49 protein-coding genes are annotated in these 57671 nt (G+C 57.4%); 23 read left to right on the top strand and 26 right to left on the bottom strand.

Annotation, left to right across the window (positions count from 1 at the left end; translation table 11 throughout):
• The first annotated feature begins 289 nt into the window (after positions 1–289).
• Entirely contained in the window at positions 290–922 is a 633-nt protein-coding gene (gene crp / locus ACVCAM_RS18345; protein ID WP_000242758.1) for a cAMP-activated global transcriptional regulator CRP, read from the top strand.
• A 57-nt stretch (positions 923–979) separates the two neighbouring features.
• A complete protein-coding gene (locus ACVCAM_RS18340) occupies positions 980–3067 on the top strand; it encodes a YccS/YhfK family putative transporter (protein ID WP_023345020.1) in 2088 nt (695 codons plus the stop codon).
• On the opposite strand, the gene argD is transcribed toward ACVCAM_RS18340, so the two are convergent.
• The 4 genes from argD to ppiA all read right to left on the bottom strand — a co-directional run bounded on the left by argD (position 3064) and on the right by ppiA (position 6227).
• Positions 3064–4284, bottom strand: a complete 1221-nt coding sequence (argD, locus tag ACVCAM_RS18335) for a bifunctional acetylornithine/succinyldiaminopimelate transaminase (protein ID WP_025910337.1) — start codon at positions 4282–4284, stop codon at positions 3064–3066. The two genes, ACVCAM_RS18340 and argD, sit on opposite strands and share 4 nt — an antisense overlap.
• Positions 4285–4370: 86 nt before the next feature.
• A complete protein-coding gene (gene pabA / locus ACVCAM_RS18330) occupies positions 4371–4934 on the bottom strand; it encodes an aminodeoxychorismate synthase component 2 (RefSeq protein WP_008503021.1) in 564 nt (187 codons plus the stop codon).
• 30 nt (positions 4935–4964) lie between these two features.
• Positions 4965–5549, bottom strand: coding sequence for a putative adenosine monophosphate-protein transferase Fic (locus ACVCAM_RS18325; RefSeq protein WP_025910334.1), 585 nt, complete (start codon positions 5547–5549; stop codon positions 4965–4967).
• A gap of 105 nt (positions 5550–5654) precedes the next feature.
• A complete protein-coding gene (gene ppiA / locus ACVCAM_RS18320) occupies positions 5655–6227 on the bottom strand; it encodes a peptidylprolyl isomerase A (RefSeq protein WP_014885514.1) in 573 nt (190 codons plus the stop codon).
• Positions 6228–6505: 278 nt separating this feature from the next.
• Here ppiA and tsgA point away from each other — a divergent pair, with 278 nt between their 5' ends.
• Entirely contained in the window at positions 6506–7690 is a 1185-nt protein-coding gene (gene tsgA / locus ACVCAM_RS18315) for an MFS transporter TsgA (protein ID WP_023326220.1), read from the top strand.
• An 18-nt stretch (positions 7691–7708) separates the two neighbouring features.
• Here the strand turns inward: tsgA and ACVCAM_RS18310 are convergent, their stop codons facing one another.
• A complete protein-coding gene (locus ACVCAM_RS18310) occupies positions 7709–9010 on the bottom strand; it encodes a cytosine deaminase (RefSeq protein WP_023345024.1) in 1302 nt (433 codons plus the stop codon).
• Between the two features lie 239 nt (positions 9011–9249).
• Between ACVCAM_RS18310 and nirB the strand changes: the two genes are divergently transcribed.
• The 4 genes from nirB (at position 9250) to ACVCAM_RS18290 (ending at position 13932) form a co-directional block, all read left to right on the top strand.
• On the top strand, positions 9250–11793 hold the full coding sequence (gene nirB, locus ACVCAM_RS18305) for a nitrite reductase large subunit NirB (RefSeq protein ID WP_025910327.1): 2544 nt from the start codon (positions 9250–9252) through the stop codon (positions 11791–11793).
• Positions 11790–12116 (top strand): nitrite reductase small subunit NirD, encoded by a 327-nt coding sequence (nirD, locus tag ACVCAM_RS18300; RefSeq protein ID WP_008503027.1) that lies wholly within the window; start codon positions 11790–11792, stop codon positions 12114–12116. The genes nirB and nirD overlap by 4 nt, the downstream gene beginning before the upstream one ends.
• Positions 12117–12250: 134 nt before the next feature.
• A complete protein-coding gene (gene cysG / locus ACVCAM_RS18295; protein WP_025910325.1) occupies positions 12251–13624 on the top strand; it encodes a siroheme synthase CysG in 1374 nt (457 codons plus the stop codon).
• A gap of 137 nt (positions 13625–13761) precedes the next feature.
• Positions 13762–13932 carry a YhfL family protein gene (locus ACVCAM_RS18290; RefSeq protein ID WP_008503029.1) on the top strand — a complete coding sequence of 57 codons (171 nt, stop codon included), beginning with the start codon at positions 13762–13764 and terminating at the stop codon, positions 13930–13932.
• 142 nt (positions 13933–14074) lie between these two features.
• On the opposite strand, the gene trpS is transcribed toward ACVCAM_RS18290, so the two are convergent.
• The 12 genes from trpS to pilM form a co-directional block, all read right to left on the bottom strand.
• Entirely contained in the window at positions 14075–15079 is a 1005-nt protein-coding gene (trpS, locus tag ACVCAM_RS18285; RefSeq protein ID WP_023298773.1) for a tryptophan--tRNA ligase, read from the bottom strand.
• Positions 15072–15833, bottom strand: coding sequence for a phosphoglycolate phosphatase (gene gph, locus ACVCAM_RS18280; protein WP_023326223.1), 762 nt, complete (start codon positions 15831–15833; stop codon positions 15072–15074). The genes trpS and gph overlap by 8 nt, the downstream gene beginning before the upstream one ends.
• A complete protein-coding gene (gene rpe / locus ACVCAM_RS18275; RefSeq protein ID WP_008503032.1) occupies positions 15826–16503 on the bottom strand; it encodes a ribulose-phosphate 3-epimerase in 678 nt (225 codons plus the stop codon). The genes gph and rpe overlap by 8 nt, the downstream gene beginning before the upstream one ends.
• A 41-nt stretch (positions 16504–16544) precedes the next feature.
• Positions 16545–17357 carry an adenine-specific DNA-methyltransferase gene (dam, locus tag ACVCAM_RS18270; RefSeq protein ID WP_008503033.1) on the bottom strand — a complete coding sequence of 271 codons (813 nt, stop codon included), beginning with the start codon at positions 17355–17357 and terminating at the stop codon, positions 16545–16547.
• A gap of 67 nt (positions 17358–17424) precedes the next feature.
• Positions 17425–18726: a cell division protein DamX gene (gene damX / locus ACVCAM_RS18265; protein WP_023294719.1), complete on the bottom strand. Its 1302-nt coding sequence runs from the start codon at positions 18724–18726 to the stop codon at positions 17425–17427.
• Between the two features lie 92 nt (positions 18727–18818).
• The gene (gene aroB / locus ACVCAM_RS18260; RefSeq protein WP_023326225.1) at positions 18819–19907 is read right to left on the bottom strand and encodes a 3-dehydroquinate synthase; all 1089 of its coding nucleotides are present in this window, start codon (positions 19905–19907) and stop codon (positions 18819–18821) included.
• A gap of 57 nt (positions 19908–19964) precedes the next feature.
• Positions 19965–20486 carry a shikimate kinase AroK gene (gene aroK, locus ACVCAM_RS18255; protein ID WP_003861630.1) on the bottom strand — a complete coding sequence of 174 codons (522 nt, stop codon included), beginning with the start codon at positions 20484–20486 and terminating at the stop codon, positions 19965–19967.
• Positions 20487–20772: 286 nt separating this feature from the next.
• Entirely contained in the window at positions 20773–22011 is a 1239-nt protein-coding gene (hofQ, locus tag ACVCAM_RS18250; RefSeq protein WP_025910313.1) for a DNA uptake porin HofQ, read from the bottom strand.
• On the bottom strand, positions 21923–22327 hold the full coding sequence (locus ACVCAM_RS18245) for a HofP DNA utilization family protein (protein WP_025910311.1): 405 nt from the start codon (positions 22325–22327) through the stop codon (positions 21923–21925). Before ACVCAM_RS18245 ends, hofQ begins: the two co-directional genes overlap by 89 nt.
• Positions 22317–22772: a HofO family protein gene (locus ACVCAM_RS18240; protein ID WP_025910309.1), complete on the bottom strand. Its 456-nt coding sequence runs from the start codon at positions 22770–22772 to the stop codon at positions 22317–22319. Before ACVCAM_RS18240 ends, ACVCAM_RS18245 begins: the two co-directional genes overlap by 11 nt.
• A 3-nt stretch (positions 22773–22775) precedes the next feature.
• Positions 22776–23270 (bottom strand): PilN domain-containing protein, encoded by a 495-nt coding sequence (locus ACVCAM_RS18235; protein WP_407223723.1) that lies wholly within the window; start codon positions 23268–23270, stop codon positions 22776–22778.
• Positions 23267–24043, bottom strand: a complete 777-nt coding sequence (pilM, locus tag ACVCAM_RS18230; RefSeq protein WP_025910305.1) for a pilus assembly protein PilM — start codon at positions 24041–24043, stop codon at positions 23267–23269. Before pilM ends, ACVCAM_RS18235 begins: the two co-directional genes overlap by 4 nt.
• Before the next feature lie 120 nt (positions 24044–24163).
• Between pilM and mrcA the strand changes: the two genes are divergently transcribed.
• A complete protein-coding gene (mrcA, locus tag ACVCAM_RS18225) occupies positions 24164–26716 on the top strand; it encodes a peptidoglycan glycosyltransferase/peptidoglycan DD-transpeptidase MrcA (RefSeq protein ID WP_447093640.1) in 2553 nt (850 codons plus the stop codon).
• 80 nt (positions 26717–26796) lie between these two features.
• Here mrcA and nudE read toward each other — a convergent pair whose 3' ends face one another.
• On the bottom strand, positions 26797–27357 hold the full coding sequence (gene nudE / locus ACVCAM_RS18220) for an ADP compounds hydrolase NudE (protein ID WP_008503041.1): 561 nt from the start codon (positions 27355–27357) through the stop codon (positions 26797–26799).
• Between the two features lie 324 nt (positions 27358–27681).
• On the opposite strand from nudE, the gene ACVCAM_RS18215 reads away from it, so the two are divergent.
• The 5 genes from ACVCAM_RS18215 (at position 27682) to pckA (ending at position 33842) form a co-directional block, all read left to right on the top strand.
• Entirely contained in the window at positions 27682–29817 is a 2136-nt protein-coding gene (locus ACVCAM_RS18215) for an intracellular growth attenuator family protein (protein ID WP_008503042.1), read from the top strand.
• 67 nt (positions 29818–29884) lie between these two features.
• The gene (gene yrfG / locus ACVCAM_RS18210; RefSeq protein WP_008503043.1) at positions 29885–30568 is read left to right on the top strand and encodes a GMP/IMP nucleotidase; all 684 of its coding nucleotides are present in this window, start codon (positions 29885–29887) and stop codon (positions 30566–30568) included.
• On the top strand, positions 30565–30966 hold the full coding sequence (gene hslR, locus ACVCAM_RS18205) for a ribosome-associated heat shock protein Hsp15 (RefSeq protein WP_025910302.1): 402 nt from the start codon (positions 30565–30567) through the stop codon (positions 30964–30966). The genes yrfG and hslR overlap by 4 nt, the downstream gene beginning before the upstream one ends.
• An 18-nt stretch (positions 30967–30984) precedes the next feature.
• Complete coding sequence (gene hslO / locus ACVCAM_RS18200; protein ID WP_161958630.1) at positions 30985–31869, top strand: Hsp33 family molecular chaperone HslO; 885 nt, start codon at positions 30985–30987, stop codon at positions 31867–31869.
• 353 nt (positions 31870–32222) lie between these two features.
• Positions 32223–33842: a phosphoenolpyruvate carboxykinase (ATP) gene (gene pckA / locus ACVCAM_RS18195; protein ID WP_021242192.1), complete on the top strand. Its 1620-nt coding sequence runs from the start codon at positions 32223–32225 to the stop codon at positions 33840–33842.
• Positions 33843–33908: 66 nt separating this feature from the next.
• On the opposite strand, the gene envZ is transcribed toward pckA, so the two are convergent.
• Positions 33909–35255 (bottom strand): two-component system sensor histidine kinase EnvZ, encoded by a 1347-nt coding sequence (gene envZ, locus ACVCAM_RS18190; protein ID WP_008503047.1) that lies wholly within the window; start codon positions 35253–35255, stop codon positions 33909–33911.
• Positions 35252–35971, bottom strand: coding sequence for an osmolarity response regulator transcription factor OmpR (gene ompR, locus ACVCAM_RS18185; RefSeq protein WP_001157751.1), 720 nt, complete (start codon positions 35969–35971; stop codon positions 35252–35254). Before ompR ends, envZ begins: the two co-directional genes overlap by 4 nt.
• A 228-nt stretch (positions 35972–36199) precedes the next feature.
• On the opposite strand from ompR, the gene greB reads away from it, so the two are divergent.
• From greB to feoC, 5 genes are all read left to right on the top strand, one after another.
• Positions 36200–36673: a transcription elongation factor GreB gene (gene greB, locus ACVCAM_RS18180; protein ID WP_008503048.1), complete on the top strand. Its 474-nt coding sequence runs from the start codon at positions 36200–36202 to the stop codon at positions 36671–36673.
• An 88-nt stretch (positions 36674–36761) separates the two neighbouring features.
• Positions 36762–39092 (top strand): Tex family protein, encoded by a 2331-nt coding sequence (locus ACVCAM_RS18175; protein ID WP_447093639.1) that lies wholly within the window; start codon positions 36762–36764, stop codon positions 39090–39092.
• 319 nt (positions 39093–39411) lie between these two features.
• Positions 39412–39639, top strand: a complete 228-nt coding sequence (feoA, locus tag ACVCAM_RS18170) for a ferrous iron transporter A (RefSeq protein ID WP_008503050.1) — start codon at positions 39412–39414, stop codon at positions 39637–39639.
• A gap of 30 nt (positions 39640–39669) precedes the next feature.
• Complete coding sequence (feoB, locus tag ACVCAM_RS18165) at positions 39670–41988, top strand: Fe(2+) transporter permease subunit FeoB (protein ID WP_407223724.1); 2319 nt, start codon at positions 39670–39672, stop codon at positions 41986–41988.
• A 12-nt stretch (positions 41989–42000) separates the two neighbouring features.
• On the top strand, positions 42001–42240 hold the full coding sequence (gene feoC / locus ACVCAM_RS18160) for a [Fe-S]-dependent transcriptional repressor FeoC (RefSeq protein WP_008503052.1): 240 nt from the start codon (positions 42001–42003) through the stop codon (positions 42238–42240).
• Here the strand turns inward: feoC and bioH are convergent.
• A complete protein-coding gene (gene bioH / locus ACVCAM_RS18155; RefSeq protein ID WP_407223725.1) occupies positions 42212–42994 on the bottom strand; it encodes a pimeloyl-ACP methyl ester esterase BioH in 783 nt (260 codons plus the stop codon). The genes feoC and bioH overlap by 29 nt on opposite strands.
• Before the next feature lie 35 nt (positions 42995–43029).
• Between bioH and gntX the strand changes: the two genes are divergently transcribed.
• The 3 genes from gntX (at position 43030) to gntT (ending at position 45983) form a co-directional block, all read left to right on the top strand.
• Positions 43030–43713 carry a DNA utilization protein GntX gene (gene gntX, locus ACVCAM_RS18150; RefSeq protein WP_023294725.1) on the top strand — a complete coding sequence of 228 codons (684 nt, stop codon included), beginning with the start codon at positions 43030–43032 and terminating at the stop codon, positions 43711–43713.
• A 61-nt stretch (positions 43714–43774) separates the two neighbouring features.
• Positions 43775–44350 carry a Fe-S biogenesis protein NfuA gene (gene nfuA / locus ACVCAM_RS18145; RefSeq protein WP_008503055.1) on the top strand — a complete coding sequence of 192 codons (576 nt, stop codon included), beginning with the start codon at positions 43775–43777 and terminating at the stop codon, positions 44348–44350.
• A 316-nt stretch (positions 44351–44666) separates the two neighbouring features.
• Positions 44667–45983, top strand: coding sequence for a gluconate transporter (gntT, locus tag ACVCAM_RS18140; RefSeq protein WP_013099097.1), 1317 nt, complete (start codon positions 44667–44669; stop codon positions 45981–45983).
• 87 nt (positions 45984–46070) lie between these two features.
• Here gntT and malQ read toward each other — a convergent pair whose 3' ends face one another.
• On the bottom strand, positions 46071–48149 hold the full coding sequence (malQ, locus tag ACVCAM_RS18135; RefSeq protein WP_407223726.1) for a 4-alpha-glucanotransferase: 2079 nt from the start codon (positions 48147–48149) through the stop codon (positions 46071–46073).
• Between the two features lie 9 nt (positions 48150–48158).
• Positions 48159–50552, bottom strand: coding sequence for a maltodextrin phosphorylase (gene malP / locus ACVCAM_RS18130; protein ID WP_025910288.1), 2394 nt, complete (start codon positions 50550–50552; stop codon positions 48159–48161).
• Positions 50553–51140: 588 nt separating this feature from the next.
• Here malP and malT point away from each other — a divergent pair.
• Complete coding sequence (gene malT / locus ACVCAM_RS18125) at positions 51141–53846, top strand: HTH-type transcriptional regulator MalT (RefSeq protein ID WP_407223728.1); 2706 nt, start codon at positions 51141–51143, stop codon at positions 53844–53846.
• Positions 53847–53931: 85 nt separating this feature from the next.
• On the opposite strand, the gene ACVCAM_RS18120 is transcribed toward malT, so the two are convergent.
• From ACVCAM_RS18120 to glpE, 3 genes are read right to left on the bottom strand one after another with little or no spacing between them, the layout of a single operon-like run.
• On the bottom strand, positions 53932–54690 hold the full coding sequence (locus tag ACVCAM_RS18120) for a DeoR/GlpR family transcriptional regulator (RefSeq protein WP_008503060.1): 759 nt from the start codon (positions 54688–54690) through the stop codon (positions 53932–53934).
• A gap of 16 nt (positions 54691–54706) precedes the next feature.
• Positions 54707–55537: a rhomboid family intramembrane serine protease GlpG gene (gene glpG / locus ACVCAM_RS18115; protein WP_063453584.1), complete on the bottom strand. Its 831-nt coding sequence runs from the start codon at positions 55535–55537 to the stop codon at positions 54707–54709.
• A 47-nt stretch (positions 55538–55584) separates the two neighbouring features.
• Complete coding sequence (gene glpE, locus ACVCAM_RS18110) at positions 55585–55917, bottom strand: thiosulfate sulfurtransferase GlpE (protein ID WP_008503062.1); 333 nt, start codon at positions 55915–55917, stop codon at positions 55585–55587.
• 188 nt (positions 55918–56105) lie between these two features.
• Here glpE and glpD point away from each other — a divergent pair, with 188 nt between their 5' ends.
• Positions 56106–57614 (top strand): glycerol-3-phosphate dehydrogenase, encoded by a 1509-nt coding sequence (gene glpD / locus ACVCAM_RS18105; RefSeq protein ID WP_021242183.1) that lies wholly within the window; start codon positions 56106–56108, stop codon positions 57612–57614.
• The last annotated feature ends 57 nt before the right edge of the window (positions 57615–57671 follow it).

Raw genomic sequence — 57671 nt, 5'->3', positions numbered from 1 at the left:
TTTTTGGTGACAGATTACGCGTGCGTTACATTTCTCGCAATGGAAGGCGACCTGCATCATGCTGAAGCGAGACACCAGGAGACACGCGGCGAAAGCTATGCTAAAACACTCAGGATGCTACAGTAATACATTGACGTTACACATGTATGCAGAGGACATCAAACTTTACTGGCTGCGAAACGTTACGGTAGCCGACTTCCCAGGGTATGGGTAAGAATTCGATTGCAACCCCAGAGTCCGGATGCATCTGATGACTCTGGTGACAGCTTATAACAGAGGATAACAGCGCATGGTGCTTGGCAAACCGCAAACAGACCCGACTCTCGAATGGTTCTTGTCTCATTGCCACATTCATAAGTACCCATCAAAGAGCACGCTGATTCACCAGGGTGAAAAAGCGGAAACGTTGTATTACATCGTTAAAGGCTCGGTGGCAGTGCTGATCAAAGATGAAGAAGGGAAAGAGATGATCCTTTCTTATCTGAACCAGGGCGATTTCATCGGTGAACTGGGCCTGTTTGAAGAGGGCCAGGAACGTAGCGCCTGGGTTCGTGCAAAGACAGCATGTGAAGTGGCTGAAATTTCTTACAAGAAGTTCCGTCAGCTGATTCAGGTTAACCCTGACATTCTGATGCGTCTCTCTTCCCAGATGGCGCGCCGTCTGCAGGTCACCTCAGAGAAAGTGGGCAACCTCGCCTTCCTGGACGTGACGGGCCGCATCGCACAAACTCTGCTGAACCTGGCGAAACAGCCGGACGCCATGACCCATCCGGACGGCATGCAAATTAAAATTACCCGTCAGGAAATTGGTCAGATCGTCGGTTGCTCCCGTGAAACAGTGGGCCGTATCCTGAAAATGCTGGAAGATCAAAACCTGATCTCCGCCCACGGTAAAACCATCGTGGTCTACGGAACGCGTTAATTCCGCTTAAACGGCGTGCCATCGCAAGGTGTCACGCCGTTTTTGTCTCTACTCCTCATGTGGCGCAGGCTGATCTATCACCCGGAAGTCAACTACGCACTGCGACAAACGCTGGTGTTGTGTCTACCCGTGGCCATCGGCCTGATCCTCGGACACCTTCAGCAAGGCCTGCTCTTTTCCCTCGTGCCCGCCTGCTGCAACATTGCCGGCCTGGACACACCGCATAAGCGCTTTTTCAAACGACTGATCGTGGGCGGCTGCCTGTTTGCTGGCTGTAGCCTTGCCGTACAGCTTTTACTGGCCCGGGACATCCCGCTGCCGCTGATCCTGACGGTGCTGGCGATGACGCTCGGCGTCACGGCGGAAATCAGCTCGCTGCACGCCCGCCTGCTACCCGCCTCGCTGATTGCGGCCATCTTCACGCTGAGCCTCGCCGGGAATATGCCGGTGTGGGAGCCGCTGCTGATCTACGCTCTGGGGACACTGTGGTACGGGCTGTTTAACTGGTTCTGGTTCTGGCTGTGGCGGGAACAGCCGCTGCGCGAATCCCTGAGCCTGCTCTATGTGCAGTTGGCGGAATACTGCGAAGCCAAATACACCCTGCTCACCCAGCATACCGATCCGGAAAAAGCCTTACCGCCGCTGCTGACGCGCCAGCAGAAGGTGGTGGATCTGATAAGCCAGTGCTATCAGCAGCTGCATATGCTCGCCGCCAACAAGAACCACGAGTACAAACGGCTGCTGCGCACCTTCCAGGTAGGCCTGGATCTGCAGGAGCATATCTCCGTTAGCCTGCACCACCCGCAGGAGGTGCAAAAGCTGGTTGAGCGCAGCCACGCCGAAGCGGTGATCCGCTGGAACGCGCAGACCGTCTCGGCACGCCTGCGCGTGCTGGCTGACGATATTCTCTACCACCGCTATCCCACGCGCTTTAACATGGAAAAACAGCTCGGCGCGCTGGAGAAAATCGCCCGTCAGCATCCGGATAACCCGGTCGGCCAGTTTGCCGCCTGGCACTTTAGCCGCATCGCCCGCGTGCTGCGCACCCAGCGCCCGCTTTATTCCCGCGACCTGATGGCAGATAAACAAAAACGGCTTCCCCTGTTGCCCGCGCTCAAAAGCTATCTGTCTCTCAAATCGTCCGCCCTGCGCAATGCCGCACGAATTAGCGTGATGCTCAGTATCGCCAGCCTGATGGGCATGGCGCTGCATCTGCCGAAGCCCTACTGGATCTTAATGACCGTGCTGTTCGTCACCCAGAACGGCTACGGCGCCACGCGGGTGCGTATTCTGCACCGGGCGGGCGGCACCATGGCCGGGCTGATCATTGCAGGCGTAACGCTGCACTTCCACGTGCCGGAAGGCTATACCCTGGCAGGCATGCTGGCGATCACGCTGGTGAGCTACCTGATTATCCGCAAAAATTACGGCTGGGCGATGGTGGGCTTTACGGTGACGGCGGTATACACCCTGCAGCTGCTTACGCTGAACGGCGAACAGTTTATTGTCGCCAGGCTGATTGATACCCTGATCGGCTGCCTGATTGCCTTCGGCGGCATGGTCTGGCTGTGGCCGCAGTGGCAGAGCGGGCTGCTCAGGCAGAACGCCCACGACGCGCTGGAGGCCGACCAGCAGGCCATTCGCCTCATCCTGAGCGACGACCCGCAGCCCTCCCCGCTGGCGTATCAACGCATGAAGGTCAACCAGGCGCACAACGCCCTGTTCAACTCGCTCAACCAGGCGATGCAGGAGCCGGGCTTTAACTCACATTATCTGGCCGATATGAAGCTGTGGGTAACGCACAGTCAGTTTATCGTTGAGCACATTAACGCCATGACGACGCTGGCGCGCGAGCACACGATGCTGACGCCGGATCTGGCGCAGCGCTACCTGCAGTCGTGTGAAATTGCGTTGCAGCGCTGCCAGCAGCGTCTGGAGTATGACTCACCGGGCGAGTCGGGGGATTTAAATATTCTGGAAGCGCCGGAGACGTTAACCCACGGGCCAATGAGCACCCTTGAGCAACACTTGCAGCGCGTGCTGGGGCATCTGAACACCATGCACACCATTTCGTCGGTGGCATGGCGTCAGCGTCCGCATCATGGGGTTTGGTTAACGCGCCGGTTGAAACGAACCGAATATTAGCCTTTAACGATCTTTGCAACCGCCGCGGCAAAGCGGGTTAAGCCGTCTTCGATGTCTTTGTCTTCCACCACCAGCGACGGCGCAAAGCGCATCACGTCCGGCCCGGCATTGAGCACCATCACCCCTTCGCGAGCGGCGGCGTGCAGGAAGTCGCGCGCGCGGCCCTTGTACTGCGGCTTCAGCTCGGCGCCAATCAGCAGCCCCATCCCGCGGATCTCGCTGAACACGTCGTACTGCTCGTCAATCTGCTTCAGGTGCTTCACAAACAGCTCGCGCTTCGCGCTAACGCCGTTTAGCACCTCTGGCGTGTTGATGATGTCGAACGCGGCACCCGCCACGGCGCTCGCCAGCGGGTTACCGCCGTAGGTAGAGCCGTGAGAACCGACGTGAAACGCGGAGGCGATCTCCTGCGTCGTCAGGACCGCACTCACCGGGAAACCGCCGCCGAGCGCTTTCGCGCTGGTCAAAATATCCGGCGTCACGCCGTAGTGCATATAGGCAAACAGGTCCCCGGTACGCCCCATCCCGCACTGCACTTCATCAAACACCAGCAGCGCCTGATGCTCGTCGCACAGCGCGCGCAGCCCTTTCAGGAATTCCGGGGTTGCCGCGGTCACGCCGCCTTCCCCCTGAATAGGCTCGACCACCACCGCGCAGGTGTGGTCGTCCATCACCGCTTTCACCGCGTGCAGATCGTTAAACGGCACGTGGATGATGTCGGCTGGTTTCGGACCAAACCCGTCGGAATACTTCGGCTGACCGCCAACGGAGACGGTAAAGAAGGAGCGTCCGTGGAAGGCATTGCGGAAGGCGATGATTTTGGTTTTGTACGGGCTGTGGCGCGTGGTCGCGTAGTAGCGCGCCAGCTTAAAGGCGGTTTCGTTGGCTTCGGTGCCGGAGTTCATAAACAGCACGCGCTCGGCAAACGTGGCATCAATGATCTTACGGCCCAGGCGCAGCGCCGGTTCGTTGGTGAACACGTTGCTGGTGTGCCACAGGGTTTCACCCTGGGTTTTCAGCGCCTCCACCAGCGCGGGATGGCAATGACCCAGCGCCGTGACCGCAATACCGCCCGCGAAATCCACATACTCCTTGCCCTGCTGATCCCAGACGCGGCTGCCTTTCCCCTTCACCGGGATAAATTCAGCCGGTGCATAAATCGGCAGAATCACTTCATCGAATGTCGCGCGGGTAATTGCTGGTTGTTCAGTTGCCATGTCATGCCCATCCATTTTATGTCACATTGATTGTGAAAATATAATCACAAAATATGCATAAAAAATCACAGCAAGGCAACAGATATTCAGCGATGGAGGAAATTTGCCAGCAGCGCGTGCCCCTGCTCGCTGAGGATGCTTTCCGGATGGAACTGCACGCCTTCGAGATCCCATTCGCGATGTCGAATCCCCATGATCTCCTGCGTATCGCTCCAGGCGGTCACCTCAAAGCCGTCGGGCAGCGTCGACGGGTCAATCACCAGCGAATGGTAGCGCGTCACGGTTAACGGATTATTGAGCCCCGTGAACACTCCGGTGCCCGTGTGGGTGACCGGCGAGGTTTTACCGTGCATGACTTTGGCGGCGCGCACGATGGTGGCACCAAAGGCCTGGGCAATCGCCTGATGGCCCAGACAAACGCCGAGGATCGGCAGCTTGCCGGCATAGTGCTGGATAACCTCCAGCGAAATACCTGATTCCGACGGCGTGCAGGGGCCGGGTGAAATCACGATTTTCTGCGGAGCCAGCGTCTCGATATCGGCCAGGCCAATCTCGTCGTTACGTCGGACAACCACCTCTGCACCCAGTTCGCAAAAATACTGGTAAAGGTTCCAGGTGAAGGAATCGTAGTTGTCAATCAGCAGAATCATGGCGGCTCCCGAAAAAAATGCCGCCCTATTCTACTCAGATTCCCGCGCTTCGCTCACTACTTTGGCAAAGATCGCGTTTAGCGCGGTTAAATCCCCCGTTGCGCCGCTGCGGTTAGCGGACACCCACTCCTCGGGATCGATATCGCGCCAGTCCAGTGAATAGCCCGCATGGAGCGCCAGCTGCTCAAAGAAAACGCGCTGAGCAATACCGTTACCACTCGCAAAAGGATGCAGCATGTTGATTTCACAATAATAATGGCTAATTTTTTCAATGAACGCCGCTTTCTCAAGGCCAGCCAGATACTTTTCGCTTTCCAGCGCCGCCATCAGTTCATTACCCATCTTCTCGATGTATTCGAAATGGCAGAAGGGAATATCACCTTTGAAAATATCGTCGGTACGGAACTCACCTGCCCGCTTCATCTCTCTGCGGTAGAGATGGCGGTGAATAAGGCACAGATGGGGTAACCCGGGCGCGGAAGGCCCAAGCGCCAGGCTCTCAATGTCGGGATCCGATGGACCATTACCTTTCTCAAGGAGACAACTGGCCTGAAAGTTGACGCTACGCTGCTGCTCCCAGAGACGGGATTTTTGCTTGTCGGTGAGTTTTTTCACTTAACGCCTCCCTGAATAGTCCGTTTGCCACAAGTATAAGCAGCAAAACGCGCTTTCGCAGGGAGGGGTCACAACACGGGCTAACATCGCCCGCGTCGAAGAACGTTACGGCAGAACTTTTGCGGAGAGGATCACGACAGGTTTAGACGGCACATTCTGATACGGACCGACGTCATGGGTAGGCACCTGAGAAATCTTATCGGCCACGTCCATCCCTTTCACGATTTTACCGAACACCGCATAGCCGAAGTCGCGCTGGCCGTGGTCGAGGAAGGCGTTATCCGCCACGTTGAGGAAGAACTGGCTGGTCGCGCTATCTTTGTCTGCGGTACGCGCCATAGAGATCGTGCCGCGTTTGTTCAGCAGGCCGTTGTCCGCTTCGTTTTTGATTGGCGGGTTCGGCTGTTTCTGCTGCATCTGCTCGTTGAAGCCGCCGCCCTGAATCATAAAGCCCGGGATCACGCGGTGGAAGGTGGTGTTGTTATAGAAACCACTGTTCACATAGTCGAGGAAGTTTTTCACAGAAACCGGAGCTTTCTGGCTATTCAGTTCCAGCTCAATATTCCCGGCGGAGGTGGTCAGCAGAACGTGAGGGTCCCCTTTTGCTGCCAGCGCAGCAGGGGAAACGGCAGAAAGAGCAAACACAGCTGCGACAGCCGCCAGTGTTGATTTGAGCATGAGAATTCCTTAACAAAGCGCAGTATAAAAAGCGAATGGCTTGATTCTAAAGAGCAGTATGAACGTAGACCAGCCTTTTACCTAATTTTACGAAATTGAAACAATTATTACTGCGCAAACGATTGGTTAGACCGCCACTTAATGTGATTTAGATCACATTAAAACCTGCAATGACATAATCATTACCCTTAAAAGATAGGAATGGATCACTTTAGCGACTAAAATCTGCCCGCTCTCAGCGCCCCTTCGGCGCTTTTCTTTTTTTGAACAGGCCAGACATGACTAACAGCAATCGCATCAAGCTCACATGGATCAGCTTCTTCTCCTACGCCCTGACCGGCGCGTTGGTGATCGTCACCGGGATGGTGATGGGGAATATCGCAGACTACTTCCAGCTGCCCGTTTCCAGCATGAGCAACACCTTCACCTTCCTCAACGCAGGGATCCTGATCTCTATCTTCCTGAATGCCTGGCTGATGGAAATCGTGCCGCTGAAAACCCAGCTTCGCTTCGGCTTCGTGCTGATGGTCGCCGCCGTGGCGGGTCTGATGCTCAGCCACAGCATCGCCCTGTTCTCAGCCGCCATGTTCGTGCTCGGCCTGGTCAGCGGGATCACCATGTCGATCGGGACGTTCCTGATTACCCATATGTATGAAGGCCGCCAGCGCGGCGCGCGCCTGCTGTTTACCGACTCCTTCTTCAGCATGGCCGGAATGATCTTCCCGATGGTCGCTGCCGTTCTGCTGGCGCGCAGCATTGAGTGGTACTGGGTCTACGCCTGCATCGGTCTGGTCTACGTTGCAATTTTCATTCTGACCTTCGGCTGCGACTTCCCGGTGCTGGGTAAAAAAGCGCAAACCACCGCAGAGCCTGTGGCGAAAGAGAAATGGGGTATCGGCGTGCTGTTCCTCTCCATCGCCGCCCTGTGCTACATCCTGGGCCAGCTAGGCTTTATCTCCTGGGTACCGGAATATGCCAAAGGTCTGGGCATGAGCCTGAACGACGCGGGTAAACTGGTGAGCGATTTCTGGATGTCCTACATGTTCGGCATGTGGGCGTTTAGCTTCATCCTGCGCTTCTTCGACCTGCAGCGCATTCTGACCGTGCTGGCGGGCCTGGCGACCGTGCTGATGTATCTGTTCATCAACGGTTCGCCGGAGCATATGCCGTGGTTCATTCTGACCCTGGGCTTCTTCTCCAGCGCCATTTATACCTCGATCATCACCCTGGGCTCCCTGCAGACCAAAGTGGCCTCGCCGAAGCTGGTTAACTTCGTTCTGACCTGCGGCACCATCGGTACCATGCTGACCTTCGTGGTGACGGGCCCGATCGTTGCCCACAGCGGCCCGCTGGCCGCGCTGCACACCGCGAACGGTCTGTACGCCGTGGTGTTCATTATGTGCTTCATCCTGGGCTTTGTGACCCGCCACCGCCAGCACAACGCAGCAGCGGCATCGCACTAAACCCTGCGCCCCTTTGCATTACGCAGAGGGGCTGTTTCTGGCGAAACTGACCTCTTCTCCTCCGGTATCCATTTGGATCCAGGTCTGCGCCAGCTGCGTAGTGGCAATAATCCGCCCCTGACGAATCGACCAGCGCACCGGCACCTGACAGCGCACCGCTTCAAACCCGCTCTCCGCAGGCAGAATAATCAGGTTTGCCGGATTTCCCGTTTCAATACCGTAATCGCTCAGGCCAAAGGTGCGGGCGCTGTTATGGGTAATCAGGTTCAGGCCGCTGTCGATTTGCGGATAGCCCATCATCTGGCAGACGTGTAGCCCCATATGCAGCACCTGCAGCATGTTGCCGGTGCCGAGCGGGTACCACGGGTCGAAGACGTCGTCATGACCAAAGCAGACGTTAATACCTGCCTCCTGCAGCTCTTTCACCCGGGTGATACCGCGACGCTTCGGATAGTCATCAAAGCGCCCCTGCAGGTGGATGTTGACCAGCGGGTTCGCGACGAAGTTAATCCCCGACATCTTCAGCAGACGGAAAAGCCGCGAGGTGTAAGCGCCGTTGTAGGCGTGCATGGCGGTGGTGTGGCTGGCCGTCACGCGCGGGCCGATGCCGGCCTCATACGCCAGCGTGGCCACCGTCTCGACAAACCGCGACTGTTCGTCGTCAATTTCATCGCAGTGGATATCCAGCGGGCGGTCATACTTCTTCGCCAGCTCAAAAGCGATATGCAGCGACTGCACGCCATATTCCCGGGTAAATTCGAAGTGCGGGATCGCCCCCACCACGTCGGCTCCCAGTTTTAACGCCTCTTCAAGCAGCGCCGCGCCGTTCGGGTAAGAGAGAATACCTTCCTGCGGAAACGCGACGATTTGCAGCGTTACCCACGGCGCCACCTCCTGCTTCACCTCCAGCATCGCCTTCAGGGCGGTGAGCGTCGGGTCAGAGACATCCACATGGGTGCGGACAAACTGAATGCCGTTAGCGATTTGCCACTTCAGCGTTTTCCAGGCGCGTGCTTTCACATCCTCATGGCTGAGCAGCGCCTTGCGCTCCGCCCAGCGTTCAATGCCTTCGAACAGCGTGCCGGACTGGTTCCAGTTCGGCTCACCCGCCGTCTGGGTGGTATCAAGATGAATATGCGGCTCGATGAACGGGGGAATAGCCAGCCCACCGCGCGCGTTCAGTACCTCATAACTTTCGGCGTGGGTGTCGTCCATGGGGGTGATGTCACCAAATCGCCCGTTCTCGATGGCAAGTTGCCACAGCCCATCCCGACCCGGTAAACGCACATTCTGAACAAGCCATAACGGTGATGTAGACATAACTTTCCCCTCATAAACGCAGCTGATATTCAGGCGTATCGATTTTTGCAAAACCGCCCCTGATTTGTACACAAATTCAACGAACACGAAAAGCCTGCGATTTCCGCCACTTATAAAAATCCTGACAAATCAGTCATATACCACCTAAGGAGTAGGCGAAGGCGTATTTGATTTGCATCAATAAGCGCCCCTGCTGAATCGTTAAGGTAGGCAATAATAGAAAAGAAATCGAGGCAATAATGAGCAAAGTCAGACTCGCTATCATCGGTAACGGCATGGTCGGCCACCGCTTTATTGAGGATCTTCTCGATAAAGCCGATGCTGAGCAGTTCGATATTACCGTGTTCTGTGAAGAACCCCGCAAGGCATACGACCGTGTGCACCTGTCTTCCTACTTCTCCCATCATACCGCCGAAGAGCTCTCTCTGGTGCGTGAAGGTTTCTACGAGAAGCATGGCGTAAAAGTGCTGGTGGGCGAACGCGCTATCACCATCAACCGTCAGGAAAAAGTGATCCACTCCAGCGCCGGCCGTACGGTTTTTTACGATAAGCTGATCATGGCGACTGGCTCGTATCCGTGGATCCCGCCGATTAAAGGCTCGGAAACGCAGGATTGCTTCGTTTACCGTACCATTGAAGACCTCAACGCCATTGAATCCTGTGCGCGTCGAAGCAAACGCGGCGCGGTTGTTGGCGGTGGCCTGCTGGGCCTGGAAGCCGCGGGCGCGCTGAAAAACCTCGGCGTTGAAACCCATGTCATCGAATTTGCGCCGATGCTGATGGCCGAACAGCTCGACCACATGGGTGGCGATCAGCTGCGCCGTAAGATCGAAAGCATGGGCGTGAAGGTTCACACCAGCAAAAACACCAAAGAGATCGTTCAGGAAGGGACTGAAGCACGCAAAACCATGCGCTTTGCCGACGGCAGCGAGCTGGAAGTGGACTTCATCGTCTTCTCCACCGGCATCCGCCCGCGCGACAAGCTGGCAACGCAGTGCGGCCTGGCCGTCGCGCAGCGCGGCGGGATCATGATTAACGACACCTGCCAGACCTCCGATCCGGATATCTACGCCATCGGCGAATGCGCCAGCTGGAACAACCGCGTATACGGCCTGGTGGCGCCGGGCTACAAAATGGCGCAGGTCGCCGTGGATCATATCCTGGGCAGCGAAAACGCCTTCACCGGCGCAGACATGAGCGCCAAGCTGAAGCTGCTGGGCGTGGACGTAGGCGGTATTGGCGATGCGCATGGCCGCACGCCCGGCGCGCGCAGCTATGTCTACCTCGACGAAAGCAAAGAAGTCTACAAACGTCTCATCGTCAGCCAGGACAACAAAACCCTGCTCGGCGCGGTGCTGGTGGGCGACACCAGCGACTTCGGTAACCTGCTCCAGCTGGTGCTCAACGCCATCGAGCTGCCGGAAAACCCGGACGCGCTGATCCTCCCGGCGCACGCCTCCAGCGGCAAGCCGTCCATCGGCGTGGATAAACTGCCGGACAGCGCGCAGATTTGCTCCTGCTTCGACGTCACCAAAGGCATGCTGATCTCCGCGATCAACAAAGGGTGCCACACCGTTGCGGCGCTGAAAGCGGAAACCAAAGCCGGTACCGGCTGCGGCGGCTGTATTCCGCTGGTCACCCAGGTACTGAACGCCGAGCTGGCGAAACAGGGCATCGAAGTGAACAACAACCTGTGCGAGCACTTCGCTTACTCTCGCCAGGAGCTGTACCATCTGATCCGCGTGGAAGGCATCAAGTCCTTCGACGAACTGCTGGAGAAACACGGCCAGGGCTACGGCTGTGAAGTGTGTAAACCGACCGTCGGCTCCCTGCTGGCCTCCTGCTGGAACGAGTACGTGCTCAAGCCCGAGCATACGCCGCTGCAGGACACCAACGACAACTTCCTGGCCAACATCCAGAAAGACGGCACCTACTCCGTGATTCCACGCTCGGCCGGTGGTGAAATCACGCCGGAAGGGCTGGTCGCGGTGGGCCGTATCGCACGTGAATTTAATCTGTACACCAAAATCACCGGCTCCCAGCGTATCGGCCTGTTTGGCGCGCAGAAGGACGACCTGCCGGAAATCTGGCGTCAGCTGATTGAAGCGGGCTTCGAAACCGGCCACGCGTACGCCAAAGCGCTGCGCATGGCGAAAACCTGCGTGGGCAGCACCTGGTGTCGCTACGGCGTCGGCGATAGCGTGGGCTTCGGCGTTGAGCTGGAAAACCGCTACAAAGGCATCCGTACCCCGCACAAAATGAAGTTCGGCGTCTCCGGCTGTACCCGCGAATGTGCGGAAGCGCAGGGTAAAGACGTGGGTATTATTGCCACCGAGAAAGGCTGGAACCTGTATGTGTGCGGCAACGGCGGGATGAAACCGCGCCACGCGGACCTGCTGGCGGCGGATCTCGATCGCGACACGCTGATTCAGTATCTCGACCGCTTCATGATGTTCTACATCCGTACCGCCGATAAGCTGACCCGTACCGCCTCCTGGCTCGATAACCTCGAAGGTGGCATCGACTACCTGAAATCGGTCATTATCGACAACAAGCTGGGCCTGAACGAACATCTGGAAGCGGAGATGGCCCGCCTGCGCGAGGCGGTGATCTGCGAGTGGACGGAAACCGTCAACACCCCGGCGGCGCAGACGCGCTTCAAACACTTTATCAACAGCACCCAGCGCGACCCGAACGTACAGGTTGTGCCGGAGCGCGAACAGCATCGTCCGGCCACGCCGTATGAACGTATTCCGGTCACGCTGGTGGAGGAAAACGCATGAGCCAGTGGGTAAACATCTGCAATATTAACGACATTCTCCCCGCCACCGGCGTCTGTGCGCTGCTGGGCAACGAGCAGGTGGCGATTTTCCGCCCTCGCCACGATGAACAGGTCTTTGCTATCAGCAATATCGACCCGTTCTTCGAGGCCAGCGTGCTCTCCCGCGGCCTGATTGCCGAGCACCAGGGGGAACTGTGGGTCGCCAGCCCGTTGAAAAAGCAGCGTTTCCGCTTAACCGACGGACTCTGCATGGAAGATGAAAGCTTCTCGGTCAAACACTACGACGTCCGCGTGAAGGACGGCGAGGTGCAGCTGAAAGCGTAACCCCTCGCCTTTTCAATAGGAAAGGCTTATGACCCCTTATGGGTAACGGCAGGAAAAACCGTATGTTCTGTACGATTCCTGCTGTTATCCTGACGTCAATTCTTCCCCCGCCATGAATGCTGTGAGGTAACGTCGTGGATCACCTGCCGATTTTTTGTCAATTACGCAACCGCGACTGCCTGCTCGTGGGCGGCGGCGACGTGGCCGAGCGCAAAGCGCGCCTGCTGTTAGAGGCTGGCGCCCGCCTGACCGTGAATGCCCTGTCCTTCTCCCCCCAGTTTGACGTCTGGGCGCAGGAAGGGATGCTTACGCTGGAGCAGGGGGAGTTTAATGAATCCCTGCTGGATACCTGCTGGCTGACCATTGCCGCGACGGATGACGATGCAGTGAATCAGCGCGTCAGCGACGCCTGCGAAGCGCGCCGTATCTTCTGCAACGTGGTGGATGCGCCGAAAGAAGCCAGCTTTATCATGCCGTCGATTATCGACCGCTCGCCGCTGATGATTGCGGTATCGTCCGGGGGACGTTCGCCGGTTCTCGCGCGTCTGCTGCGGGAAAAACTGGAAGCCCTGTTGCCTCAACACCTTGGCCAGATTGCGCATTATGCCGGTCAGCTGCGTTCACGCGTGAAGCAAACCTTCGCGACCGTGGGCGAGCGCCGTCGCTTCTGGGAAAAATTCTTTGTGAACGACAGGCTGGCGCAGTCGCTGGCGAATCAGGACACCAAAGCCGTTGAAGAGACGACCGAGCAGTTGCTAAGCGAACCGCTGGACCATCGCGGCGAAGTGGTGCTGGTAGGCGCAGGCCCCGGTGATGCGGGCTTGCTGACGCTGAAAGGGCTACAGCAGATCCAGCAGGCGGATATCGTGGTGTACGACCGTCTGGTCTCCGATGACATCATGAACCTGGTGCGCCGCGACGCCGACCGCGTCTTCGTGGGCAAGCGCGCGGGCTACCACTGCGTGCCGCAGGAGGAGATTAACCAGATCCTGCTGCGCGAAGCGCAAAAGGGAAAACGCGTGGTCCGCCTGAAGGGGGGCGATCCTTTTATCTTTGGACGCGGCGGCGAGGAGCTGGAAACCCTGTGCGACGCGGGTATTCCGTTCTCCGTGGTGCCCGGCATTACGGCGGCGTCCGGCTGTTCAGCGTACTCTGGCATTCCGCTGACCCACCGCGACTACGCTCAGAGCGTGCGTCTGGTGACGGGCCACCTGAAGACCGGCAGCGAGCTGGACTGGCATAACCTGGCCGCCGAAAAGCAGACACTGGTGTTCTACATGGGGCTCAATCAGGCCGCCACGATTCAGGCGAAGCTGCTGGAGCACGGTATGAATGCGGATATGCCCGTCGCGCTGGTCGAAAACGGCACCGCCATTACGCAGCGCGTGGTGGATGGCGTGCTGACGCAGTTAGGCGAGCTGGCGCAGCAGGTCGAAAGCCCGGCGCTGATTGTGGTGGGCCGCGTGGTTGAACTGCGCGACAGGCTGAACTGGTTCTCGAATCACTAACGCATATTCTCCCTTCCTGGAGTAGTCCTTAAGCGGACTACTCCCCTCTTACGCCTACCGATAACATACCGCCCGCATAGTGGAACTTTTCCATTTATTCCCTCGTATTACATCCATTTTTTAGACAAGGAATGCATATGTTCAAACTGGCAAAAGCCGCCGTTCTGGTTGGCCTGTTATCGACTCTGACGGCCTGCACCGGTCACGTTCAAAACACCAAAAATAACTGCAGCTACGATTACCTGCTGCACCCGGCGATCTCCATTTCGAAGATCATCGGTGGTTGCGGCCCGGCGGCACAGCAGTAAGCGTTTTACAGGCGTAAAAAAACCGGGATATCCCGGTTTTTAGTTTTGGAGAGTGTGTTTTTTGTCGGGTGGCGCTGACGCTTACCCGACCTACACGGTCCCGTAGGCCGGGTAAGGCGAAGCCGCCACCCGGCACAGCGGCTTAAGGTTTCGCCACAAACCCAATTGCTTCATACACCGCTTTCAGGGTTTCGGACGCGCGCGCGCTGGCTTTTTCCGCCCCCTCTTTCATCACTTTCTGCAGGAACGCTTCGTCGTTACGGTAGCGGTGATAACGCTCCTGCAGCTCGGTCAGCATGCCGGAAACGGCATCTGCCACTTCGCCTTTCAGGTGGCCGTACATCTTGCCTTCGAAGTGTTTTTCCAGCTCAGGGATGCTCTGGCCGGTGACGCCCGAGAGGATATCCAGCAGGTTGGAGACGCCCGCTTTGTTCTGCACGTCGTAGCGCACAACAGGCGGCTCGTCGGAGTCCGTGACCGCGCGCTTGAGCTTTTTGACAACCGATTTCGGATCTTCCAGCAGGCCGATAACGTTGTTGCGGTTATCGTCAGACTTGGACATCTTCTTGGTCGGCTCCAGCAGCGACATTACGCGTGCGCCGGACTTCGGAATAAATGGCTCTGGTACTTTAAACACATCGCCGTAGAGCGCGTTGAAGCGCTGGGCGATATCGCGGCTCAGCTCCAGGTGCTGCTTCTGGTCTTCGCCGACAGGAACCTGGTTAGTCTGGTACAGCAGGATGTCTGCCGCCATCAGCACCGGATAGTCAAACAGGCCGGCGTTGATGTTTTCAGAGTAGCGCGCGGATTTATCCTTGAACTGCGTCATGCGGCTCAGCTCGCCAAAATAGGTGTAGCAGTTCAGCGCCCAGCCCAGCTGCGCGTGCTCCGGCACGTGAGACTGAACGAAGATGGTGCTCTTCTCTGGATCGATGCCGCAGGCCAGATACAGCGCCAGGGTGTCCAGCGTGGCTTTGCGCAGCTTCTCAGGATCCTGACGGGCGGTAATCGCATGGAGATCGACGATGCAGTAAATGCAATGGTAGTCATCCTGCATGCTGACCCACTGACGTAACGCACCCATGTAGTTACCAATGGTTAATTCACCTGAAGGCTGTGCGCCACTAAAAACGATGGGCTTAGTCATTGTTCAATTCCTGATGTTCACTGTGCGAAAGCCCGAGTGCGGGCAACAAATCTTTGAAGTGGTCGAAAACGACGTCCGGCTCACTCAGCGTGATGGCTTCACCGTAGTTGTAGCCATAGGTTAACCCCACGGAAGGACACCCGGCCGCGCGGGCAGCCAGAATATCATTGCGGGAATCGCCGACAAAGAGCAGCTCCGCAGGCGTTAAGGATAATTTTCCTGCCACCAGCAGCAGCGGTTCCGGATGGGGCTTTTTGTTCTGCACGTCGTCGCCGCCCACAATCACGGAGAAATACTTCGCGATATTGAGCGCTTCCAGCAGCGGTGCGACAAACGGCGTGGGTTTGTTGGTCACCAGACCCAGCGGGATGCCCTTCGCGTGCAGCGCGCTCAGCGTTTCCTGAACGTCAGGGAACAGGAAGCTGCCCTCCTCGACGGTCTCTTCATAGAAACGATCGAACAGTTTGCGCAGAATACGCAGCTGCTCTTCCTGCGGGATGTCCGCGTGATCGACGCTCGGTTTACCCTGGGCGGAACGCTGCGACGCACGCTCCTGACGCGCCCACGTCAACGCGCGCGCCATCAGAACATCGGCGCCGTTGCCAATCCACGTGACGACGCGCTCTTCACCCGCAACGGGGAGTTCAAGTGCATACAGCGCCTGGTCGACGGCGCTCGTTAAGCCCGGCGCGCTGTCAACCAGCGTGCCGTCGAGGTCGAATGCCACACCCCGAATAGCCTGTAATTTATCCATGACTTACCTTCGCCAGCTCGCGGCGCATTTCATCAATGACTTTTTTATAATCCGGTTGGTCGAAAATGGCAGAACCAGCAACGAACATATCCGCGCCTGCCGCCGCAATTTCACCAATGTTATTCACTTTCACGCCGCCGTCTACTTCCAGACGAATGTCGTAGCCTGACTCGTCGATACGACGGCGGACTTCACGCAGCTTATCCAGCGTGTGAGGAATGAATGACTGGCCGCCAAAACCGGGGTTAACGGACATCAGCAGGATCACGTCCAGCTTATCCATGACATAGTCGAGATAGCTCAGCGGCGTGGCCGGGTTAAACACCAGACCCGCTTTACAGCCGTTCTCTTTGATCAGCTGCAGCGTGCGATCCACATGTTCAGAGGCTTCCGGATGGAAGGTGATGATGCTGGCACCCGCCGCGGCGAAGTCAGGCACGATGCGATCAACCGGTTTCACCATCAGGTGAACGTCGATCGGGGCGGTAATGCCATAGTTACGCAGCGCCTTGAGCACCATCGGACCGATGGTCAGGTTAGGAACGTAGTGGTTATCCATCACGTCGAAATGGACGACATCCGCGCCAGCCGCCAGTGCGTTGGCGGTATCTTCACCCAGGCGGGCAAAATCGGCCGACAGAATTGAGGGAGCAATCAAAAACTGTTTCATCCGCTTCTCCTTGAAATGTGTTTACCGGCGGGCAAAACGGCTCAGGGGCGATAAAGAGCCAGGAGTTCGTCCACCTTTTTACGTGTGCCGCCGTTGCTGCTAATGCTACGCCGCACCTTAACCTGAAAATGCTTCGCGGCTTTGTACCATTCGCGCGTATCAGGCGTGTCGTGATTCGAAATTAACACCGGAATTCTTTTGCTGACCAGCTTTTCCGCCATCTCCGCCAGACGCGCCTGCTCGGCAGGGCTGAAGCTGTTGGTGTGGTAGGCGGTGAAGTTCGCCGTCGCAGACAGCGGCGCGTATGGGGGGTCACAGTAAACCACCGAATTGACGCCTGCCAGTTCCATACACTCTTCATAGGAGAGGCAATGAAACTCCGCGTTCTGCGCTTTTTCAGCAAAGTGATAAAGCTCGTCCTGTGGGAAATACGGGCGCTTGTAGCGACCAAACGGCACGTTAAATTCCCCGCGCAGGTTATACCGGCACAGGCCGTTGTAACCATGACGATTAAGATAGAGGAACAGCAGGGCTCTGCGGAACGGATCCTGGCTCTGGTTAAACTCCGCGCGGAACTGGTAGTAAACGTCCGGATTATTGTTCTCGGGCGTAAACAGCTTGCGCGCCTCTGCGACATACTCATCGGTACGGAGCTTAACGATGTTATAGAGGCTGATAAGGTCGCTGTTGATATCCGCCAGGATATAACGAGAAAAATCGGTGTTGAGGAACACCGATCCCGCACCCACGAAAGGTTCGATAAGACACTCGCCTTCAGGCAGGTGCTTTTTAATATCATCGAGCAGGGGGTATTTCCCCCCTGCCCATTTCAGAAAAGCGCGATTTTTTTTCATGCTGACTAACTGATTACACCTTCTCCGGCTGTGGAGAAAGCTCCGACAGCATCCTGCGCTTTAAACATTACTTCAGATCGGCCTGAACCTGATGAATCGGCTTCGCCCATGGGTTCTTCGCCTGAACGTCAGCTGGCAGCGCCGCTACGGCACGTTTTGCTTCATCTTTTGACGAATAAACACCGCTCACCAGCACATACCACGGCTGACCGTTACGGGTCGTCTGATAAACAACATAGTTTTTCAGATTTGATTTCTTCGCCCAGCTGTTGAGGTTGTCGTAGTTAGACGAACTGCTCAGCTGCAGCGTGTAGTTGCTGGAAGGCGCAGACTTCAGCGAACCGACGTTACCTGCCGTTTTACCTGCCGCGCTGCTGGATGCGGTTGCCGTCGCGGCTGGTGCCGCTGTGGCAGCCGGTGCCGTGGTGGTCGCCGTGGCTTTCGGCGCAGTCTGCGTGACGGGCGCTTTAGCAGGCTCGCTCACCGCAGCCGTTTCCGTGCGTTTCGGCTGGGCCGGTACGGCTTTCACTTCAGGCGCTTTTACCACTGCCTGAGGTTTGGTTTCACGCTTAGGCTCAATCACTGCCTGCTTACGCTCAGGACGTGTTGTAGTCTGCGTCTGGTGCGGTTTGGTTTCCGTCGCGGCCGTTTGCGGCTGAGCGTTACCGCCGCGAATCGGGGCAACGGTTGCAGGTTCAGTTGGCAGCGTAGAGTTAACCACGACGTTATCAACCTGCTGCTGGTTCTGCGGCTGCGTCAGCGCATTGTTCAGGTCTCCCTGAACTTCCACACGCTGCTGACCTTCAGGCGCAACAGGTGCCTGCCCCTGAGCTGGGGTTGAAGAAACGGGCGGCAGAGAAACATCCTGCGGCGCTGTGGTGTTACCGGCGGTCTGCTCTGCGGAAGTAGCACCCGGCGCTGGCTGTGCGCCATTCGCCTGATTGGACGCATCGTTACCGGAAAGGTTGATGCTCTTCTCAGCGGAAGCCGTTTGCTCGGTTGAGTTCGTTGACGGTGCTTTAAGCGCGGAGCCAATGCCGACAATCAGCAGCACAAGCACCAGAACGCCAAGGCCCATCATAATGTACTGGCGGGACGCCGGTTTTGGCGCAGCGGCTTTTTTACGTTTACGCGGGCGACGCTCTACAGGCTGTTCGTCCATTGAATCTTCTTCGGACTCATAATCCTCTTCTGCTCGCTCTTCGTGCGCGTTGCGGCTGCGCGAAGGGCGACGATCGTCTGCATCCAGATCAACATCGTCAAAGTTGATCTGCGGCTCGTTATCACGTTCTGAAGATTGACGAGAACGACCAGTACGACGATCGCTGGGATCGGGTTTCAGCTCGTCTTCTGGTTTGAATTCATCCATTTAACACCCCACTCAAAGGCTTATGCCAACGACTTTGCATTTCACCTGAAGCTAAACGACCACCTGCGACAGTGGCCTGACCTTTCTAGTTGTTACGCCTGCTGACAGTCAGCGATAGCGCCAAGAACGACATCGTGCGGCACTCCGCCGCGCACTTCACTCTTCCCTATTGCAAGCGGGAGTACAAGACGCATCTCACCTGCCAATACTTTTTTATCGCGCATCATGTGGGGTAAATACGCTTGCGCCGACATCTCCTGCGGCCCGTTCACCGGCAAACCTGCACGCTCAAGCAGCGCAATGATACGTGCCGTCTCTTCCGGTTTGAACTGCCCAAGGCGTTCAGAGGTGCGGGCAGCCATCACCATGCCGGCCGCGACGGCTTCACCGTGCAGCCAGTTGCCGTAACCCATTTCGGCTTCAATCGCGTGACCAAACGTATGCCCAAGATTCAGTAAAGCACGTAAGCCCGTTTCACGCTCGTCTGCGGCAACAACTTCTGCTTTCAGCTCACAGCAACGACGAATGCAGTATGCCAGTTTTGCCTCATCGAGGCCCAGCAGCGCATCCATATTCTCTTCAAGCCAGCTAAAGAACTCGCCATCCAGAATAATGCCGTATTTGATCACTTCCGCCAGACCCGAAGCCAACTCGCGCTTCGGCAGGGTTTTCAGACAGTCGAGATCCACCACCACCGATGCGGGCTGATAGAACGCGCCAATCATGTTTTTGCCGAGCGGATGGTTCACTGCCGTTTTGCCACCCACAGAGGAGTCGACCTGGGACAGCAGCGTGGTAGGGATTTGAATAAAGCGGACACCACGCTGATAGCTTGCGGCCGCAAAGCCGGTCAGATCGCCCACAACACCGCCGCCCAGGGCAAGCAGTGTTGTATCGCGACCATGCGGTTTTTGCAGCAATGCGGTAAAGACGGTATCCAGTACCGTCAGGCTTTTATACTGCTCGCCATCGGGGAGAATCACACTGTCGACTTTTACGCCCGCCTGCTCAAGCAGGTGGCGTACGCGGTCGAGATAAAGCGGAGCCAGCGTCTCGTTGGTGACCAGCATCGCCTGATCACCCGCTTTCAGTGGTAAAAAGGAAGCTGGGTCGTTAAACAAACCAGCCGCGATGGTGATAGGGTAACTACGTTCCCCGAGAGTAACTGTAATCCTCTCCATGACGCGACATCCACCTTTAATGCTATTACCCGCAGGCGAGTGTATATAAAGCCAGAATCAGTTGCTTTCCAGCATATGAATAATCTGGTTTGCAACCACTTTAGCGCTCTGGTCGTCGGTACGAATGGTCACATCGGCAATCTCTTCATACAGCGGATTGCGTTCATCGGCCAACGCTTCCAGAACTTCGCGTGGTGGCGTTTCAACCTGCAGCAGCGGGCGCTTTTTATCGCGCTGCGTACGTGCCAGCTGTTTCTCAATGGTCGTCTCAAGATAGACCACTACGCCACGGGCGGAGAGACGGTTGCGGGTTTCGCGAGATTTCACAGAGCCGCCGCCTGTTGCCAGAACGATGCCCTGTTTTTCCGTGAGTTCGTTGATCACTTTTTCTTCTCGGTCACGGAAACCTTCTTCGCCTTCTACGTCGAAAACCCAGCCCACATCAGCTCCGGTTCGTTTCTCAATCTCTTGATCAGAATCGTAAAATTCCATATTGAGTTGTTGAGCTAACTGACGCCCAATAGTGCTTTTGCCGGCACCCATAGGCCCAACCAGAAAGATATTGCGTTTCTCTGCCATTTTATCGGTACTACTAAGACTATTCGTTAATGGTAATCCCCGCTTCGCAGACACCCGGCGTAGCAGGACATGAACTGAAACCTCATATGCAATAGAGCGAGAGTCAGACTAAAAATTATCTCAATACTCCGGCTTGTTTGGCAACTGATTAAATCACCGCGCCGGGCGCATAAGGTAATAAGACGTAAGTCCAACTCAAATCGGTACTCCTTGTATGCTAATTCATGCCCCACGTCAAACATCTGCAACAAACTGAATGCAAAATCATTGCGGGGATCGTTACCCGTTAGCGAATACCGACCAGACGTGGTGTAATAAACACCACTAATTCACGCCGTTCGTTGTCTTTCCCGTCATGACGAAAAAGCGATCCAATCCAGGGGATGCTTCCCAGACCGGGTACGCTGTCACTGCCGGTTTTGTTCTTCTGGGAAAAAATTCCGCCCAACGCCAGCGTTTCTCCACTTTTTACCTCCACCTGGGTTTCTATCTCCTGCTTGTCGATAGCCAGCGTTTCGCCATCGGCCTGCTGCAGAACCTGTCCCGGCATATTTTCGCTGATGTGTAGTTTCAGGCGCACGCGTCCCCCCGGCAATACTACCGGTGTGACCTCCATTCCGAGTACCGCCTCTTTAAACTCAACGGAGGTGGCGCCGCTTTCCCCGCTTGAGACCTGATACGGAATTTCGCTGCCCTGCTTGATACTGGCCGGTTGCCCGTGCGAGGCCAGCAGCCGCGGGCTGGCGATGATATCGACCTGCTGTTTTTGCTCCAGCGCTGAAAGTTCCAGATCAAGCAACCTGCCGTTAATCCGACCGATATTAAACCTCACGTGGCTGGTGGCGCTGGCAACGGAAAGATCGCTGCCCAGCGTCGTGAGCTGTCCCACCTTGCCCGCGTCGGTAGCGTCGGCGAGATTCCACTTCACCCCCAGCTCGCGCAGGCTTTTTTCGTTGATGGTCACAATATGCGCCGCCAGTTCGACCTGCTCGACGGGAATATCCATCTCGGCGGCCCAGCGCTGCAGCGTATCCACCGCAGCCTGGTTATCCCGAATCAGCAGACGGTTAGTACGTTTGTCGACGGATAAACTCCCCTTTGGGCTCAGGAGTTTTTCCGCGGCTTTTTGCAGCTCCCCGGCATCCGCATAAGAAAAGGGAATGCCCTGAGTGACCAGCGGGGCATCAAGCTGTCGACGCGCCTGTTCCTGTTCTGAACGCTCCCGCTGCTCACGCTGCCAGGCCGCGGTATGCACATAAAAAATACCGCCCTCCTCGCGCAAGACGAGTCCGGCGCTGGAGACGATCGTCCGTAACGCCTGCCTCCAGGGAACGCGCGTCAGGTTAAGCGAAAGCGTACCGCTGACATCAGGCGATACCACCAGATTACGGTTCTCCTGTGCGACCAGGGCCTGTAACACCTGGACCACAGGCACGTCATCCACCACCAGCGTGACCGGTTTTGGCGCGGCGGCCCACAGCGGTTGGCTGAACGCCAGCAGCCACAGCATTATCCGTAAATTCATTTTTGTCCGTTCCTTCTCGTTGCCACGTCCATTTTCCCGGGTCACAGGTGTCACCCACATCAACCGCCAGCTCCGCTGCATTGACGGCGGTTATCCTCCAGCCTGACGGGAAGCGCTCATGCGTTTTCAGCCGGTACCAGCGCTTTTCCCCATCCTGTAAAATGCCGATAGTCTCCTGCCCTTCCACCATGCCGCGAAAGCGCCACTGCGCCAGCTCGCCAATGGCGCAAGGATCGTCCGGAGGACGAAACGGATCGCGCATACCGGTCAATAGCAGCACTGAGCAAACCAGCAAACATCGCGCGCTATTTCGCATGTTCCAGCTCCAGCTGCAGGCGTAACGCCCTACCTTGTGGCGCAATTGCGAAAGCGGCGATCTCCACATCCTGCTGTGCCAGCCGGGAAAAAAGTTCCGGAATGGCCTGCCACTCCGCATCCAGCGCCAGCTCCCCTCCATTCTGCAGCGGCTTCCAGTGAACCAGCGTCGTCTCATCGCCCTGAAAATTGAGCGGGGAGAACGGCGCCAGCTCCCGAGCCTTCGCAGAGTCCGGACGAAACGGCCCCTTTCTGACAACAGGCCATAACGATGCGTTAGTGCTTACATCCTCAATCAGCTGGCGTTGTTGTTCAGCACACTGCCTGTCTACCGGTCTGAGCAACGCCCCCCACGCGACCAGTCCTGCCAGGAGACTCCCCAGGCACCAGCAGAGTAGCCGATGCCAGGGACGGCTTTCGCACCAGCGTTCTAACAAGGTATTCACGCGTTACCCCTCGCTTTTGAGATGAAGCGTAAACATCCAGTGCCCCCGGCTATCCTGCCGAAGCTCGCCCGGCGTCCCGGGCGTAAAGCCCGCTATTTGGCCAAGCGCATCGCGCAGAGCAGAGAGGGCCGGCAGGGTGATGGCATAACCGGTCAAAATCAACGCAGGCGGCTGATAGCGCAGCTCTGTCAGCCAGACCTGTGGAGGAATGGCGCGGGAAAGGGAGGCCAGCACCGGTTGCCATGCGCGTCGTTGCCTGGTTTGCGCGGGTAGCTGCGCCTGTGCGGCCAGTTTTTGCCGGGCGACAAGCGCGTGCTGCACGGACTGCATTCCCGTCAGATCCGTTTGCAGCGCGCGCAGTTTCACGAACTGGTTCATCCGCAGACAAACAATGACTACGAACATCAACAGTACTGTGCCGATACACATTGCGCCCCAGAAGCGCAGGCATCGCGCGCGCCGCTGCTGTCGCCAGGGCAGAAAATTCAGGATGCTCATCCGGGCACCTCGCTCATGGCCAACGCCAGCGCGACGGTATAATCAGCCCCGCATTCCGGCAGCGGAGCATGGCAGCGTTCCAGGATTTCCCACGGATCACGTTGGCAATCAAACAGCGCGATGTCATCCGGACCAAGCGCCAGCAGCGCCGCCAGCTCGGCCACGTTTTCTGCTTCGGTAGTTAAGCGGCGTCCCCACTGGTGGCGCATCGCCCAGAGCCACTGCCGATCGTCCCGCCAGGCGACGCACTTCGCTGGCGCCACTGCGGGAAGAAGATTCGTCAGCGCGCTGGCATCCGGGGTAATGGTCACCAGCCGCAAACGCAGCGTTTTCGCCAGCGCCAGAAGGGTATCGACCTCGTTGTTTTGTGCGGCCGTCACGTGAAAGGTATTGCTGAAGGTATCCTGGGCGTAGTCGAAACAGAGGGTATCGGCAGACATCTCCAGTTCGCGGGCGAGCGCGCTACCCAGCCATGAGAGCTGCTCGCTGTCGCGCAGCGCAACGGTCGGGCGAGGAAGCGACCGCTGCAGAGTGCGTGCTGCCGGGAAAGAGAGGAACACCCGATGGGCGTGCGGCAGCGTTTTTCGCCAGTCGCGCAACGCATCGACCAGCTGTTCTGGCTGGCAAATTTTGCCGTCACGAATGATGCCTTCGCCCAGCGGGATTGCCCACCAGCGCCGCAGACGCCAGCCGGACTTATCCCGGTCCAGCGCCACGATCAGCACCCTATCCTGTTGAATATGAACGCCCGTTTGCCATGTTTTGAAGGCCATGCTTCACGATCTCCTTATCGCCCGTCGCCCTGACGGCTATATCAATGAATCAGGCTTGCCTTTATACTACCGCGCGATTGTTTAGAAACTGCCCAAGTGAAACCAAATGGGAAATCTCCGGTGAAGTTCGTAAAGTATTTATTCATCCTTGCAGTCTGTTGCATTCTGCTGGGAGCAGGCTCGATTTACGGTTTGTACAAATATATTGAGCCACAGCTACCTGATGTCGCCACGCTTCGCGATGTGCGTCTCCAGATCCCGATGCAGGTCTATAGCGCCGATGGCGAGCTCATGGCGCAGTATGGCGAGAAGCGTCGTATCCCGCTGACCTTAAACCAAATTCCACCCGTGATGGTGAAAGCCTTTATCGCCACGGAGGACAGCCGTTTTTACGAGCACCACGGTGTCGATCCGGTGGGGATTTTCCGTGCCGCGAGCATTGCGTTGTTCTCTGGTCACGCCTCTCAGGGGGCGAGTACCATTACGCAGCAGCTGGCGCGTAACTTCTTCCTCAGCCCTGAAAAGACGCTGACCCGTAAGATCAAAGAGGTGTTCCTGGCGATCCGTATTGAGCAGCTGCTGAGCAAAGATGAGATCCTTGAGCTGTACCTCAATAAAATCTACCTGGGCTACCGTGCCTATGGCGTGGGGGCGGCTGCGCAGGTGTACTTCGGTAAGCCTGTGGAGCAACTCACCTTAAGCGAAATGGCCACCATCGCCGGTCTGCCAAAAGCGCCGTCCACCTTTAACCCGCTCTACTCGCTCGATCGCGCCACCGCGCGTCGTAACGTCGTCCTGTCACGTATGCTGAGCGAAGGCTATATCAGCCAGAGCGAGTACGACCAGGCGCGCAACGACGTCATTGACGCTAACTACCACGCCCCGGAGATCGCCTTCTCTGCACCTTACCTGACCGAAATGGTTCGCCAGGAGATGGTGAACCGTTATGGCGACAAGGCCTATGAAGATGGCTATCGCGTGTACACCACCGTCACCCGTAAAGTGCAGCAGGCGGCGCAGGACGCGGTGCGCAACAACGTGATGGACTACGATATGCGTCACGGCTATCGCGGCCCGTCAAACGTGCTCTGGAAGGTGGGCGAAAGCGCGTGGGACAGCAAAAAAATCATCAGTACGCTGAGAGCACTGCCTACCTACGGGCCGCTCCTTCCTGCCGTGGTGACGCAGGCCGATCCTCAGGAAGCCGTTGCAACGCTCGCGGACGGTACGTCCGTCTCCCTGCGCATGGACGGTATCCGTTGGGCGCGTCCGTACCGCTCGGATACCCTGCAGGGCGCCACGCCGCGTAAAGTGACCGATGCGGTACAGACCGGGCAGCAAATCTGGGTGCGCAAGGTTGGCGAATCCTGGTGGCTGGCGCAGGTGCCGGACGTCAACTCGGCCCTGGTTTCTATCAATCCGCAGAACGGTGCTGTACTGGCCCTGGTCGGCGGGTTCGATTTCAACCAGAGTAAATTTAACCGCGCCACCCAGGCGCTGCGTCAGGTCGGTTCCAATATCAAACCGTTCCTCTACACGGCCGCGATGGATAAGGGGCTGACTCTCGCCAGCATCCTCAACGACGTGCCGATCTCCCGCTGGGATGCGGGGGCGGGTTCCGACTGGCAGCCGAAAAACTCCCCTGCGGAATATGCCGGCCCGATTCGTCTTCGTCAGGGTCTGGGACAGTCGAAAAACGTGGTGATGGTGCGTGCCATGCGCGCCATGGGCGTCGACTATGCCGCAGAGTATCTGCAGCGCTTCGGTTTCCAGGCGCAGAACATCGTTCGCACCGAGTCGCTGGCGTTAGGCTCAGCCTCCTTTACGCCGCTTCAGGTCGCGCGTGGATACTCGGTGATGGCCAACGGCGGCTTCCTGATTGACCCGTACTTCATCAGCAAGATCGAGAACGATCAGGGCGGCGTGCTGTTCGAGGCGAAGCCGAAAATTGCCTGCTCTGACTGCGATATTCCGGTCATTTATGGCAATACGCCGAAATCTGAAGTACTTGAAAACAAGGACATGGAAGACCCTGCCGTGTCGCAGGAGCAGCAGAGCGGCGTGGTGCCGCAGCCGCAGCTCGAGCAGGCGAACCAGGCGCTGGTGGCGCAGACCGGCGCGCAGGAATACGCCCCGCATGTGATCAACACGCCGCTGTCTTTCCTGATCAAAAGCGCGCTTAACACCAACATCTTCGGTGAGCCAGGCTGGCAGGGTACCGGCTGGCGCGCAGGACGCGATCTGCAGCGCCATGATATCGGCGGTAAAACGGGGACAACCAACAGCTCGAAAGACGCGTGGTTCTCCGGTTACGGTCCGGGCGTGGTGACCTCGGTCTGGATCGGCTTCGACGATCACCGCCGCGATTTAGGGCGTACCACGGCCTCCGGCGCGATTAAAGATCAGATTTCCGGCTATGAAGGCGGCGCGAAGAGCGCGCAGCCAGCCTGGGACGCCTACATGAAGGCCGTTCTTGAAGGCGTGCCGGAGCAGCCGCTGACGCCACCGCCTGGCGTGGTGACGGTCAATATCGACCGCAGCACGGGCCAGCTCGCCAACGGCGGTAATAGTCGCGAGGAGTATTTCATCGAGGGCACACAGCCAACCACACAGGCGGTGCATGAGGTGGGTACAGAGATTATCGATAACGGCGAAACGCACGAGCTGTTCTAAATGTAAAAATGCCCGGTAAAAACCGGGCAACACAGCGTAGGCCGGGTCAGGCGAAGCCGCCACCCGGCTTTTTTTATGGCCTACAGTCGCCCCTGCCCTTTCAACCACTCCCGTACCAGGAACAGCGCACTCACGTTGCGAGCCTCATTAAAGTCAGGGTCTTCCAGGAGGTCCATCAGGTGCGCCAGCGGCCAGCGAACCTGCGGCAGCGGCTCCGGCTCATCCCCTTCCAGCGATTCAGGATAGAGATCTTCCGCCACCACGATATTCATTTTGCTGGAAAAATAGGACGGCGCCATGCTCAGTTTTTTCAGGAATGAAAGCTCATTCGCCCCGAACCCCACCTCTTCTTTCAGCTCGCGGTTTGCCGCTTCAAAGACGGTTTCGCCCGGGTCGATCAGCCCTTTCGAGAACCCAAGCTCGTAAGATTCCGTTCCCACAGCGTATTCGCGGATCAAAATCAGATGATCGTCGACAATCGGCACAATCATCACCGCTTCGCGCGACGAGGGGCGCATACGTTCATAAACGCGACGCACACCGTTGCTGAACTCCAGATCCACACTTTCGACATTAAACAGGCGCGATTTGGCGACTGTTTCAACATTCAGAATGGTGGGTTTTTGTAGTGGTTTGCTCATCGTGATGGGTCTTAGCAGTGAGAACTGGCGTTATTGTGCGATACGCCGCACGGTTTCGGCAATGTCAATCGTTCTTTATTTACATTTATGCAACGTAGCAGGGATCAATCCTCAATTCAAAACAAATGTCAAGAGGTTGAAATGTTTCCAGGAATTTGCTGATATCGCGCCATAACAGGCTTTGCTATCATCACCGGTCACTGGGATGCGCTTCAGAATGCTCAAGTTCGACTCCATACTTGCCGATAGCCAGCCACAGACTCTCATTCAATGTAAAGGTGCTACTGACTACACCTGTAAGAAGATAAGTAAGATGGGGAAAGCATGAGCACCATTTTGATTGTTCTCGCTGCTATGCTGGCCGGCGCATTGGTTGCAGGGTGGTTGTACAGGCGCCGCATACAGCGCCGTTATCGCCTGCCTTTTTTAACTGCATTTGCGGGCGCGACCACGCGTAAACTCACGCAAGACGAGCGCGATGCGGTTGAAAACTATCTCGAAATCCTGAACCGTACTCAGCTCACGCCTGGGCCAACGGGTGCCACCGCAGCGCCCGTGGCGTTAAAGCTTAATGCGCAGAGTGATACCGTGCTCTGCGTGACGCGATCCATCACGCGCTACGGCATCACGACTGATGACCCCAACAAGTGGCGCTATTACCTTGATTCCGTCGAAGTGCATCTCCCTCCGTCCTGGGAGCAATACATTAATGACGAAAACAGCGTTGAGCTGATTCACACCGATTCATTGCCTCTGGTTATCTCGCTTAACGGCCACACGCTGAATGAATATCTTCAGGAAGCCCCGCGTTTTGCGCTGGAGCGCGCCAGTTCGACGCAGGCTTCTATTCGTGGCGAAGAGACAGAGCAGATTGAACTGCTGAACATTCGTCAGGAGACGCATGAAGAGTACGCCCTGAGCCGCCCGGACGGCATTCGTGAAGCCCTGCTGATCGTCGCCGCCTTCCTGCTCTTTTTTTTCTGCCTGCTGACGCCGGATGTGTTTGTCCCCTGGCTGGCGGGCGGTGCGGTGCTGCTGCTGGCGGGCGGGCTTTGGGGGCTCTTTGCTCCGCCGGCCAAAACCTCGTTGCGCGAGATCCACTGCCTGCGCGGGACGCCAAAGCGCTGGGGTCTGTTCGGTGAAAACGATCAGGAACACCTCAACAATATCTCGCTCGGGATTATTGACCTGATTTACCCGCGCCACTGGCAACCGTGGATCGCGCAGGATTTAGGCCAGAAAACCGATATTGATATCTACCTTGACCGCCACGTTGTGCGTCAGGGGCGCTTCTTATCCCTGCATGATGAAGTGAAAAATTTCCCGCTTCAGCACTGGCTTCGCAGCACGGTCATTGCCGGGGGCGCGGCGCTGGTCTTAGTCATGCTGCTGCTTTTCGTGCCGCTGGATATGCCCATCAAATTCACACTGTCGTGGATCAAAGGGGCGCAAACCATTGAAGCGACCAGCGTCAACAAGCTGGATGAAGCCGGTGTACGCGTGGGAGACACGCTGCGCCTGAAGGGAACCGGGATGTGTAATATTCACACGCCGGGGGCATGGAACACGCGTCAGAACTCGCCATTTATGCCGTTCGATTGCTCACAAATTATCTGGAACGACGCACCGCCGCTGCCGCTGCCGGAATCCGAAGTGGTGAATAAAGCCACGGCGCTTACCCAGACGGTTAACCGCCAGCTGCACCCGAAACCGGACGATGATTCACGCGTCAGCCCTGCGCTGCGTTCGGCCATTCAAAAATCAGGCATGGTTCTGCTGGATGATTTTGGTGACATCGTTCTGAAAACGCAGGATCTCTGTTCTTCGCAGGATGAGTGCATACGTCTTAAAAATGCCCTGGTCAACCTCGGGAACAGTAAAGATTGGGACTCGCTGGTAAAGCGCGCCGAAGCGGGACGACTGGATGGCGTCAACGTGCTGCTGCGTCCGGTGAGTGCTGAATCGCTGGATAACCTGGTCGCCACCTCCACATCACCGTTTATGATGCGCGAAACCACCCGGGCGGCTCAGGCGCTGAACAGCCCGGCACCGGGCGGCTTTGTGATTGCAAGCGATGAAGGCAGCGACCTGGTCGATCAGCCTTACCCGCAGGTGGCGCTTTATGACTACCCGGCGCAGGAGCAGTGGAGCCAGTTCCAGCGCCTGGCGCAGATGCTGATGCAAACGCCGTTCAGCGCAGAAGGGATTGTCACGAGTGTTTATACCGACGCCAACGGCACTCGCCATATCGGCCTGCACCGGATGCCGGATAGCGCAGGTTTATGGCGCTACATCGGCACCTCTCTGCTGATGACCGCGATGCTGATCGCCATTTTCTGGAACGGCTTTATGGCCCTGCGACGCTACCAGCGCTCGCGCACCCGGCTTGCAGAGATCCAGCAATATTATGAAAATTGCCTCAATCCTAAGCTGATCCCCTCCTCTGAGAGCCTGATCTGATAACGTCGTTGCGCGACAAGATGTGCTACCCTGTCGCGCACGATTCTTCTGGCTGGAGTTCCCCCCTATGCATCTTGATATCGACTGGCAGCAGGTCGACACCGTTCTGCTGGATATGGACGGCACGCTGCTCGATCTCGCCTTTGATAACTATTTCTGGCAAACGCTGGTGCCGGAAACCTATGGCGAGCAGCAGGGAATCTCTCCGGCAGAAGCGCAGGCATTCATTCGTTCGCAATATAGCGCCGTGCAACATACGCTAAACTGGTACTGTCTGGACTACTGGAGCGAGCGCCTCGGTCTGGATATTTGTGCCATGACCACCGCCCAGGGTCCACGCGCCGTGCTGCGCGAGGATACGGTTCCGTTCCTGGATGCGCTGAAAGCAAGCGGCAAACGCCGTATTTTGCTGACCAATGCGCATCCCCATAACCTGGCCGTGAAGCTGGAGCATACGGGTCTGGCATCACACCTTGATTTATTACTTTCCACCCACACATTTGGTTATCCGAAAGAGGATCAGCGGTTGTGGCATGCGGTGAAGGAAGAGACGGGCTTGCAGCCGGAACGTACGCTGTTCATTGACGACAGCGAGCCCATTCTGGATTCCGCGGCAAGGTTTGGCATTCGCTATTGTCTGGGCGTCACCAATCCTGACTCTGGCCTGGCTGAAAAAAGCTATCTGCGCCACCCGGGACTGAACGACTACCGCCAGATGATCCCCTCACTGACCGTGAAGGAGAGGCCATGAAAGATAAACCCTCTGACGGGGTAAGACTGGATAAATGGCTGTGGGCGGCGCGTTTTTATAAAACGCGCGCCCTTGCCCGCGAGATGATTGACGGCGGAAAGGTGCATTACAACGGCCAGCGCAGCAAACCAAGCAAGCTGGTTGAGCTGAATGCCACCTTAACGCTGCGTCAGGGCAACGATGAACGTACGGTAGTGATTAAAGCCATTACCGAACAACGACGGCCCGCCCCGGAAGCCGTCCTGCTTTATGAAGAGACGGCGGAAAGCATTGAAAAGCGCGAGAAGACCGCGCTGGCGCGCAAAATGAATGCGCTGACCATGCCCCACCCGGACCGGCGACCGGATAAAAAAGAGCGCCGCGATCTGATGAAATTTAAACACGGTGAGAGCGAGTAACCCTCACCCGCACGAGAGATGAAAATGGCCCAACACGACCAATTACACCGCTATCTGTTTGAACAATTCGCCGTGCGCGGCGAGCTGGTCACCGTATCCGAAACCTGGAAACAGATTCTGGAAAACCACAACTACCCGCTGCCGGTGAAGACCCTGTTGGGCGAACTGCTGGTTGCCACCAGCCTGCTGACCGCAACGCTGAAGTTTGCCGGCGATATCACCGTGCAGCTGCAGGGTGACGGCCCAATGTCGCTGGCGGTAATCAACGGCAATAACCAGCAGCAGATGCGCGGCGTGGCGCGCGTTCAGGGCGACGTGCCTGAAAATGCTGACCTCAAAACGCTGGTAGGTAATGGCTACCTGGTGATCACCATCTCCCCGGAGGAAGGTGAACGCTATCAGGGCGTGGTCGGTCTGGAAGGCGATACTCTCGCAGCCTGCCTGGAAGATTACTTCATGCGTTCTGAACAGCTGCCGACGCGTCTCTTCATCCGCACCGGTGAAGTGGACGGTCAGCCTGCTGCTGGCGGCATGCTGCTGCAGGTTCTGCCTGCGCAGGACGCGCAGACCAATGATTTCGAGCACCTGGCGACGCTGACCGAAACCATCAAGGCGGAAGAGCTGTTCAACCTGTCGGCGACCGACGTGCTGTGGCGTCTGTACCACGAAGAAGAAGTGACCGTCTACGACCCGCAGTCCGTGGAGTTTAAGTGCACCTGCTCCCGCGAGCGCTGCGCTGGCGCACTGAAAACCCTGCCGGATGAAGAGATCGACAGCATCATGGCGGAAGACGGCGAAATTGATATGCACTGTGACTACTGCGGTACGCACTATGTGTTCAATTCGATGGATATCGCTGAGATCCGCAACAACGCCTCCCCGGCGGATCCGCAGGTTCACTAAACTTCTTTCCCCTCACCCTCTTCCGTTTGGGAAGAGGGCTGGGTTGAGGGGTAAAAAACACCCCCCAAGCTGAATCGTTTTCCCAATGTAACTCTTACGTAATTTTCTTACGTGTATGCGATTACATTCACATTCTTTCCGATAAAATCACCAGCCTTTAACCTTTTCGGAACATTTTCCCCAACAAAAAAGCGATTCCTGCGATAATCCGCCTGCGCTGTGACTGGAGTCGCAGCGTTTTCCGTTAGTAAGGGTTTTGTCCAGATGCGTGAATCTATGAGCCCCGTCGCGGTAAACAACCTCAGAAAAACCCTACAATTTCAGGCAGTACATATTGGCTAAGGAGCAGTGATATGCGTGTTACTGGTTTAACCCCGCAAGATCTCAAGGCTTATGGTATTCACGACGTCCAGGAAGTCGTCTACAACCCCGACTACGATACGCTGTATCAGGAAGAGCTCAATCCAGCACTGGAAGGATACGAGCGCGGTGTGTTGACGAACCTTGGTGCTATCGCCGTCGATACCGGTATTTTTACCGGTCGTTCGCCGAAAGATAAGTATATCGTCCGAGACGAAACCACCCGCGATACGCTGTGGTGGGCTGACAAGGGCAAAGGGAAGAACGACAACAAACCGCTCTCTCCGGAAACCTGGCAGCACCTGAAAGGGCTCGTCACCCATCAACTTTCCGGCAAGCGTTTGTTTATTGTCGACGCTTTCTGCGGCGCTAACGCCGACACCCGTCTCTCCGTACGTTTTATCACCGAAGTGGCCTGGCAGGCGCATTTCGTGAAAAACATGTTTATTCGTCCAACCGACGAAGAGCTGCAGGACTTCACCCCTGATTTCATCGTGATGAACGGCGCGAAATGCACCAACCCACAGTGGAAAGAGCAAGGTCTGAACTCCGAAAACTTTGTTGCCTTCAACCTGACCGAGCGTATCCAGCTGATCGGCGGTACCTGGTACGGCGGCGAAATGAAGAAAGGGATGTTCTCGGTCATGAACTACCTGCTGCCGCTGCGGGGCATCGCCTCCATGCACTGCTCGGCTAACGTCGGTGAAAAAGGCGACGTGGCGGTCTTCTTCGGCCTGTCCGGCACCGGGAAAACCACCCTGTCTACCGATCCAAAACGTCGTCTGATTGGTGATGACGAACACGGCTGGGATGACGACGGCGTATTCAACTTTGAAGGCGGCTGCTACGCGAAGACCATTCGCCTGTCTGAAGAGGCCGAGCCGGATATCTTCCACGCGATCCGTCGCGATGCGCTGCTGGAAAACGTCACCGTGCGTGCCGACGGCTCCATCGACTTCGACGATGCGTCGAAAACGGAAAACACCCGCGTCTCTTACCCCATCTACCACATCGACAATATCGTGAAGCCGGTGTCAAAAGCGGGTCATGCCACGAAGGTTATTTTCCTGACGGCGGATGCGTTTGGCGTGCTGCCGCCGGTGTCTCGCCTGACGGCCAGCCAGACGCAGTACCACTTCCTCTCCGGTTTCACCGCCAAGCTGGCGGGTACCGAGCGCGGCGTGACGGAGCCAACCCCAACCTTCTCCGCCTGTTTCGGCGCAGCCTTCCTGTCGCTGCACCCGACGCAGTACGCTGAAGTGCTGGTGAAACGCATGCAGGCATCCGGCGCGCAGGCATACCTGGTGAACACCGGCTGGAACGGTACCGGCAAACGTATTTCCATCAAAGATACCCGCGCCATTATCGACGCTATTCTGGATGGTTCTCTGGACGACGCCGAAACCTTCACGCTGCCGATGTTTGACCTGGCGATCCCAACGTCGCTGCCGGGTGTGGATACGCATATCCTCGACCCGCGCAATACGTACGGTTCGCCTGAACAGTGGCGCGAGAAAGCGGAATCGCTGGCGAAGCTGTTTATCGAGAACTTCGAGAAGTATACCGATACCCCGGCGGGTGCTGCGCTGGTGAGCGCGGGTCCAAAACTGTAGTCCATGTCGGGTGGCGGCTTCGCCTTACCCGACCTGCAAAAAAGGGTGGCTCGTGCCACCCTTTTTTCAACTCTCTTTCACCTGCCCCCGCGTGACCGGAACCGGCAACCAGGCGCGAATGCTCAATCCACCCCGCTCGCTGGTACCAATCTCCAGCAACCCGTTATGGTTATCCACAATACGCTGCACAATCGCCAGGCCTAAGCCCGTACCGCTGGTGCTGCGCGCGCTGTCGCCGCGCACAAACGGCTGAAACAGATGCTTACGCTGCTCGGGCTTGATGCCCGGACCGTCGTCTTCCACCTGGAACCAGGCGCGGTTGAGTTCAGACCCGCTGCTGACTTTGATCCAGCCGTTACCGTAGCGCGCCGCGTTGACCACCATGTTCGCCACCGCGCGCTTAATGGAGAGCGGGTGCATACGAACCTGAATTTCACCGGCCTGAAGGTCAGTATCAATTTCACGCTCGTAGCCGCTTTCTGCCGCCACCACTTCACCCAGCACCGCGTTCAGGTCCGCCATTTCCATCGGCATCTCCTGGCCGGTGCGCAGGTAGTCGATGAACTGCTCGATGATGGCGTTGCACTCTTCGATGTCCTTGTTGATGGACTCGGCAAGGTAACCGTCCTCTTCCCCCATCATCTCCGTCGCCAGACGAATACGCGTCAGGGGGGTGCGCAGGTCATGGCTCACCCCCGCCATCAGCAGCGTACGGTCATCCGCCAGCTGCTTCACGCCTGCCGCCATATGGTTAAACGCACGCGTCACCGAGCGGACTTCCGAGGCGCCATACTCGCGCAGCGGAGGAGGAATAATGCCTTTACCGACCTGCAGCGCAGCGTGCTCCAGGTCGACCAGCGGTCGGTTTTGTATTCGGATAAACAGCCAGGCTCCGCCTATCGCCAGCAGCATAATCGCCAGGGTATAGCGGAACAGCGGCGAGAAATCGCCCTGATGGATTTCGGTCAGCGGGACGCGCACCCAGATGTTGGGTGACAGCCAGGTTTTCAGCCAGACAACGGGCGAGCTTTTGTTGACCTCGACGCGCACTTCCGTCGGGCCACCCAGCTGCTGCGCCATCTGCTGGCTGAGGAATTCATAGTGCTGCGCCCAGCGCAGACCCGCGTCTTCCGCCGCTTCATTCGAATAGAGCGAGATGCCCAGTTCACGGTAGATTTCACGACGAAACGCCGGGGGAACAACCAGCTGCGTGCCGTCCTCCAGCTGCAGCTTATCGGTCATCAGCATACGCACTTCGTAGGCCAGGACCTTATTAAACTGCTGGAGGCTCGGCAGGATCGCAAAGTTCAGCACCACCAGGTAGGTCGTCACCAGGCTGACGAACAGCAGGGTGACGATCAGTAACAGGGTGCGGGCAAACGAGCTTCGCGGCGAGAAGCGCATTCGCCTCATGCTTTAGAGCCGTCCGGAACGAACACGTAGCCCAGACCCCATACGGTCTGAATATAACGAGGATGCGCCGGATCTTCTTCCACCATGCGGCGCAGACGGGAGATCTGCACGTCGATGGAGCGTTCCATTGCGGAGTATTCGCGACCGCGCGCCAGGTTCATCAGCTTGTCGCGGGAGAGCGGCTCACGCGGGTGGCTAACCAGCGCTTTCAGCACCGCGAACTCGCCGCTGGTGAGCGGCATTGGCTCGTCTTCACGGAACATTTCGCGCGTGCCGAGGTTCAGCTTGAACTTGCCGAAGGCAATAACGGCTTCTTCCTGCGACGGTGCGCCCGGCAGCTCGTTCGCCTGACGGCGCAGCACGGCGCGAATGCGCGCCAGCAGTTCACGCGGGTTAAACGGTTTTGGAATGTAGTCGTCGGCGCCGATTTCGAGGCCCACGATACGGTCAACTTCTTCGCCCTTCGCCGTTACCATAATGATCGGCATCGGGTTGCTCTGGCTGCGCAGACGGCGGCAGATAGAGAGCCCGTCTTCGCCTGGCAGCATCAGGTCGAGAACCATCAGATGGAAAGATTCACGGGTCAACAGACGATCCATTTGCTCAGCGTTCGCGACGCTGCGAACCTGGAAGCCCTGCTCGGTCAGATAACGCTCCAGCAGCGCACGCAGGCGCATGTCGTCATCCACGACCAGAATTTTATAGTTTTCTTGCATTGTGTGTACTCCCAAAGGTTCGGATAGTCTTTGTAACAGCGTATTCTAAAAAAGTGCACGTATTCGACCAGTTAATTCTGGTATAAATTCTAGTCGAAATTGTTACAAAGCATATTTAACAGCAGCTTATCTTTTCATTTCACCACATAAATTATTATTAATCCTGTCTGTTACACTGTGTGGTACGTATTGTGCGCAAAACAGAGAACCGGCAGCAAAGGCAGCACCATGAAAACGCCCCTGATCACCCGCGAAGGGTACGAGAAGCTCAAAAAAGAGATGGATTTCCTCTGGCGCGAAGAGCGTCCTGAGGTGACCAAAAAGGTGACCTGGGCCGCGAGCCTGGGCGATCGCAGCGAAAACGCTGACTACCAGTACAACAAGAAGCGGCTGCGCGAAATTGACCGCCGTGTACGCTATCTGACGAAGTGCCTTGAGAACCTGAAAATCGTCGATTACTCCCCGCAGCAGGAGGGCAAAGTCTTTTTCGGCGCGTGGGTGGAGATTGAAAACGACGACGGTGACACCCTGCGTTTTCGCATCGTCGGCTACGATGAAATTTTTGGTCGTAAGGATTACATCTCCATCGACTCCCCGATGGCCCGCGCGCTGCTGAAAAAGGAAGTGGGCGATCTGGCCGTCGTGCAAACCCCAGCCGGTGAAGCCAGCTGGTACGTTAATGAGATCGTCTACGTAAAATAGTCCGAGAGCGCCCTCCCCGGCTGGCATTTTGCCGTGTCAGCCCGTATAACTATCCCCTGATTTTTTCGACTCAACAGATGATAAAGCCATGATGAAAGATTCGCTCTGCCGCATTATTGCGGGTGAACTTCAGGCCAGAGCCGAACAGGTAGAAGCTGCCGTTCGCCTGCTTGATGAAGGGAACACCGTGCCGTTTATTGCACGCTATCGTAAGGAAGTCACCGGCGGTCTGGACGACACGCAGCTGCGTAACCTGGAGACCCGTCTGGGCTATCTGCGCGAGCTGGAAGAACGTCGTCAGGCGATCCTCAAATCTATCGGCGAACAGGGCAAGCTGACCAGCGAGCTGGAAAGCGCCATTAACGGCACCCTGAGCAAAACCGAACTCGAAGACCTCTATCTGCCGTACAAGCCGAAGCGCCGCACGCGCGGACAGATTGCAATTGAAGCGGGTCTTGAGCCGCTGGCCGACCTGTTGTGGAACGAGCCGTCCCACGATCCGGATACCGAAGCGGCGAAATTCATCGACGCCGACAAAGGCGTAGCGGACACCAAGGCCGCCCTCGACGGCGCACGCTACATTCTGATGGAGCGCTTCGCTGAAGATGCCGCCCTCCTCGCTAAAGTGCGTGATTATCTGTGGAAGAACGCCCACATCGTCTCTACCGTCGTCGCGGGTAAAGAGGAAGAAGGCGCGAAATTCCGCGACTACTTCAATCACCACGAACCGATTTCCACCACCCCTTCTCACCGCGCGCTGGCAATGTTCCGCGGCCGCAACGAAGGCGTGCTGCAGCTCTCCCTGAACGCCGACCCGCAGTTTGACGAGCCGCCGAAAGAGAGCCACTGCGAGCAGATCATCATCGACCATCTCGGCCTGCGCCTGAACAACGCCCCGGCTGACAGCTGGCGCAAAGGCGTGGTGAGCTGGACCTGGCGCATCAAGGTGCTGATGCACCTCGAAACCGAGCTGATGGGCACCGTGCGCGAACGCGCCGAAGATGAAGCCATCAACGTCTTCGCCCGCAACCTGCACGACCTGCTGATGGCCGCCCCTGCTGGCCTGCGCGCGACCATGGGTCTCGATCCGGGTCTGCGTACCGGTGTAAAAGTCGCTGTCGTTGACGGCACCGGCAAGCTGGTCGCCACCGACACCATCTATCCGCATACCGGCCAGGCAGCGAAAGCGGCCGTCGTGGTGGCGGCGCTGTGCGAAAAATACAACGTCGAACTTGTCGCCATCGGCAACGGTACGGCGTCCCGCGAAACCGAACGTTTCTATCTCGACGTGCAGAAGCAGTTCCCGAAAGTGACGGCGCAGAAAGTGATCGTCAGCGAGGCCGGGGCGTCCGTCTATTCTGCGTCCGAGCTGGCGGCCCAGGAGTTCCCGGACCTGGACGTTTCCCTGCGCGGTGCGGTCTCGATCGCTCGCCGCCTGCAGGATCCGCTGGCGGAACTGGTGAAGATCGATCCGAAATCGATCGGCGTGGGCCAGTATCAGCACGACGTGAGCCAGACTCAGCTGGCGCGCAAGCTGGATGCGGTGGTGGAAGACTGCGTAAACGCCGTTGGCGTTGACCTGAACACCGCCTCCGTCCCTCTGCTGACCCGCGTAGCGGGCTTAACCCGCATGATGGCGCAGAACATCGTCGCCTGGCGCGATGAGAACGGCCAGTTCCAGAACCGTCAGCAGCTGCTGAAGGTAAGCCGTCTGGGGCCAAAAGCGTTTGAGCAGTGCGCGGGCTTCCTGCGCATCAACCACGGCGATAACCCGCTCGATGCCTCCACCGTTCACCCGGAAGCGTACCCGGTGGTGGAACGCATCCTGGCCGCCACCCAGCAGGCGCTGAAAGATCTCATGGGCGACAGCAGCGCCCTGCGCAACCTGAAAGCCGTTGATTTCACTGACGACAAATTTGGTGTGCCAACCGTTACCGACATTATTAAAGAGCTGGAAAAACCGGGCCGCGATCCGCGTCCTGAGTTCAAAACGGCGACCTTTGCTGACGGTATCGAGACCATGAACGACCTGCTGCCAGGGATGGTGCTGGAAGGTGCGGTGACCAACGTCACCAACTTTGGCGCGTTTGTGGATATCGGCGTGCATCAGGATGGCCTGGTCCATATCTCATCCCTTGCCGACAAGTTCGTTGAAGACCCGCACACCGTGGTCAAAGCGGGCGACATCGTGAAGGTCAAAGTGCTGGAAGTGGATCTGCAGCGCAAGCGTATCGCCCTGACCATGCGTCTGGACGAGCAGCCGGGTGACACCAGCGCGCGCCGCGGCGGCAACGGCGGGGGCCGCGAGCAGCAGCGTCCGGCCGCGAAAGCGGCAAAACCGCGTGGACGTGACGCCCAGCCTGCAGGCAACAGCGCGATGATGGATGCGCTGGCGGCCGCGATGGGTAAAAAACGCTAAGGTTGTACATGCCCGGTGGCGCTACGCTTACCGGGCCTACGGTTTTGTAGGCCGGGCAAACGCAGTGCCGCCCGGCAAGCAGGCCGCAGGGAATTAAAATAAATAGCGTGTAGCCATATTTAAACCACGAATTATCACCCCGTTAACAAATACCTCTCTTTTCGTTTTCCCGGCATTTCAGCAAATATTGAGCAAGGTCAAACAGGCCGTAAATTAATACCGTAAACAACATTCCGTCACAGTTTTAATATTGCTGATAAAAACTATTCTCATTATCATCGCATAGTAGATAATTTAACCTTTCGTGGAATCAGGCGTTATGCAATTCACTCCAGACAGTGCATGGAAGATTACCGGTTTTACCCGCGAAATTAGCCCGGCCTATCGGCAAAAGCTGCTGTCGCTTGGCATGCTGCCCGGCTCGTCATTCCAGGTCGTACGCGTGGCGCCGTTAGGGGATCCGGTTCATATCGAAACCCGACGCGTGAATCTGGTCCTGCGTAAAAAAGACCTCGCGTTAATAGAAGTCGAAGCCTTATCCCGATAACAAGCCAGCGGTTTCAGTGAGTCCAGAAAAATGAAAAAGTTAACTATTGGCTTAATTGGCAATCCTAATTCCGGCAAGACTACGCTTTTTAACCAGCTGACCGGGGCTCGCCAGCGCGTGGGCAACTGGGCGGGCGTAACGGTTGAACGTAAAGAGGGCCAGTTCACGACGACAGACAACCAGGTGACGCTGGTTGACCTTCCCGGTACCTACTCTTTAACCACCATTTCGTCGCAAACTTCGCTCGATGAGCAAATCGCCTGTCACTACATTCTTGGCGGCGACGCGGATCTGCTGATCAACGTGGTCGATGCCTCAAACCTCGAGCGTAACCTCTATCTGACGCTGCAGCTGCTGGAGCTGGGTATCCCCTGCATCGTGGCGCTCAACATGCTCGACATCGCAGAGAAACAAAAGCTGCGCATCGACGTTGATGCCCTCTCCGCGCGCCTCGGGTGCCCGGTCGTTCCGCTGGTCTCGACGCGCGCGCGCGGTATTGATGCGCTGAAGCTGGCCATTGACCGTCACGCGGGAAATCGCGACGTTGAGCTGGTGCATTACGCCCAGCCTCTCCTGCGCGAAGCCAACGTGCTGGCGCAGGAGATGGACAAAGCCATGCCTGCGAAACAGCGCCTGTGGCTTGGCCTGCAGATGCTGGAAGGGGATATCTACAGCCGCGCTTATGCCGGTCATGCGGCCGATAAGCTGGACGTGACGGTGGCCCGTCTTAGCGAAGAGCTGGACGACCCGGCGCTGCACATCGCCGATGCCCGTTACCAGGCTATCGCCTCGATCTGCGACGTGGTCAGTAACGCACTGACGGCAGAACCCAGCCGCTTTACGGCGGCGGTGGATAAGATTGTGCTCAACCGCTTCCTCGGTTTGCCCATCTTCCTGCTGGTGATGTACGTGATGTTCCTGCTCGCCATTAACATCGGTGGCGCGCTGCAGCCGATTTTTGACGCCGGTTCCGTCGCGGTCTTCGTGCACGGCATTCAGTGGGTGGGCTACACCCTGCACTTCCCCGAATGGCTCACCATCTTCCTCGCGCAGGGGATCGGCGGCGGTATCAATACCGTTCTGCCGCTGGTGCCGCAGATCGGCATGATGTACCTGTTCCTCTCGTTCCTGGAAGATTCCGGCTACATGGCGCGCGCGGCGTTCGTGATGGATCGTCTGATGCAGGCGCTGGGCCTGCCGGGCAAATCCTTCGTCCCGCTGATCGTCGGCTTCGGCTGTAACGTGCCGTCGGTGATGGGCGCGCGCACGCTGGATGCACCGCGCGAGCGTCTGATGACCATCATGATGGCGCCGTTTATGTCCTGCGGTGCCCGACTGGCGATCTTTGCGGTCTTTGCGGCAGCCTTCTTTGGCCAGCAGGGCGCGCTGGCGGTCTTCTCGCTGTATGTCCTGGGCATCGTGATGGCGATCCTGACCGGCTTAATGCTGAAACACACCATCATGCGCGGTGAAGCGTCACCGTTCGTGATGGAGCTGCCGGTGTACCACGTCCCTCATCTGAAAAGCCTGGCGATCCAGACCTGGCAGCGCCTGAAAGGCTTCGTCCTGCGCGCCGGTAAGGTGATTGTCATCGTCAGCGTTTTCCTGAGCGCGCTGAACAGCTTTACCCTGAGTGGACAGGCAGCGGATAACATTAACGACTCTGCCCTCGCCTCCGTCAGCCGCGTCATCACGCCGGTCTTCAAACCGATTGGCGTGCATGAGGATAACTGGCAGGCAACCGTCGGGCTGTTTACCGGCGCGATGGCAAAAGAGGTGGTTGTCGGTACCCTGAACACGCTCTACACCGCCGAGAACATTCAGGAGCAGGAATTTAACCCGGCGGAGTTTCACCTCGGTGACGAACTGCTGGGTGCCGTAGAGGAAACCTGGCAGAGCCTGAAGGACACCTTCAGCCTGAGCGTGCTGGCGAACCCGATTGAGGCGAGCAAAGGCGACGGCGAGATGGCGACCGGTGCCATGGGCGTGATGGGCGAGAAGTTTGGCAGCGCGTCCGCGGCCTACAGCTACCTCATCTTCGTTCTGCTCTATATTCCATGCATCTCCGTGATGGGGGCGATTGCCCGCGAGTCCAGCCGCGGCTGGATGGGCTTCTCCATCCTGTGGGGATTAAACATCGCGTATTCGCTGGCAACGCTGTTTTATCAAACCGTCAATTTCAGCCAGCACCCGCGCTACAGCCTGGTCTGCATTCTCGCGGTTGTGCTGTTTAACGTGATCGTTCTCGGCCTGCTGCGGCGGGCACGCAGCCGCGTCGACATCGACCTGCTGGCAAACCGTAAAACCGCGGCGACCTGCTGCAACAGCCCGGCAGGCGACTGTCACTAAGGAGCACACCCCATGGCATCGTTGATTCAGGTTCGTGACCTGCTGGCACTGCAGGGGCGAATGGAGGCGAAACAGCTGAGCCTCAGCCTGCATACGCCGCAGCCGATGATCGACGCCATGCTGGAAAGACTGGAAGCCATGGGGAAAGCGGTGCGCATTCAGGAAGAGCCGGACGGTTGTCTGTCCGGCAGCTGTAAACATTGCCCGGAAGGAAAAGCCTGCCTCAGGGAGTGGTGGGCACTGCGCGAATAAAGGCGGACAGCGCCGAACAAAACTCGCCAGGATGTGAGATAAATGGCGCGTGTGCCGCTTTAGCGACCACCATTGATTGGCTTTCCGGCCACAGGTTATCCAGCAGTGGAACCACCTTACGCGGAACCAGTCCGTCCAGATAGCCATACATACGCAGGTGCGGAAGCGCCAGCGACGCCATCGGTTCACGCAGATCGATCGTCTTGAGTATCTCAAGCCCCCCGTTAAGCACCTCGACGTCAGGCATCGGCAGCGACAGCACGGTCTGCTTCAGCGTGCGCGCGTCCTGACGCGCGGTTTCTGTACCCATCGTCTGCAGCGCGAGAAAACGCTCCACCGTCCGCTGGAAATCGTCGCTTAGCTGCTGCTGGAATCCTGCCAGCACTTCAGGCTTGATCCCCGGCCACGCGTCCTGCGCGCTAAAGCAGGGTGACGAGGCAACGGTAACCAGCGCGCTCACGCGCCCGGGGTTATCCAACGCAATCTTGCTTGCCACCAGCCCGCCCAGGCTCCAGCCCAGCCAGACAGCGTTTTGCGGCGCGGCGTCCAGAACCTGCTGCGCCATCTCATCAAGCGACATCGCACCAAAGCCGCGGCTGCGGCCATAACCCGGCAAATCCACCAGATGCAGCGTAAATTGCGAGGCAAGCTCCTCGCTTACGCAACGCCACACTTCAGCATTCAGTCCCCATCCGTGCAGCAGCACAAGATGGCAATTTCCCGTTCCGACGGTCTGCCACCACAGCGTCTTCATCAGTTACTGTTCTCTTTTTCACATGGAGGTTGCACATGCTAACAGTACCTGGGTTGTGCTGGCTATGCCGAATGCCGCTGGCACTCAGCAGGTGGGGCATCTGCTCCGTCTGTACGCGATCGCTGCAATGGCGTATCGGGATCTGTCCACAATGTGGTTTACCGGCCACAAATCCCTCTTTGCCCTGTGGCCGGTGCCTGAAAAAATCCCCGCCGTGGAGCGCGCTGGTGGCGGTGGATGATTATGTTCCGCCGCTGAGCAGGCTGATTCACGCGCTGAAGTTTTCCGGTCAAAGTTCCCTGGCACAGCCCCTTGCGCGACTGCTACTGCTGGCGGTTTTGCAGGCGCGGCGCCACCGCGCATTGCCGAAAATCGACAGGGTGGTGAATGTCCCCCTCTACCGACGCCGCCACTGGCGACGCGGTTACAATCAGAGCGACCTGATCTGCCGTCCCCTCGCCCGGTGGCTTGGCTGTCAGTATGATGCCCGCGCGCTGACGCGTGTTCATGCCACCGCCATCCAGCATCAGCTCAGCGCCCGGCTTCGCAAAAGAAACCTCAAAAATGCCTTTCGCCTTGAATTGCCGGTCGACGGTCTCCATATCGCGATTGTGGATGATGTCGTCACCACAGGCAGTACCGTTGCTGAACTTTCCCGACTGCTTTTGCAAAGCGGCGCCGCGTCGGTTCAGGTATGGTGTCTGTGCCGTACCTTGTAGCCCTTCTTCAATGGGCGTATGATTATACCCAGGTAATTTAGTCAACTATTAGGCCAAAGCTATGATCCGTATTTCCGATTCTGCACAAGCGCACTTTGCCAAACTGCTGGCAAATCAGGAAGAAGGGACGCAGATCCGTGTGTTTGTGATCAATCCAGGCACGCCGAATGCAGAATGTGGTGTTTCTTATTGTCCTCCGGACGCCGTGGAAGCCACCGACACTGCCCTTAAATTTGAACAGCTCACCGCCTATGTTGATGAGCTGAGCGCACCGTATCTTGAAGATGCGGAGATCGACTTCGTCACCGATCAGCTGGGATCTCAGCTGACCCTGAAAGCGCCGAACGCGAAAATGCGTAAAGTGTCTGACGATGCCCCGCTGATGGAGCGCGTTGAGTATCTGCTGCAATCCCAGATTAACCCGCAGCTGGCTGGCCATGGCGGTCGTGTTTCCCTGATGGAAATCACCGATGAAGGTTTTGCCATTCTGCAGTTTGGCGGCGGCTGTAACGGCTGTTCAATGGTCGATGTCACCCTGAAAGAAGGGATCGAGAAGCAGCTGCTGAACGAGTTCCCGGAACTGAAAGGCGTGCGTGACCTGACCGAACACCAGCGCGGCGAGCACTCTTACTACTGATTCATTGCCCGTCTGTATTGCCCGGTGGCGCTGCGCTTACCGGGCCTACAAAACCCTGCTCCCCCTCTTCACTCCCCTCTATATGTTGACCTGCGTCTCATAATTCACATTTTGCCTTCCAGGGTGATTCTCAATCACGCCATGTTACCCGTATCATTCCCATGGGCACTAAGCACACTCATAACAGCCGACTAAACTTAATCGTTTAAAAGGCATCAGTATTAGTGCCGTTACTTCTCTGTTCCCAGTTGGGACAACCGGAATTTGTCGTTGAAACAATGACGTTACCCATAACAATTCAAAGGCCAGGTAAATCATGCCATTAGTCATCGTTGCTATCGGTGTTGTGTTATTACTGCTCTTGATGATCCGCTTCAAAATGAACGGATTTATCGCTCTGGTTCTGGTGGCACTTGCAGTCGGTCTGATGCAGGGGATGCCGCTGGTTAAAGTTATCAGCTCGATTAAAGCCGGTGTCGGCGGCACGCTCGGCAGCCTGGCGCTGATCATGGGCTTCGGCGCCATGCTCGGTAAAATGCTGGCGGACTGCGGTGGCGCCCAGCGTATTGCCACCACGCTTATCGACAAATTTGGTAAGAAGAACATTCAGTGGGCAGTGGTGTTAACCGGCTTTACCGTTGGTTTCGCGCTGTTCTATGAAGTAGGCTTCGTGCTGATGCTGCCGCTGGTGTTCACCATTGCGGCTGCCGCGAGCATCCCGCTGCTGTATGTCGGTGTGCCAATGGCCGCGGCGCTGTCCGTGACCCACGGCTTCCTGCCGCCGCACCCGGGCCCAACCGCTATCGCGACCATCTTCCACGCCGACATGGGTAAAACCCTGCTGTTCGGTACGATTCTGGCGATCCCAACGGTGATTCTGGCAGGCCCGGTTTATGCCCGCTTCCTGAAAGGCATTGATAAGCCGATTCCGGAAGGTCTGTACAGCGCCAAAACCTTCACCGAAGAAGAGATGCCTGGCTTTGGCGTCAGCGTCTGGACCTCTCTGGTACCGGTGATCCTGATGGCGATGCGCGCCGTGGCAGAGATGGTTCTGCCAAAAGGTCATGCGTTCCTGTCCGTTGCAGAATTCCTGGGTGACCCGGTGATGGCAACGCTGATTGCCGTGCTGATCGCGATGTTCACTTTCGGTCTGAACCGCGGCCGCTCCATGGATCAGATCAACGACACGCTGACCTCTTCCATCAAAATCATTGCCATGATGCTGCTGATCATCGGCGGTGGCGGTGCGTTCAAACAGGTTCTGGTCGACAGCGGCGTGGACAAATACATCGCTGCCATGATGCATGAAACCAACGTGTCGCCGCTCCTGATGGCCTGGTCTATTGCCGCGGTTCTGCGTATTGCGCTGGGTTCTGCGACCGTTGCAGCGATCACCGCAGGCGGCATCGTTGCGCCGCTGATTGCCACCACGGGCGTGAGCCCTGAGCTGATGGTTATCGCCGTCGGTTCCGGTAGCGTGATTTTCTCTCACGTAAACGATCCGGGCTTCTGGCTGTTCAAGGAGTACTTCAACCTGACGATCGGTGAAACCATCAAGTCCTGGTCCGCGCTGGAAACCATTATTTCGGTGTGCGGTCTGGTCGGGGTGCTGCTGCTGAATATGGTGGTCTGATGCCCTAAGTCGGGTGGCGGCTACGCCTTACCCGACCTACATGAGCACCACCTGATAATAAAAAACCCGCCACTGGCGGGTTTTTTATTACTTCTTACCAGCAGCTTTTCGCCGCTTATCCAAATCCTTAATCAGCCTGTTCACCCCGTCATCGGCAAACATCGCCTCAAGCGTGGTGGACAGCTTGCGACGCCAGTTCTTGTACTGATAGCTGGTACCCGGAATGTTCACCGGCTCCGCCATATCAATCCAGTCTTCCGGCTGCAGGCCCAGCAGCGCACTGTTGCTGTCGGCAATATAGCGCTGCAAACCGCGGTTGAGTGTCGCAGTCATCGCCATCAGCGACGCTTTATGCCCGGCGCGCTTCGGCAGACAGCCATGCTTATGCAGCGCATCCAGCAGCCCCTGCTTGGAGAACTCGCGATCCTGATACAGGCCGCGTAACACCTCTTCGTCAGGATACAGGCCCAGCGTTTTGCCAAGGGTCAGATCGCCGCTTTCCCAATAGCCACGAAGCGTAGGAAGGTCATGCGTCGTCGCGACTGCCATTGACTGTTCAGGGTACGCTTGCGGCGCGCGGAAGGTTTTCTCATGGTCGTTTTCAAAATAGAGCACTTTATAGGAGTAGACGCCGCTGTCGCGGAGCTTGCTGACAATCTCCACCGGCACGGTACCGAGATCTTCACCGATCACCATGCACTGGTGACGCTTGCTTTCCAGGGCCAGGATCGACAGCAGAACGTCAACCGGATACTGCACGTATGCCCCGTGATCCGCCGTTTCACCGTACGGGATCCACCACAGGCGCAGCACGGACATCACGTGGTCGATACGCAGCGCCCCGCAGTTCTGCATGTTCGCGCGCAGCAGGTCGATAAACGGCTCGTAGGCGCGCGCCGCCATGACGTGTGGATCCATCGGCGGTAAGCCCCAGTTCTGGCCGAGCGGCCCCAGGATATCCGGTGGCGCGCCGACGGAGGCCTTCAGGCAGTAGAGTTCACGGTCGCACCAGGTTTCCGCGCCGCCCTCTGCCACTCCGACGGCCAGATCGCGGTACAGGCCAATCGGCATTTTATAGCCCTGGCTCACCTGCCAGCAGGCGGCAAACTGGCTGTACGCCAGCCACTGCAGCCACAGGTAGAAGTCCACTTCATCAGCATATTTTTTACAGAACGCTTTCACTTCCGGCGTGTCGACGGATTGATACGCTTCAGGCCAGACCGGCCAGCCCCAGCGCATTTCGTCCTCTTTCACCTGATACGCGTGCAGCGCATCGAACGCCGCCTGCCAGTACAGGCTCTCGCCCTCCTGCGTCACGAACTGGCGGAACGCCGCCATCTGCTCGTCATCGCGCTGCGAAAAGCCTTTCCACGCCAGACGCAGCGCGGCCATTTTCAGCGCCGTGACGGTGGAATAGTCCACCCAGTCGGCTTCGCGCGCCTGCTTCAGCGCCTGCTGCGTGGTACTGAGTTTCCACCAGGCCTGCGCCTCTTTGCTGTTTTTGAAATCATCTAAGGCGTTAACGTCGATATAAATCACGTTCAGCCAGCGACGGGAGGACGGGCTGTACGGGCTGGCGCTCTCCGGGTTGGCCGGATAGAGGGCGTGGATCGGGTTGAGGCCGATGAACGCGCCGCCGCGCTCGCCCACGGATGCCAGCATGTTCTTCAGATCGCCAAAATCACCGATCCCCCAGTTGCTGTCGGAGCGCAGCGTGTAGAGCTGCACGCAGGCGCCCCACAGCTTTTTCCCTTCGAGCAGCGCCTGCGGCTCGTAGCAGCGTTTTGGCGCGACGATCACCCGGCAGTGGAAACGCCGATCGTCCTGGGTGAGCGTCAGGGTGTGGTAGCCCTCCGGCAGCTTCGCCGGAAGGTTAAGGGTTTTGCCGCCGGTGGCGTGGCCTTTGTGCTGATGCCCCTCTTCGGTCGTGAGCAGCCAGCTAAACTCGCCGCACCCTTCCACCGCGAGCGGCATCTTTTTACCTGCGGTGAATACCTTCACGTTCGGCACCGGCGCAGCCGACGCTTTCGCGTCGGTTTTGTGCATGGCATCCAGCAAACGTCTTTTGGTGTCGGCGCCAATAGACTGTGGTTTGCCGTGAGCATTAATGTAACTGAGGCTAATTCCCGCCGCCTGCGCGGCACTGTCCAGACGTTTACTCTCCATCGCGCTTCCTTAGCGTTTTGCCTGCCAGATACGGGCCTGATAATCACGGATTGAGCGGTCAGAGCTGAACATGCCGCAGCGGGCGGTGTTCAGGATGCACGCGCGGGTCCACGCGTCCTGGTCGCGATACAGCACGTCGACCTGTTTTTGCGCTTCAACGTAGGCCGTGAAGTCCGCCATCACCAGATACGGGTCACCGCCGTGTTTGTCCATGCTGTGCAGCATCTGGTCAAACGCGTGCTTGTCGCCGTCGCTGTATTTGCCGCTCTCCAGCTCCTTCAGCACCGCGTCCAGCACTTTGTCTTTCTTACGCCATTTCACCGGGTCGTAGCCTTTGGCCTTGATGGCTTTCACCTCTTCCACGGTATGACCGAAGATAAAGATATTCTCTTCGCCCACCTTCTCGGCGATTTCGACGTTCGCCCCGTCCAGCGTGCCGACGGTCAGCGCGCCGTTCAGCGCCAGCTTCATGTTGCCGGTACCGGAGGCTTCTTTTCCTGCGGTTGAGATCTGCTCGGAGATATCCGCCGCCGGGATCAGCATTTCAGCCGCCGAGACGCAGTAATCCGGCAGGAACACCACCTTCAGCTTGTCGCCCACGTTCGGATCGCTGTTGATCGCCTCCGCCACTTTATTGATGGCGAGGATAATGTTTTTCGCCAGGTAGTAGCCCGGCGCCGCCTTCGCGCCGAACAGGAACACGCGCGGCACGCGGTCAGCCTGCGGGTTCTCGCGGATCTCTTTGTACAGCGCCAGAATGTGCAGCAGGTTCAGGTGCTGACGTTTGTACTCGTGCAGGCGTTTGATCTGGATATCGAAAATCGCATTTGGGTTGATCTCAATCCCGGTGCGCGCTTTCACGAACGCCGCCAGGCGAACTTTGTTCTCCAGCTTGATCGCGCGGTACTGTTCGCGGAATTTCGCGTCGTCAGCGTATTTTTCCAGGTTGATGAGCTGGTCCAGATCGTTCGCCCACTCTTTCTTCAGGGTCTTGTCCAGCAGGCCAGCCAGCAGCGGGTTGCACTGCTTGATCCAGCGACGCGGCGTAATGCCGTTGGTCACGTTGTGGAATTTGGTCGGCCACAGCTGGTGGTATTCCGGGAACAGATCTTTGACCACCAGATCCGAGTGCAGCGCCGCCACGCCGTTCACCGCAAAGCCGCTCACTACGCACATGTTCGCCATGCGTACCTGCTTATCGTGAACCACCGCCAGCTTCGCCCAGACCGCTTTGTTGCCCGGCCAGGTTTTATCCACCAGGGTTTTAAACTGGTCGTTAATCTTGTTGATGATCTGCATATGGCGCGGCAGCAGCGCTTTCACCAGCTTCTCATCCCAGCACTCAAGCGCTTCTGGCATCAGGGTGTGGTTGGTGTAGGCAAAGGTACGGCTGGTGATGGCCCAGGCGTCGTCCCAGCTCAGCTGATGCTCGTCAATCAGCACGCGCAGCAGTTCCGGGATGGCAATGGTCGGGTGCGTGTCGTTGAGCTGAATGACTTCGAAGTCCGGCAGCTGCGCCAGCTTGCGGCCCGCCAGGTGATGGCGACGCAGAATGTCCGCCACGGAGCAAGCGCACTGGAAGTACTGCTGCATCAGGCGCAGCTTTTTACCGGCCAGGTGGTTGTCGTTCGGGTAGAGAACTTTGGTCAGCTTCTCGGCGTCGATGCCCTGCTGCTCGGCACGCAGGAAATCGCCGTCGTTAAATTTGGTCAGGTTAAACGGATGGGCGTGCTTCGCCTGCCACAGACGCAGCGGCTGCGCCACGCCGTTACGGTAGCCAAGCACCGGCAGATCCCAGGCTTCGCCGGTAATGGTGAACGCAGGTTCCCAGAGGCCTTGTTTCGTCACTTTCCCGCCAATGCCAACCTGCACGTCCAGCTGCGCGTTATGGCGGAACCACGGGTAGGTATTGCGATGCCAGTCGTCCGGCGCTTCCATCTGATGGCCGTCAGCGAAGGACTGACGGAACAGGCCGTACTGGTAGTTCAGACCGTAACCAATCGCCGACTGGCCGACGGTCGCCATGGAATCCAGGAAACAGGCCGCCAGACGCCCCAGGCCACCGTTGCCCAGCGCCGGGTCAATCTCTTCTTCCAGCAGATCGGTCAGGTTAATGTCGTGTTCTTTAAGAACGTCACCCACCTCCTGATACCAGCCGAGGTTCAACAGGTTGTTGCCCGTCAGACGGCCAATCAGGAACTCCATTGAAATGTAGTTTACATGGCGCTGCCCGTTTGCCGGTTTTGCCAGAGGTTGAGCATCCAGCTGCTCTGCGAGCGCACCGCTCACTGCCTGCCACCACTGGTGAGGCGTCATCTCGTTTGCAGCATGAAGGCCAAAACGCTGCCACTGACGCGTCAGGGCAGCCTGGAATTGAGCTTTGTTGAAGGTAGGCTGTGACATAGGGGATCGGCATCCTTTAGAAAGAAAACACAAGTTGGCGCTAGTGTGCCTGGCTCATTTCACCTCTTCCTCCTCCCGTAGGGGATTAGACAGGGAGGAGTAGCGGGGATGAGCAGAAAAGTGTGATCAAGGCCACTCTCAGAGCATAGTTCGAGTGTGCCCGGAAGATAAAAAAGTAACCGAGGAGAATGTCAAAGAAATGAAATGCAGTTTCGGATGAAATTAAACCCTGCCGAAATAATTACTTACCTGGAATAATATTTTTGCAACAGGATGTCATGACGATGAAAGGTATTATTCTCGCTGAACTTTACCCACACTTTATTAAATTTGACGTCACTATCCCTTCCTGAAACCAGTTTCAGCGCAGCCGCAGCACAACCATACAAGCCAGCATTGACGCGGCATTAAAGCCCTTTCCAGAAAGTTCCATCATCTGCCTGAATGTTTTGTGACAGAGTGCAAATTCAGAGCCACCAAATCCAGACATAACTTGCAATAGTTCTCTTTCTGACCGACCTTATATCGTATTAATTACGAAGCGCAAAAAAAATAAAATCTCTCGTTCCCCAAAGTGAAGTGAAACCTATGTTGATTCCGTCTAAATTAAGTCGCCCGGTTCGTCTTGACCATACAGTGGTCCGCGAGCGTCTGTTGGCTAAACTTTCCGGCGCGCATAATTTCCGACTGGCGCTGGTTACGAGCCCTGCAGGTTATGGAAAAACAACGCTCATCTCGCAATGGGCCGCAGGTAAGAGCGATCTTGGCTGGTACTCCCTTGATGAGGGCGATAACCAGCAAGAACGTTTTGCCAGCTATCTGATTGCCGCCATACAGCAAGCCACCCATGGACACTGCGTCGCCAGTGAGGTGATGGTGCAAAAGCGCCAGTACGCCAGCCTGTCCTCCCTTTTCTCTCAGCTGTTTATCGAACTGGCTGAATGGCATCGCCCGCTTTACGTGGTGATTGATGATTACCATCTCATCACTAACCCGGTGATTCATGAATCGATGCGTTTCTTCCTGCGCCATCAGCCGGAAAACCTGACGTTAGTGGTGCTGTCACGCAACCTGCCGCAGTTGGGTATTGCCAACCTGCGCGTGCGCGATCAGCTTCTGGAAGTGGGTAGCCAACAGCTTGCTTTTACCCACCAGGAAGCGAAACAGTTCTTCGACTGCCGCCTGAACTCACCGATTGAGGCCGCCGAAAGCAGCCGTCTGTGTGATGACGTCGCAGGCTGGGCCACGGCGCTGCAGCTGATTGCCCTCTCTGCCCGGCAAAACAACAGCCCGGCGCATCAGTCAGCGCGCCGCCTGGCCGGCATCAACGCCAGCCACCTCTCTGATTATCTGGTGGATGAGGTGCTGGACAGCGTCGATCCCTCGACGCGTAATTTCCTGCTGAAAAGCTCGCTGCTGCGCTCCATGAACGATGCGCTGATCGTGCGGGTGACGGGCTGTGAAAACGGTCAGCTTCAGCTCGAAGAGATTGAACGTCAGGGCCTTTTCCTGACGCGCATGGACGATCCCGGCGAGTGGTTTAGCTATCATCCGCTGTTTGGTAGCTTCCTGCGCCAGCGCTGTCAGTGGGAGCTGGCGGTTGAACTGCCGGAGATCCACCGCGCCGCTGCCGAAAGCTGGATGGCACAGGGCTTCCCGAGCGAGGCCATCCACCACGCGCTCGCCGCCGGGGATGCCAGCATGCTGCGCGATATCCTCCTCAATCATGCGTGGGGCCTGTTTAACCACAGCGAGCTGACCCTGCTGGAAGAGTCCCTCAAAGCCCTGCCGTGGGAAAGCCTGCTGGAGAATCCGCGTCTGGTGCTGCTGCAGGCCTGGCTGATGCAGAGCCAGCATCGCTACAGCGAAGTGAACACCCTGCTGGCGCGCGCCGAGCAGGAGATGGAAAGCGAGATGGATACCACCCTGCACGGCGAGTTCAACGCGCTGCGCGCTCAGGTGGCCATTAACGATGGCGACCCGGACGAAGCGGAACGGCTGGCAATGGTCGCGCTGGATGAACTGCCGCTGGCCAACTTCTACAGCCGCATCGTGGCGACCTCCGTACACGGCGAAGTGCTGCACTGCAAAGGCGATCTCACGCGCTCGCTTTCACTGATGCAGCAAACCGAACAGATGGCGCGTCGTCATGATGTCTGGCACTACGCGCTGTGGAGCCTGATCCAGCAGAGCGAGATTTTATTCGCGCAGGGGTTCCTGCAGGCCGCCTGGGAAAACCAGGAGAAAGCGTTCCAGCTGATTCGCGAGCAGCATCTGGAACAGCTGCCGATGCACGAGTTCCTGCTGCGTATTCGCGCTCAATTACTGTGGGCATGGTCGCGTCTGGATGAAGCAGAAAGCTGCGCCCGCCAGGGTGTGGATGTTCTTTCCAGTTTCCAGCCTCAGCAGCAGCTGCAGTGCCTGGTGCTGCTGGTGCAGTGCTCGCTGGCGCGCGGCGATCTCGATAACGCCCGCAACCATCTTAACCGCCTGGAAAACCTGCTCGGCAACGGCCAGTATCATAGCGACTGGGTGTCAAACGCCGACAAGGTCCGGGTGATTTACTGGCAGATGACCGGCGATAAAAAATCCGCCGCCAACTGGCTGCGTCAGACGCCAAAACCGGAATTTGCCAACAACCACTTCCTGCAGAGCCAGTGGCGCAACATTGCCCGCGCGCAGATCCTGCTGGGTGAATTAGAGCCCGCTGAGATTGTGCTGGAAGAGCTGAACGAGAACGCGCGCAGCCTGCGCCTGATGAGCGACCTGAATCGCAACCTGCTGCTGCAAAATCAGCTCTACTGGCAGGCGGGCCGTAAAAACGATGCCCAGCGCGTGCTGCTGGAGGCGCTACAGCTGGCTAACCGCACCGGGTTTATCAGCCACTTTGTGATTGAAGGGGAAGTGATGGCCCAGCAGCTGCGTCAGCTTATTCAGCTCAACACGCTGCCGGAGCTGGATCAGCATCGCGCCCAGCGCATTCTGCGCGAGATTAACCAGCATCATCGCCACAAGTTTGCGCATTTCGATGAGAACTTCGTTGAACGTCTGCTGAACCACCCGGAAGTGCCGGAGCTTATCCGCACCAGTCCGCTTACCCAGCGCGAATGGCAGGTTCTGGGGCTGATCTATTCAGGCTACAGCAACGAGCAGATTGCCGGCGAGCTGGCGGTGGCGGCGACCACCATCAAAACGCATATCCGCAACCTGTACCAGAAGCTGGGCGTGGCGCATCGACAGGATGCGGTGCAGCATGCGCAGCAGCTGTTGAAGATGATGGGGTACGGCGTTTAGTTTTGTGCGGTCTGATGCCCTCTCCCACAGGAAGAGGGAAAACAATTTGTAGGTCGGGTAAGCGCAGCGCCACCCGACACAACCGTTAGCACAGTTCCAGCTGCAAATTATTATCTTTAATCACCTGCATCACGCCCGCTGGCGGCATCACGTCGGTATAGACCGCATCCACCATGCTGATGCTGCCCATGTTCACCATCGCGTTACGGCCAAACTTCGAGTGATCCACCACCAGCATCACGTGGCGTGAGTTTTCAATGATCGCGCGCTTGGTGCGCACCTCGTGGTAATCAAACTCCAGCAGCGAACCGTCGCTGTCGATGCCGCTGATGCCCAGAATGCCGAAGTCGAGGCGGAACTGAGAGATAAAGTCGAGGGTCGCTTCACCGATAATCCCGCCGTCGCGGCTGCGTAGCTCGCCGCCCGCGAGGATGATGCGGAAATCGTCTTTTTGCATCAGGGTATTGGCGACGTTCAGGTTGTTGGTGACCACGCGCAGGTTCTCGTGATCCAGCAGCGCATGGGCGACCGCTTCCGGCGTGGTGCCGATATCAATAAACAGCGTCGCCCCGTTCGGGATCTGACTGGCGACCTTGCGTGCAATGCGCTCTTTCTCCGCCGTCTGCGTCGCTTTTCGGTCGTGCCAGGAGGTGTTGACCGAGCTGGACGGCAGCGCCGCGCCGCCGTGGTGGCGAAGAATACGGTTCTGATCGGCCAGGTCGTTCAGGTCACGACGGATGGTTTGTGGGCTGACGGCAAACTGCTCCACCAGCTCTTCGGTGCTGACGTATCCCTGTTTTTTTACCAGTTCGATAATGGCGTCATGACGTTGTGTTTGTTTCATCAATTATCCCTGAGAATTATGTTCGTTTTCGCGCATGGAGCGTGTCGGCAATGGCCATCGCCAGCCCCACGGCCAGCCCGGCGACGTGCGCACCGTTGGCGATAGACATACCAAACAGATCAAACCATCCGGCAATTAGCCATATTAACGCAAAGGTTATCAATCCGCGTTGCAGATAGATGCCGCTTTGCGGATCGCGCTCCCCGCGAAGCCAGACGTAGCCCATCAGGGCATAGACGACACCCGACAGCCCGCCAAACCACGGGCCGCTGAACTTGTGCTGTACGTAGCCGCTCAACAGGGCGCTGATGATGGTGATAACGATCAGCTTGCCGCTGCCCAGACGCTTTTCAACGGCACCGCCGAGATACCACCACCAGAGCAGGTTAAAGAGGATATGCATCACCGAGAAGTGCATCAGCGCGTGGCTAAAGTAGCGCCATACGTCAAACTCAAGCGACGGATCATAGGGCCACGCCAGGGCAATCATCACGCTCTGGTCGCCGACCACGTTCATGATAATAAAGACGATGATGCAGGCCGCCATCAGCAGCAGCGTAAACGGGCCCGCGCGCTCGCGAAGGGTGGCAAGGAAGGGAAAGCGGCTGTAGTGCAATCCGCTGCCGGTCTGGCCGGATTGCCAGCTGGCCGCGAGATAGCGCGGGTCGCCAGGGTTCTCAAGAAAACGCGCCAGCTCCTCGTTTACCCGCCCGGCCTGGCTCTCATCGGCCAGCCAGACGTCGGTCTGCGTATGTTGCTGAATAGTAAGAATAACGCCCTGCGTCGCCATATAGTCGACAAACGCCTGGGCGACGCGCGGGTTGGTAAAAGAGGTGATCATCAACATGGGCAGCGGTCGCTTATTTCCACACAAAAGGGGACAGTATAGCGGGATCAGCGCTCAAACGCGTATTCCACTTCCGCCGGGAAATGACGATGCCAGGCATCGAAACCGCCGTCGACGCTGTAAACCGCGTCGTAACCCTGCTGAAGCAGATACTGCGCCGCGCCTTTGCTGCTGTTGCCGTGGTAGCACATGACCATCACCGGCGTGTCGAAGTCGTTATCGCGCATAAACGCGCCCAGCGTGTCGTTGGTAAGATGAAACGCGCCCGGCGTATGGCCCATCGCAAAACTCTGCGGATCGCGGATGTCCACCAGCACCGCTTTTCCCTGGTGCATCTTCTGGTGGGCTTCTTCTACGTTAATACATTCAAACTGATCCATGGTGTTCTCTTAACAGTGGTCAACGACAAGATTTTACCCCGTAGTGTACGTCCTGGCGGCGGGTAAACGCCATTATGTTATCCATATCACTCTAAATTGTTTTTTTGATGTTACCAAAAGCGCGTTCCTTTGCTATTATGAGCGATATCGAACATTTCTGAGCTTTAACGAAAGTGCATGAGGGTGTTATGGAAACCAAAGATCTGATTGTGATAGGCGGTGGCATCAACGGTGCCGGTATTGCGGTCGATGCCGCAGGACGCGGTTTATCCGTACTGATGCTGGAAGCTAACGATCTCGCCTGCGCGACGTCGTCCGCCAGCTCCAAACTGATTCACGGTGGCCTGCGCTACCTGGAACACTACGAATTCCGCCTGGTCAGCGAAGCGCTGGCCGAACGTGAAGTGCTGCTGAAAATGGCCCCGCATCTGGCGATTCCGATGCGCTTCCGCCTGCCCCATCGCCCGCATCTGCGTCCGGCGTGGATGATCCGAATTGGTCTGTTTATGTACGATCATCTGGGTAAACGCACCAGCCTCCCGGGTTCGAAAGGGTTGCGTTTTGGCTCAGAATCGGTCCTTAAGCCAGAAATTGTGCGCGGATTCGAATATTCCGACTGCTGGGTGGACGATGCCCGCCTGGTGCTGGCGAACGCGCAGATGGTTGAGAAGAAAGGCGGCGAGGTAAAAACCCGCACCCGCGCGACCGCTGCCCGTCGTGAAAACGGCCTGTGGATTGTCGAAGCGGAAGATATCGATACCGGCGAGAAGTTCAGCTGGAAAGCGCGCGGCCTGGTGAACGCCACCGGCCCGTGGGTGAAGCAGTTCTTTGACGACGGCATGCATCTGCCATCCCCGTACGGCATCCGCCTGATCAAGGGCAGCCACATTGTGGTGCCGCGCGTGCATACCCAGAAGCAGGCGTACATCCTGCAGAACGAAGACAAGCGCATCGTGTTCGTCATCCCGTGGATGGACGAATTCTCGATCATCGGTACCACCGACGTGGAGTACAAAGGCGATCCGAAGAACGTTGAGATCGACGAGAGCGAAGTGAACTACCTGCTTAAAGTGTATAACGCGCACTTTAAGAAACAGCTGTCGCGCGACGACGTGGTCTGGACCTACTCCGGCGTGCGTCCGCTGTGCGATGACGAATCCGACTCACCGCAGGCCATCACCCGCGACTATACGCTCGATATTCACGACGTTGACGGTCAGGCGCCGCTGCTCTCCGTATTTGGCGGTAAGCTCACCACCTACCGCAAGCTGGCCGAGCACGCGCTGGAAAAACTGGCGCCGTACTACAAAGGCATTGGCCCGGCATGGACCAAAGGTGCGGTACTGCCCGGCGGTGATATCGGCGATAACCGCGATGATTACGCCGCGAAGCTGCGCCGTCGCTTCCCGTTCATCACCGAAGGGATGGCGCGCCACTATGCCCGCACCTACGGCAGCAATACCGAGCTGATCCTGGGTGATGCAAAAGAGATTGCCGATCTGGGCGAGCATTTCGGCCACGAGCTGTACGAAGCCGAGCTGCGTTATCTGGTTGAGCACGAGTGGGTGCGTCGTCTGGATGATGCTATCTGGCGCCGTACCAAAGAAGGGATGTGGCTCAACGCCGAACAGCAGTCTCGCGTGGCGCAGTGGTTGCTGCAACATGCGGCGAAACGTGAGCTGTCGCTGGCGTCTTAATTCAAAAAAGCCGGGTGGCGGCTCCGCCTTACCCGGCCTACTCTATCCCGTAGGCCC

The sequence above is a fragment of the Enterobacter sp. CFEC122 genome (assembly GCF_052983755.1).
Note: the sequence above shows the minus strand (reverse complement) of the source record. Positions and strands in the feature narration are given on the sequence as shown.

Bases quoted from the DNA above. Each gene is read 5' to 3' on its own strand.
- crp (WP_000242758.1), top strand. From the start codon at position 290: ATGGTGCTTGGCAAACCGCAAACAGACCCGACTCTCGAATGGTTCTTG.
- ACVCAM_RS18340 (WP_023345020.1), top strand. From the start codon at position 980: ATGTGGCGCAGGCTGATCTATCACCCGGAAGTCAACTACGCACTGCGA.
- argD (WP_025910337.1), bottom strand. From the start codon at position 4,284: ATGGCAACTGAACAACCAGCAATTACCCGCGCGACATTCGATGAAGTG.
- pabA (WP_008503021.1), bottom strand. From the start codon at position 4,934: ATGATTCTGCTGATTGACAACTACGATTCCTTCACCTGGAACCTTTAC.
- ppiA (WP_014885514.1), bottom strand. From the start codon at position 6,227: ATGCTCAAATCAACACTGGCGGCTGTCGCAGCTGTGTTTGCTCTTTCT.
- tsgA (WP_023326220.1), top strand. From the start codon at position 6,506: ATGACTAACAGCAATCGCATCAAGCTCACATGGATCAGCTTCTTCTCC.
- ACVCAM_RS18310 (WP_023345024.1), bottom strand. From the start codon at position 9,010: ATGTCTACATCACCGTTATGGCTTGTTCAGAATGTGCGTTTACCGGGT.
- nirB (WP_025910327.1), top strand. From the start codon at position 9,250: ATGAGCAAAGTCAGACTCGCTATCATCGGTAACGGCATGGTCGGCCAC.
- nirD (WP_008503027.1), top strand. From the start codon at position 11,790: ATGAGCCAGTGGGTAAACATCTGCAATATTAACGACATTCTCCCCGCC.
- ACVCAM_RS18290 (WP_008503029.1), top strand. From the start codon at position 13,762: ATGTTCAAACTGGCAAAAGCCGCCGTTCTGGTTGGCCTGTTATCGACT.
- trpS (WP_023298773.1), bottom strand. From the start codon at position 15,079: ATGACTAAGCCCATCGTTTTTAGTGGCGCACAGCCTTCAGGTGAATTA.
- gph (WP_023326223.1), bottom strand. From the start codon at position 15,833: ATGGATAAATTACAGGCTATTCGGGGTGTGGCATTCGACCTCGACGGC.
- rpe (WP_008503032.1), bottom strand. From the start codon at position 16,503: ATGAAACAGTTTTTGATTGCTCCCTCAATTCTGTCGGCCGATTTTGCC.
- dam (WP_008503033.1), bottom strand. From the start codon at position 17,357: ATGAAAAAAAATCGCGCTTTTCTGAAATGGGCAGGGGGGAAATACCCC.
- damX (WP_023294719.1), bottom strand. From the start codon at position 18,726: ATGGATGAATTCAAACCAGAAGACGAGCTGAAACCCGATCCCAGCGAT.
- aroB (WP_023326225.1), bottom strand. From the start codon at position 19,907: ATGGAGAGGATTACAGTTACTCTCGGGGAACGTAGTTACCCTATCACC.
- aroK (WP_003861630.1), bottom strand. From the start codon at position 20,486: ATGGCAGAGAAACGCAATATCTTTCTGGTTGGGCCTATGGGTGCCGGC.
- hofQ (WP_025910313.1), bottom strand. From the start codon at position 22,011: ATGAATTTACGGATAATGCTGTGGCTGCTGGCGTTCAGCCAACCGCTG.
- ACVCAM_RS18245 (WP_025910311.1), bottom strand. From the start codon at position 22,327: ATGCGAAATAGCGCGCGATGTTTGCTGGTTTGCTCAGTGCTGCTATTG.
- ACVCAM_RS18235 (WP_407223723.1), bottom strand. From the start codon at position 23,270: ATGAGCATCCTGAATTTTCTGCCCTGGCGACAGCAGCGGCGCGCGCGA.
- pilM (WP_025910305.1), bottom strand. From the start codon at position 24,043: ATGGCCTTCAAAACATGGCAAACGGGCGTTCATATTCAACAGGATAGG.
- nudE (WP_008503041.1), bottom strand. From the start codon at position 27,357: ATGAGCAAACCACTACAAAAACCCACCATTCTGAATGTTGAAACAGTC.
- ACVCAM_RS18215 (WP_008503042.1), top strand. From the start codon at position 27,682: ATGAGCACCATTTTGATTGTTCTCGCTGCTATGCTGGCCGGCGCATTG.
- yrfG (WP_008503043.1), top strand. From the start codon at position 29,885: ATGCATCTTGATATCGACTGGCAGCAGGTCGACACCGTTCTGCTGGAT.
- hslR (WP_025910302.1), top strand. From the start codon at position 30,565: ATGAAAGATAAACCCTCTGACGGGGTAAGACTGGATAAATGGCTGTGG.
- hslO (WP_161958630.1), top strand. From the start codon at position 30,985: ATGAAAATGGCCCAACACGACCAATTACACCGCTATCTGTTTGAACAA.
- pckA (WP_021242192.1), top strand. From the start codon at position 32,223: ATGCGTGTTACTGGTTTAACCCCGCAAGATCTCAAGGCTTATGGTATT.
- envZ (WP_008503047.1), bottom strand. From the start codon at position 35,255: ATGAGGCGAATGCGCTTCTCGCCGCGAAGCTCGTTTGCCCGCACCCTG.
- ompR (WP_001157751.1), bottom strand. From the start codon at position 35,971: ATGCAAGAAAACTATAAAATTCTGGTCGTGGATGACGACATGCGCCTG.
- greB (WP_008503048.1), top strand. From the start codon at position 36,200: ATGAAAACGCCCCTGATCACCCGCGAAGGGTACGAGAAGCTCAAAAAA.
- ACVCAM_RS18175 (WP_447093639.1), top strand. From the start codon at position 36,762: ATGATGAAAGATTCGCTCTGCCGCATTATTGCGGGTGAACTTCAGGCC.
- feoA (WP_008503050.1), top strand. From the start codon at position 39,412: ATGCAATTCACTCCAGACAGTGCATGGAAGATTACCGGTTTTACCCGC.
- feoB (WP_407223724.1), top strand. From the start codon at position 39,670: ATGAAAAAGTTAACTATTGGCTTAATTGGCAATCCTAATTCCGGCAAG.
- feoC (WP_008503052.1), top strand. From the start codon at position 42,001: ATGGCATCGTTGATTCAGGTTCGTGACCTGCTGGCACTGCAGGGGCGA.
- bioH (WP_407223725.1), bottom strand. From the start codon at position 42,994: ATGAAGACGCTGTGGTGGCAGACCGTCGGAACGGGAAATTGCCATCTT.
- gntX (WP_023294725.1), top strand. From the start codon at position 43,030: ATGCTAACAGTACCTGGGTTGTGCTGGCTATGCCGAATGCCGCTGGCA.
- nfuA (WP_008503055.1), top strand. From the start codon at position 43,775: ATGATCCGTATTTCCGATTCTGCACAAGCGCACTTTGCCAAACTGCTG.
- gntT (WP_013099097.1), top strand. From the start codon at position 44,667: ATGCCATTAGTCATCGTTGCTATCGGTGTTGTGTTATTACTGCTCTTG.
- malQ (WP_407223726.1), bottom strand. From the start codon at position 48,149: ATGGAGAGTAAACGTCTGGACAGTGCCGCGCAGGCGGCGGGAATTAGC.
- malP (WP_025910288.1), bottom strand. From the start codon at position 50,552: ATGTCACAGCCTACCTTCAACAAAGCTCAATTCCAGGCTGCCCTGACG.
- malT (WP_407223728.1), top strand. From the start codon at position 51,141: ATGTTGATTCCGTCTAAATTAAGTCGCCCGGTTCGTCTTGACCATACA.
- ACVCAM_RS18120 (WP_008503060.1), bottom strand. From the start codon at position 54,690: ATGAAACAAACACAACGTCATGACGCCATTATCGAACTGGTAAAAAAA.
- glpG (WP_063453584.1), bottom strand. From the start codon at position 55,537: ATGTTGATGATCACCTCTTTTACCAACCCGCGCGTCGCCCAGGCGTTT.
- glpE (WP_008503062.1), bottom strand. From the start codon at position 55,917: ATGGATCAGTTTGAATGTATTAACGTAGAAGAAGCCCACCAGAAGATG.
- glpD (WP_021242183.1), top strand. From the start codon at position 56,106: ATGGAAACCAAAGATCTGATTGTGATAGGCGGTGGCATCAACGGTGCC.